We start from the raw sequence: 57,671 nt of genomic DNA on the forward strand, positions 1-57,671 counted from the left end.
GTTCACCCGTCGCCGCTATCGGCTTATAAAGGCTTTCTGGGCAACGGACATTTCAGCCGCGCCAACAAGTATCTGGAGCAGAATGGCATGACGCCGATTGACTGGCACCTGCAGAATATCTGAGCGTAGCAACCACCTACTTGTTCCAGCGCCTGTACAACGGCTCGGCCAGAAACAGTACAAACAGCAGGCGCATGACCTGCATCGCGGTAACCAGCGGGACCGAGAGCTGTAACACTTCCGCGGTCAGGCTCATTTCGGCGATGCCGCCGGGCATCATGCCGAGGGTCAGCGAGCGCAGGTCCAGGTGTGTCAGGCTGCTCAAGCCCAGCGCGGCGAGGGCGGCGATCAGCATGGTCAGGGCGGTACCCACCAGCGTGCGCCCCAGAAAGGACGGGGCTCGCCGAAAGAATTCACGGTTGAAGTGACAGCCCAGGCCGCTGCCGATCAGCAACTGCCCGAGCTGGCTGGCGCCGTTGGGCAGGCCGATTTTCAAGTCCCAGGTCACGCTGACCACCGAGCTGAGCAGCAGTGGGCCGAATAACCAGGGATTGGGTTGTTTGAGACGCTGCCAGAGCAAAGCCAGGGCCGCGCCCATGGGAAACAGGAACAGCAGCCAGCGCCAGTCCACGGTTGTGGCATGCAGCGCTGGCGTGCCATCGCCCAGCAGATATTTGAAGATCGCCGGTACACACAGCACCACCGCCAGCACCCGCAGGCTTTGCGCCGCGGCAACACTGCTGAGGGTGGCGCCATTGCGTGCGCCGAGGTTGACCATTTCTCCCGAGCCACCGGGCATGCTGGAGAAAAACGCGGTAGGGCGATTCTCTCCGGTACGCAACATCAACCAGACACCGACTACGCTGGACAGACTCGTCACCAGCGCACCAGCGACAATCAGGCCGAAGTGTTCCAGCACCTGTTCGATGACCACCGGCGTGAAGTGCAGGCCGATTCCAATACCGATGATCAGTTGTCCGCATTTGCGGCCACCGGGGATTTGCGTCAGTTGCCAGGGCGTCAGGCAACGCACCAGGATGATCGCCAGCAACGAGCCGACCATCCATGGCAACGGCCAGCCGACCTGGCTGGCGAGGTATCCGCCAAGCAGGCCGACCAGCGGGGTGCCCCACCAGCTACGCAAACCGCGATCAGGCATTGGCCAGCGCACGGGACTTGGCGCGTTTGCGCCAGATGCGGAACAGCGGGAACAGCAGCATGAAAATCGTCACGATCCACACACCAATGCTGATCGGGCTGGACCAGAGAATCTCCAGTGCACCATTGGAGATCGACAGCGCACGACGCAGGTTCTGCTCCATCAGGCCGCCCAGAATGAAGCCGAGCAGGATCGGCGACAACGGGAAGTCCAGCTTGCGCAGGATGTAGCCGAAGATACCGATGCCGACCATCAGGAACAGGTCGAAGGTCGTGGCATGCACGGCGTACACGCCAATCCCGGTAATGATCGCGATCACCGGCACCAGCGCCCAGTTCGGCACGGCAAGGATGCGGGTGAAGATACGGATCATCGGGATGTTGAGGATCACCAGCATGATGTTGGCGATGAACAACGAGGCGATCAGGCCCCAGACGATATCCGGCTGTTGCTGGAACAGCATCGGGCCAGGGGTGATGTTGTACAGCGACAATGCGCCGATCATCACTGCCGTGGTGCCGGAACCTGGAACGCCCAGGGTCAGCATCGGCACCAGGGCTCCACAGGCGCTGGCGCCAATCGCGGTTTCCGGTGCTGCAAGGCCGCGCATGTCGCCCTGGCCGAACTTGCCGCTCTGGCCGGCAATGCGTTTTTCCGTCATGTACGCCACGGCACTGGCCAGGGTTGCGCCGGCACCCGGCAAGACGCCCAGGCCGAAGCCGAGCAGGCCGCAACGGACGTTTACCAGGAACACTGCCGAAGCTTCCTTGAAATTGAACAGCATGCGCCCGGTGGCCTTTACAGCTTCCTGGCCACGATGGGTTTTTTCCAGCAACAGCAGAATCTCGCTGATGGAAAACAGACCCAGTACCAGCACCACGAACTGAATGCCGTCAGTCAGGTGGATGTTGTCACCGGTAAAGCGGTAAACGCCGCTGTTGGCATCGATACCGACCGCCGACAGAAACAGCCCGATCAGTGCTGCGATAAAGGTCTTGAGCGGTCGATCACCGGCCATGCCGCCCAGGCAGACAATGGCGAAGACCATCAGCACGAAGTACTCCGCCGGTCCGAAGGCAATCGCCCACTTGGCCAGTAGCGGTGCAAACAGCACCATCCCGCAGGTGGCAATGAACGCGCCGATGAACGAACTCCAGGCCGACAACGACAAAGCGACTCCCGCCAGGCCTTTGCGAGCCATCGGATAACCGTCCAGGGTGGTCATGACCGTGGAAGCTTCGCCGGGAATGTTGAGCAGGATCGAGCTGATCCGGCCGCCGTATTCACAGCCCAGATACACCGCCGCCAGAAGGATCAGCGCCGACTCGGGCGGCAGCCCGAGGGCGAAGGCGATTGGAATCAGCAGTGCGACACCGTTGATGGGGCCAAGGCCCGGCAGCAGGCCGACAATGGTGCCGATCAGGGTGCCGGAAAGTGCCGTGACCAGATTGTAAGGCGTGAGGGCGACACCGAATCCCTGGCCCAGGTAGCTGAAAGTATCCATATCAATTCTCCAGAACGCTGAGCAGGCCCAAAGGCAAAGGTACATCCATGGCTCTATCGAACAGCAGATAAAGGCCGACACTCATCAGGATGACCACCACAATGCTTGGCACCCAGCGCCCGCCATACAGGCGTGCCATGGGAATGCCGATCAGGATGCTGCTGAGGATGAAACCCAGCGGCTCGAACAGGCCGGCGAAAATCAGCAGAAGCGCGATGCAGGCGCCGATCTTGATCAGGGTTTCGCGATCCAGAGGCGGTTCATCCTCGGAATGCACGATGGGCGTCGGACGGATCAGCAGGTACAGCAGAGCCAGCCCCATCAGGCCCAGCATCAACAGTGGAAAGGCCCGCGGGCCGACCGGTTCATAGGAAAAAGGTGCCTGGTAAGGCCAGGCCATCAGCGTCAGGCCTGCGCATACCAGTAACAGTACGGCAGCGAAAATGCGTTGCAAGACCATGGAAAACTCCTGTGTCGTGCCTGTCGGGCAGGCACGACGGATCGTCAGTCAATTGAGTTCAATCACTGAATCAGGCCGAATTCCTTGGCCAGCATCTTGTAGTCGCTTACTTGTTTTTTCACGTAGGTGTCCAGCTCTGCACCGGTCATGGCGAAGGGGAACAGTTCGCGCTGGTCACGCAGTTTGGCGAAGTCTTCCGAGGCCAGTATTTTATCGAACGAAGCTTTCCACCACTCGTAGGCTTCATCGCTGACCTTGGGCCCGACATAGAAGCCGCGAACCACCGGCCAGACAATGTCGTAACCCTGTTCCTTGGCGGTCGGAATGTCTTTCATTTCCGGCTCGTCGAGGCGCTTGTCGGCGAACACCGCCAGCAGGCGCATGTCACCGCTCAGGATGTGTGGCATGGAGTCGGAAATGTCGGTACTGCCGACCTGAATGTGGCCGCCGAGCAGGGCGGTGGCGATTTCACCGCCGCCTTCGAGGGCGACATAGCGCAGTTCGCGCGGATTGATGCCAGCGGCCTTGGCGATCAGCGCGGTCTGCATCCAGTCCTGGCTGCCGACGGTGCCGCCTGAGCCGATCACGACCTTGCTCGGATCGGTCTTGAGGGCCTGGACCAGATCGTTGAGGTTCTTGTAAGGCGAATCGCTCTTGACCGCGATGGCGCCATAACTGGTGCCGACTGCGGCAAGCCAGCGCACGGCGTTCTCATCGAAACGACCGAACTTGCCTTGCGCCAGGTTGAGCAACGAGCCGCTGGACCACGCCACCAGAGTCCCGGCATCGGCGGGTCTTTGCGCGACCACTGCGTTGTAGGCTACGGCACCGACGCCGCCCGGCATGTAGGTCACGCGCATGGGGGTGGTCAGGATCTTTTCATTGATCAGTGCGCTCTGGACCAGCTTGCAGGTCAGGTCGAAGCCGCCACCGGGCGAGGCCGGTGCGATGCACTCCGGACGTTTGGGTTCTGCGGCGAACAATTGCGTTGCAACCAGCATGCAACCTGCAGCCATGCTCAAATGACGCAAGGATAAAGTCATGGTCAGTCTCCTGTGACGTTTCTTGTTTTTGGATAGGGAAGCTGTTTGGTACGATTTTCTGTCGGCGCAAAGGCGCTGGACAGACACGGTTTATCGTCGACGCAGGTGAGGGCATCGCAAGCGGGGAGTGGATTCGCAGGGCAATAGAGAAGCTGTCGAGGATTCGCCGCAATGGACGAGTTGCGAAGCCGGGGATGGCTTGAGCATGGTTGACTCCATTTATTGTTTTTATTTTACAGACGCATCCAGGCGCCTTTATTTACGTACCCGTTCTTGCGGGCCGTAGCGCGATGCTAAATGGCGAACCTTTCATAAACCTTTCAACTATCGTTGAGATCTGTAATCAATAGCATCGAGTTGTTTCAATGCTTCACAGGTTGTGGCACGCCTGTACACTCCGCCCTCGTGCCCTCATTACAACACTCGGAATCAGGAGACGGCGATGCGTGTTCTTCTCGTCGAAGACCATCTGCAATTGGCTGAAAGTATCGCTCAGGCGCTCAAGAACGCGGGTTTGAACGTTGATGTGTTGCACGATGGCGTAGCGGCCGACCTGGCCTTGAACAGTGAACAGTATGCGGTTGCGATCCTCGATGTCGGGTTGCCGCGCATGGATGGTTTTGAAGTGCTGGGACGTTTGCGGGCGCGCAGCAAGAATCTGCCGGTGCTGATGTTGACTGCCCGCAGCGATGTCAAGGATCGGGTGCTCGGGCTCAATCTGGGGGCCGACGATTACCTGGCCAAACCGTTCGAGCTTTCCGAGCTGGAAGCGCGGGTCAAGGCGTTGCTGCGGCGCAGCGTGCTGGGCGGTGAACGGCAGCAGCGCTGCGGGGTGCTGGCCTATGACCTGGATACCAGACGCTTCACTCTGGGCAGCGACTTGCTGACCTTGACCTCCCGCGAGCAGGCCGTGCTTGAAGCGCTGATTGCCCGACCGGGACGGGTGATGAGCAAGGAGCAACTGGCTGCCCAGGTTTTCGGGCTGGACGAAGAGGCCAGCCCGGATGCCATCGAAATCTATGTGCACCGCTTGCGCAAGAAGCTCGACGGTCACCCGGTGGCGATCGTGACTTTCCGTGGCCTGGGGTATCTGCTGGAAAATCGCGATGCGTAACGACAGTCTGCGCTGGAGGCTGTTGTGGAATCTGGCGTTGTTGCTGGTCATGCTGATGCTGGCCAGCGGCATGAGCGCTTACTGGAATGGGCGTGAGGTGGCGGACACGGCTTATGACCGCACGCTGCTGGCGTCGGCGCGGACTATCGCTGCCGGGCTCACCCAGCGTGACGGCACGCTGAGCGCCGATGTGCCTTATGTGGCTCTGGATACCTTCGTCTACGACAGCGAAGGACGGATTTACTACCAGGTCAACGACATCAACAAGACGCTGATTTCCGGCTATGAGAATCTGCCTTCGCCGCCGCCTGGAACCTTGCGTACCGACGATTACCCGGCCCTCGCCAAGTTCTACAACGGGGTTTATCTGGGCCAGGATGTGCGGGTGGTCAGCCTGCTCAAGCCGGTCAGCGAGCCCGGCATGAACGGGATTGCGGAAATTCGTGTGGCAGAAACCCAGGAAGCCAGGGTGCGCATGGCCCGTAGCCTGATGGCCGACACTCTGTTGCGGCTCGGCATGCTGGGTGGCGGTGCCTTGCTGCTGGTGTGGATCACGGTCAGTTCTGCATTGCGCCCGCTGGAGCGACTGCGCACGGCTGTGGAGGAGCGGCAAACCGATGACTTGCGGGCGCTGCCGATGGTCGAGGTGCAACATGAATTGCGCCCGCTGGTAAATGCGCTCAACCATTTCACCGAGCGTTTACGGGTGCAGTTCGAGCGTCAGGCGCAGTTTATCGCCGATGCGGCCCATGAGTTGCGTACGCCATTGGCGGCGCTCAAGGCTCGGGTCGAGCTTGGCTTGCGCGATACCGATCCAGCCCAGTGGCGTGCCACTCTTGAAGCTTCTGCCCAGGGCACCGATCGACTGACATCCCTGGCCAACCAGCTGTTATCACTGGCACGCATCGAGAACGGTGCCCGTGCGATTGCCGAAGGCGGTGTACAGAAGCTGGATCTGAGCCAGTTGGCTCGTGAGTTGGGGATGGCGATGGCGCCTCTGGCCCATTCACGTGGCGTGGCGCTGGCGCTTGAGGCCAATGAACCGGTCTGGCTGCGTGGCGAGCCGACGCTGCTCAATGAGTTGCTGAGCAATCTGGTCGACAACGCGCTGGCGCACACCCCGGCAGGCGGCAACGTGATATTGCGGGTTTATGCGCCGTGTATTCTTGAAGTCGAGGATGACGGCTCAGGGATTCCTGAAGAAGACCGTGAACGGGTGTTCGAGCGTTTCTACCGTCGCAATCAACAAGGCACCGGTTCCGGGCTGGGCCTGGCAATCGTCGGCGAAATCTGCCGCGCCCATCTGGCGCAAATCACTCTGCATGATGGTGCGCAGCGAGGTCTCAAGGTCCGGGTCAGTTTTGCTGACTTTCAGTAAAGCATGCCCATCGCTTCGTCCATTTCCGCACTCAGCAGCCCGCCCGCCACATTCAGCCCCAATTGATGAAAGGCGGGCACGTCGACAATATCGATCTGGCTGAAAGGATGCCCGGTGTTCCTGTGGATATGCAGCGTGGCGACTTGTACCAGATCGATGTAATCGGCGCTTTTGGAGACGCGGGTGAAATCCTGGAACTGCGCCGGCACTGCTGCCAGCGGCGCGGGGAAGTCCCAGGAGCGCAACAGCCGTTCACCGATGATCGGATGGATGTTGTCGATCACATGATTGAGGCTGACCGGATCGGATAGCAGGTCGAAATGGTCTTCGGCGTACGTCAGGATCGGCAGGATGCCGATCAGGTGAATCAACCCGGCGAGTGTTGCCTGATCCGGTTTCAGATTGGTGTGGCGGTGACAAAGGGTGTAGCTGATTCCGGCCACCTGCAGGCTCTGCTTCCAGATTTCCCGCATCTTGTGTTCGATGACTTCCGACTTGGCATGAAACATCTGCTCGACCACCAGGCCGATTGCCAGGTTGCAGGTGTAATTGACCCCAAGGCGACGGATGGCGGTGTTCACGTCGCTGACTTCAAAGTTGGCACGCAGCAGCGGGCTGTTGGCAACCTTGATCAGCCGTGCGGACAGCGCGGTATCGCTGCCGATGACTTTACTCAGGTCGGCAATGCTTATTTCGGTGTTTTCGGCAGCCACGCGAATTTTCAGGGCTACCTCTGGCAGGGTAGGCAGAAACAAGGCATCTCTATCGATTGCCTTGATCAAGTTTCTCTGCACCTCGTCAGCCATCTTGCTCATGTTGCATCTCGCAGCCGTTAGGGGTGTTCAGGCCGCCTGTGCGCCGGTCAGGCGCCAGGAGGCCGGATAACTTTTGTGACAGTTGTAGCGCGTGGGTGTTCGCTGTGAGGCTTAACGCTGGGTTTCGAGCTTGCTGTCCAGGATGTAAGGCAGTTCGCTCAATTGCAGGGTCGGACCGTCGGGCGCGCCAAGGTGAAGGTTGCCGCTTTCGGCCGCATCGGCCTGCAGTACGGCCAGCAACTCGATGCCTTGTTCGGCACTGGCGGCGATAACGACATTGCCCACGGCGCTATTGTGCACAGGCGAAAACAGCGCTGTACCGGGTTCGGGAAGCTCGACTGACTCAAGTGACAGGCGATAAAGCCTGCGTTTGAGTTTGCCCAGATACTGCATGCGGGCGACGATTTCCTGGCCGGTGTAGCAGCCCTTCTTGAAGCTGACGCCGCCGACGGCCTGCAGGTTGATCATCTGCGGAATGAATTCTTCGCGCGTGCTGCCCACGACCTGGCCGATACCGGCGCGGATCTGGCCTAGCAGCCAGTCATTGAGCGGAGCTTCGGCCAATTGTGCAGCCAGCCGCGATTTCACGCTTTCGGCCTGATCGGCATGAGCCCAGAGTTCGGCGCGTCCAGGCGATACGCGGATGGCCAGCAGGTCGTTGGCGCGTACCAGCGCATCGGTGTCCTGAGGCAGGTCCAGGCCAAGGCTGACCAGCGCACCATCACCATCCTGCAGGCCGAAACGCACCCAGGCGGCGCTTTCGTCAGTCAGTTTGGACTTGGAGAACACTGCATATTTCTTCAGGTCCAGCAATTGCGGCTCGATCAGCTCGCTGGCCATGGCCAGCAGGCAGGCATCGGTTTCGAGCACGATGCGAAAGCTCGATTGCATGCGGCCTTTTTGCGTGCAGCGGGCACCGAGGCTGGACCTGGTGTCGCTCAGGTAGTTGAGGTTGCAGGTCAACTGACCCTGCAGGAATTTGCTGGCATCCACGCCGCGAACGGCAAGAATGCCCTCATGGGATAGCGTGCTGAAGAAAGCTGAGTGGGCCATGGTCATCGCAAGAGAAAAAGTCTGGGGCACATCATAGTGCCGAGTCGTGAATATGGGTATATGAAAACTGCTGCGACCATTGTGCAATTCGCTCAAGCGGCTCGCGCCTGTATACTCGCGGCCTACTTTGAGGAGCGCTCCATGGTCGAAGACGTCGAACTCAACCGCCTTTATTGGCACAGCCGCCGCGGCATGCTTGAACTGGACGTGCTGCTGGTGCCGTTCGTCCGGGAAGTCTACCCGCATTTGAATGAAGAGGATCGTGACCTTTATCGTCGCCTGCTCAGTTGCGAGGATCAGGACATGTTCGGCTGGTTCATGCAGCGTGCCGAATCCGAAGATCCCGAGCTGCAGCGTATGGTCCGCATGATTCTGGACCGTGTCCAGCCCAAGTGATCGTTTCGAGTGCCATTGGCAGGCTTCGCGTCTGCTGCTGGCGGGTTATCTGAGCGCCCAGCTATTGGCGCTCGTTGCCCTGTACTGGCTCGATATCCCCGGCTGGGCCGCTGTGTCCGGCGTCGTGCTGTGTCTGGCGCACGGTTTGTGGGTCGTGCCCCGATCGATTCTGCTCAGCAGTCGCTCGTCCTTTACTGCCTTGCGGCGTGATCGCCGGGGCTGGCAGTTATGGAGCGAGCAGGGTGGTTGGCAGCCCGTACAACTTTGCCGTGACAGCCTGGCCTTGCCATGGATCGTCATTTTGCGCTTTCGTCTGGTAAAGGACGGGCGAGCCGGGCGCTACCTGCAAAGCCTCTGTATCCCGCGCGATGCGCTGACGCCGGATAGCCACCGACGTCTGCGCGTACGCTTGAAGTTCAGCCCGCGTAGGTGGGCGGTACCAGAATAGTGTCCAGCGCTTCTGGCAGCATTTGCGGGTAATCCAGCGTGTAATGCAGTCCTCGGGATTCCTTGCGTTCCATGGCCGAGCGGATCATCAGTTCGGCAACCTGTGCCAGATTGCGCAACTCGATCAGGTCGCGACTGACTTTATAGTTGCTGTAGAACTCATCAATCTCGTCGAGCAGCAGACGAACCCGGTGCTGGGCGCGCTGCAAGCGCTTGTTGGTGCGCACTATACCCACGTAGTCCCACATGAAACGCCGCAACTCATCCCAGTTGTGGGCGATGATCACATCTTCGTCCGAGTCGGTTACCTGGCTGGCATCCCAGGCCGGCAGATTGTCCGGCATCTGAATGTCGGCCAGTTGCGCCTCGATGTCCGCCGCCGCAGAGCGCGCATAGACAAAACATTCGAGCAGCGAGTTGCTGGCCATGCGATTGGCGCCGTGCAGGCCGGTAAAGCTGGTTTCGCCGATGGCATAGAGGCCGGGTACGTCGGTGCGGCCCTGGTTATCGACCATCACGCCGCCGCAGGTGTAATGCGCCGCCGGCACCACCGGGATAGGTTGTCTGGTGATGTCGATGGAGAATTCGAGGCAGCGCTCGTAGACGGTCGGGAAGTGAGACTTGATGAAGGCTTCAGGCTTGTGACTGATGTCCAGGTAGACGCAGTCGATGCCCAGGCGCTTCATTTCGTGGTCGATGGCGCGGGCGACGATGTCCCGCGGAGCCAGTTCGGCCCGCTCATCGAAGCGCGGCATGAAGCGTTCGCCATTGGGCAGCTTGAGATAGGCGCCTTCGCCACGTAATGCTTCCGTGATCAGAAAGCTCTTGGCCTGCGGGTGATAGAGGCAGGTCGGGTGGAATTGGTTGAACTCCAGGTTGGCGACCCGACAACCGGAACGCCAGGCCATGGCGATACCGTCGCCACAGGCGCCGTCCGGGTTGCTGGTATAAAGGTAGACCTTTGCCGCACCGCCCGAAGCCAGAATGGTGAAGCGTGCGCCATAAGTATCGACTTCGCCGGTCTTGCGGTTGAGCACATAGGCGCCCAGGCAGCGCTGGCCGCTCAGGCCCAGGCGCCGCTCGGTGATCAGGTCGATGGCGGCGCGCTGATCCAGCAGTTCGATGTTCGGACGTTTGCTGGCCTGTTCGAACAGCGTCTTGAAAATGGCTGCCCCGGTTGCGTCGGCAGCATGGATGATCCGCCGATGGCTATGGCCGCCTTCGCGGGTCAGGTGGAATTCAAAGCTGCTTTCTTCGCTGCCCGAGTGTTCGCCGCGGGTGAACGGAACGCCTTGGTCTATCAGCCACTGGATCGATTCGCGGCTATGCTCGACCGTAAAGCGCACCGCATCTTCATTACACAGACCACCACCGGCATTGAGGGTGTCCTCGACATGAGACTGTACGGTGTCGGTGTCGTCGAGCACGGCAGCCACGCCACCCTGAGCCCAGAATGTCGAGCCGTTGGACAGGTCGCCTTTGCTCAGGACGGCGATGCGTAGATGGTCGGGAAGGGTCAGCGCCAGACTCAGGCCCGCCGCACCGCTGCCAATCACCAGTACATCGTGCTGAAAATGTTGACTCATGTAGGAATTCTGCCTTTGGCGGCCATCAGGGAGATGCAGTTTCAAAACGCCCGTTCATGGTGCATGGCAGGCTGGATTCTGCACAGCAACGCAGTTCGTGCTGAAACGGCAACAGGCCCTAGTATAAGTAAGGGGGTAACGGCACAATAGCCTCGCTTTCATGGCATTGTGAGACCATCGCGGGGCTGAATTGTGCGCCAGTCCCTGACGCCATGCATACCGTTTTCCGTTGCACCGTCTGGTGGACGTCAATCACCGGGCTGGTCTGGCCGAAAACGCTGCAGGATGTGTCTTTCACCAGTGTTCGGATCCTGGGAACTTTTAATGAGGCCCAAGTTCAATAGCTGGTTGCCTGTAAAGGACAGCGGCGGCTTGCGTGAAGTCGATCAATCATCGACAGCGGAGCCGGCGAAAAGACTATTACGCAGCCGACTGGTTCGAGCTGCGTTTTTCGTGCAGGCCAAATGAGTGTCTGCAGGAAACTTGCCTGGAAGGGGAGAACTTTTGCGAAAAGCCCGAGTCTATGTTTGCAAGCCTGAACAATGGCTGTTGCAACACCCCTCCAAGCTTAACGAGGAGTGTTCATGCTAACCCAGGAAGAGGATCAGCAGCTTGTCGAGCGCGTTCAGCGCGGTGACACGCGAGCATTTGATCTGTTGGTGCTGAAGTATCAGCACAAGATTCTAGGGTTGATCGTGCGTTTCGTGCACGACACCCATGAGGCTCAGGATGTTGCACAGGAAGCCTTTATCAAGGCCTACCGTGCGCTTGGAAACTTTCGCGGTGACAGCGCTTTCTATACATGGCTGTACCGCATCGCCATTAACACGGCGAAAAACTATTTGGTGTCGCGCGGTCGGCGGCCACCAGATAGCGATGTAAGGTCTGAAGATGCGGAGTTCTACGACGGCGATCATGGCCTCAAGGACATCGAATCGCCGGAGCGTGCATTGTTGAGGGATGAGATCGAGGGCACAGTCCATCGGACCATCCAGCTTCTCCCGGAAGATTTGCGTACGGCTCTAACTTTGCGTGAATTTGATGGTCTGAGTTATGAAGACATTGCGAGCGTCATGCAGTGTCCCGTTGGTACCGTGCGCTCCCGGATCTTCCGCGCTCGGGAAGCCATCGATAAAGCCCTGCAGCCGTTGTTGCAGGAATCCTGAGACAGCGGCGATAGCCAAGAGAGGAAACCGCCATGAGTCGTGAAGCCCTGCAGGAATCGCTGTCCGCAGTGATGGATAACGAAGCGGATGAGTTGGAGTTACGTCGGGTACTGAATGCCATCGACGACGCCGATACACGTGCCACGTGGTCGCGTTATCAGGTTGCCCGTGCTGCCATGCACAAAGAGTTGCTGATGCCTCACCTGGATATTTCGGCTGCTGTATCTGCCGCAATCGCCGATGAAGTCAGCCCGCTCAAGGTCGCTCGCGGCCCGTGGCGTACTCTGGGCCGTCTGGCCGTTGCCGCTTCGGTAACTGTCGCCGTCCTGGCTGGTGTTCGTCTCTATAACCAGGACGAAATCGCAGGTGCACAGTTGGCACAGCAGGTTCAACAGCCAGCCAATCTGTCCGTACCGCAAGTGAAAGGTCCGGCAGTACTGGCTGGTTACACCGAGACCGAGCAAGCTCCAGGCCCGATGGCCAATGGTGTATTGCAGGGTCAGGCCGGTGAAGGCGATCAGCGTCTGCCAGGCTATCTGCGCCAGCACGCTCAGGAAGCTGCGTTGAAGGGTACTGAAAGCGCGCTGCCATACGCACGTGCCGCCAGCCTGGAAAACCGTTAAGGAGGAACATGCGAGCCGTCCCGCTATTGCCGCTTTTGCTCGGTGGATGGCTTGCCCTTCCCGCGCATGCTGATGATGCGCAAGACATGTTCAAGCGTCTTGCGCAGGCCAATCAACAACAGAGCTATCAGGGTACCTTCGTCTACGAGCGTAACGGCAGTTTTTCGACTCACCGTATCTGGCACAGCGTTGCCGACGGCAAAGTCAGAGAAAGACTGCTGCAGCTCGATGGTTCGGCCCAGGAAGTCTCGCGTGTTGATGGTCTGACCCAATGCGTAAGTGGCACGCTCGTTTCGGGCGTGGCCAATCCTTCCGATTCGACTGCTCGCGTATTCGATACCAAGAAGCTCTCGGCCTGGTACGACATGACCGTTATTGGCAAGTCCAGGGTCGCGGGTCGTGCTGCGACCATTGTGGCAATGACGCCCAAGGACCAGCACCGATACGGTATCGAACTGCATGTGGACAATGAAACCGGTCTGCCTCTGAAGTCTCTCCTCCTGAGTGAGAAGGGCCAGTTGCTGGAGCGCTTCCAGTTCACCGAGTTTGATACGACGGTTCCTTCCGATGCGTCTCTGCAACCCAGTTCGGACTGCAAGTCGGTCAGTGCCGTCAAGGCAAAGACCGAGTCTGCCAGTGCTCCTGTAGCGTGGCGCTCCGAGTGGGTGCCGCCTGGTTTCGAGCTCAGCAGCAGTGCTGTTCGCAAGGATCCTGCATCCAAGGCGCTGGTCACCAGTCTGATGTATGGCGATGGCCTGGCACGTTTTTCAGTGTTTATCGAGTCGGTGAGCGATGGTGCCACCACTGATATCCGTACCCAGTTGGGGCCTACCGTTGCCGTGTCGCGCAGGCTCACCACTTCTCGTGGTGTGGTGATGGTGACGGTGGTTGGCGAGATCCCGTTGGGGACCGCCGAGCATGTGGCGCTGTCCATGCGCAGCACAGAAGTGCAGGCCAGCAAGTAGCAGTCGACCAATCAGCAGTGGAAATGATCTCAGTGCCCGGGATGTAAAAGGTTTCATCTTGGGCCCTATAAACCGCCAGACCGCAGTTCAACTGGCCTTGGGCAGAGACACTGAAATGTTTGGTGAGGTTTGCAAGTTGCAAAAACTCTCGTTTTTTTCTATAGGTCACAGCCTCGCAGCTCTGGCCTTTGTCGTTTGTAGGGCTTGAAAGCTGATCCAGGGATGGTGCCGTGCTTGCCTGCGGTACATGAGTCTTTGAGTCAGCCGCTCTGTACTGCTTAACTTTGCTCGTTGTTAACGGGAGCCGTATGTCGATACCACGTTTGAAATCTTACTTTTCACTGATTGCTGCCGTGATGATGCTCGGACAGGTCGCTGTGGCTCAGGCCGAAGACTTGCCGGATTTCACCGGGCTGGTTGAACAGGCCTCCCCGGCGGTAGTGAATATCAGTACCCGCCAGAAAATGCCGGATCGCGCAGCAATAGCCGGTCAGGTTCCTGATCTGGAAGGTCTGCCGCCCATGCTTCGCGAGTTCCTTGAACGCAGCATGCCGCCAGGGTCCCGTGCTCCAGGAAAGGGTGATCGTCAGCGCGAAGCCCAATCATTGGGTTCGGGTTTCATCATTTCTGCCGACGGTTACGTTCTGACCAACAATCACGTAATCGATGGTGCCGACGAAATCATCGTGCGCCTTTCCGACCGCAGTGAATTGAAGGCCAAGTTGGTCGGTACTGATCCGCGTACCGATGTTGCCGTACTGAAAATCGATGGCAAGAACCTGCCGATTGCCAAGCTGGGCAACTCCAACAAACTCAAGGTCGGTGAGTGGGTGCTGGCCATCGGTTCGCCGTTCGGTTTCGATCATTCGGTGACCAAGGGGATCGTCAGCGCCAAGGGCCGCAGCCTGCCGAACGATACCTATGTGCCGTTCATCCAGACCGACGTAGCGATCAACCCGGGTAACTCCGGTGGTCCGCTGTTCAACATGGCCGGTGAAGTGGTGGGCATCAACTCGCAGATTTTCACCCGCTCGGGCGGTTTCATGGGGCTGTCGTTCGCAATTCCGATCGATGTGGCCATGGATGTCGCCAATCAGCTCAAGGCAACTGGCAAGGTCAACCGTGGCTGGCTGGGTGTCGTGATCCAGGAGGTCAACAAGGATCTGGCCGAGTCGTTCGGTCTGGACAAGCCTGCTGGTGCGCTGGTTGCCCAGGTGCTTGAAGATGGTCCGGCTGCCAAGGGTGGCCTGCAGGTTGGTGATGTGATCCTCAGTGCGAATGGCCAGCCAATTGTCATGTCGGCCGACCTTCCACATCTGATCGGCAATCTCAAGGACGGCAGCAAGGCCGAGCTTGAAGTGATCCGTGATGGCAAGCGCCAGAACCTGACGGTCACCGTCGGTGCGCTGCCGGACGAAGGCCAGGAAATGGGCAGTTCGGGTCCGGGAGCAGAGCGCAGCAGTAACCGCCTGGGCGTTTCGGTCATCGAGTTGACCGCCGAGCAGAAGAAAAGCTTCGACCTCAAGGGCGGAGTCGTGATCAAGGAAGTGCAGGGTGGTCCGGCAGCCTTGATCGGTCTGCAGGCGGGTGATGTGATCACTCACCTGAACAATCAGGCGATCACGTCGGCCAAGCAATTTACCGAAGTGGCCAAAAGCCTTCCCAAGGATCGCTCCGTCTCCATGCGCGTTCTGCGTCAGGGCCGGGCAAGTTTCATTACCTTCAAACTGGCTGAGTAACCAGCAGGTTTGACGAAAAAGGGCGGTAAACACCGCCCTTTTTTGTGCTTGCCTGCCGGGTGGCGTCGATCCACATGCCTACGGGCGTGACGCCTCTTGTTTCCTTCAGGTACAATTCCCGGCTATTTTTCGGCGGGCAATCTGCCTGCAACCTTTTTGAGTGTTGATCCGTGAGTGATTTGAGTCATATCCGCAATTTCTCCATCATCGCCCACATTGACCATGGCAAGTCGACGCTGGCCGACCGCTTCATTCAAATGTGCGGTGGCCTGTCCGAGCGCGAAATGGAAGCGCAGGTTCTCGACTCCATGGATCTTGAGCGCGAACGCGGCATCACCATCAAGGCCCACAGCGTTACCCTGTACTACAAGGCCAAAGACGGTAAGACCTACCAGCTGAACTTCATTGACACCCCGGGTCACGTGGACTTCACCTATGAAGTCAGCCGTTCCCTGGCGGCCTGCGAAGGTGCGTTGCTGGTGGTCGATGCCGGTCAGGGCGTCGAGGCGCAGTCGGTTGCCAACTGCTACACCGCTATCGAGCAGGGCCTTGAGGTCATGCCGGTACTGAACAAGATGGACTTGCCGCAGGCCGATCCGGACCGCGTCAAGGAAGAGATCGAGAAGATCATCGGCATCGATGCCACCGATGCCGTGGCCTGCAGTGCCAAGAGCGGCATGGGTGTCGACGAGGTGCTGGAGCGTCTGGTTACCACGATTCCTGCGCCTGAGGGCAATATCGAAGATCCGCTACAGGCGTTGATCATCGATTCCTGGTTCGACAACTACCTGGGCGTTGTCTCTCTGGTACGTGTGCGTCATGGTCGCGTCAAGAAAGGCGACAAGATCCTCGTCAAGTCCACCGGCAAGATGCACCTGGTCGACAGCGTCGGTGTGTTCAACCCCAAGCACACCGCAACCGTTGATCTCAAGGCGGGCGAAGTAGGCTTCATTATCGCTGGCATCAAGGACATTCATGGTGCACCGGTCGGTGACACCCTGACCCTCAGCTCGACTCCCGATGTCGATGTGCTGCCAGGCTTCAAGCGCATTCAGCCGCAGGTCTATGCCGGTCTGTTCCCGGTCAGCTCGGACGATTTCGAGGACTTCCGCGAAGCGCTGCAAAAGCTGACGCTCAACGACTCTTCGCTGCAGTACCTGCCGGAAAGCTCCGATGCACTGGGCTTCGGCTTCCGTTGCGGCTTCCTGGGCATGCTCCACATGGAGATCATCCAGGAGCGCCTGGAGCGCGAGTACGATCTGGACCTGATCACCACTGCGCCAACGGTAATTTTCGAGCTGTTGCTCAAGAGCGGTGAAACGATTTACGTCGACAACCCGTCCAAGCTTCCTGACCTGTCTGCTATCGAAGACATGCGCGAGCCGATCGTGCGGGCCAATATTCTTGTGCCTCAGGAGCACCTGGGCAACGTCATTACGCTGTGCATCGAGAAACGTGGTGTTCAGCATGACATGCTGTTCCTCGGAACCCAGGTACAGGTGAGCTATGACCTGCCGATGAACGAAGTGGTCCTGGACTTCTTTGATCGTCTCAAGTCGGTCAGCCGTGGTTATGCCTCGCTGGACTACCATTTCGATCGTTATCAGTCGGCCAATCTGGTCAAGCTCGATGTACTGATCAACGGCGAGAAGGTCGATGCCCTGGCGTTGATCGTGCACCGTGACAACGCGCATTACAAAGGTCGTGCGTTGACCGAGAAAATGAAAGAGCTGATTCCGCGGCAGATGTTCGATGTGGCAATCCAGGCCGCCATTGGCGGGCAGATTGTGGCGCGTACAACCGTCAAGGCACTTAGAAAGAACGTACTGGCCAAATGTTATGGCGGCGACGTGAGTCGTAAGCGCAAGTTGCTGGAGAAGCAAAAGGCCGGTAAGAAACGCATGAAGCAGGTGGGCAACGTGGAAATTCCACAGGAAGCTTTCCTTGCAGTGCTCAGGTTGGAATAGTCAGGTCCTATGTCACTAAATTTCCCGCTGTTGTTGGTCATCGCAGTCTTTGTCTGTGGCTTGCTCGCACTGATTGATCTGGTTCTCCTGGCGCCTCGTCGCCGGGCGGCCATTTCGACCTATCAGGGCAGCGTCAATCAGCCGGACATTGCGGTTGTTGAGCAATTGAACAAAGAGCCTTTGCTGGTCGAATACGGCAAGTCGTTCTTTCCGGTGCTGTTTCTGGTGCTGGTGCTCCGTTCCTTTCTGGTCGAACCTTTCCAGATTCCTTCGGGCTCCATGAAACCGACACTGGAGGTGGGAGATTTCATCCTGGTCAACAAGTTCTCCTACGGCATCCGTCTGCCGGTGCTGGACCAGAAAGTGATCCAGATCGGTGACCCGCAGCGTGGTGACGTCATGGTGTTTCGCTACCCAAGCGATCCCAGCGTCAACTACATCAAGCGTGTAGTCGGTTTGCCGGGTGACCATATTCGCTATACCAGTGACAAGCGTCTGTTCGTCAACGGCGAACTGGTTGCGAAAAAGCTGATCGGCAGCGAGCCGGGCACGCTGGGCAGTGCCGAGCTGTATGAAGAGAAGCTGGGCGAAGTCGAGCACCAGATTCGCCAGGAAATGAGCCGCTACCGTGCGCCGCCTGACAGCGAGTGGACCGTGCCGGCCGAGCATTACTTCATGATGGGCGACAACCGCGACAACTCCAATGACAGCCGTTACTGGGATGATCCGAACATTCCCAAGAACGAGCTGGGCATGGTCCCGGACAAGAACATCGTAGGCAAGGCGTTCGCGGTCTGGATGAGCTGGCCGGAGCCTAAACTCAGTCACTTCCCTAACTTTTCACGGGTAGGGTTGATCAAGTAATCAATGCGGCGCTGCTAGAACAGCGCCGTATCTCATTTGGGTTGGCCCAAACGTTTATGACCGATAAATCATGTCGGCGGCGTGAGCGGGCTATCCTTGAGTTCGAGGTCGAAGTATGACGTTTTCCACGTCTCAGAAAGGTTTGTCGTTCGTCGGGTGGATGATAGCGCTGGCGCTGATCGCTTTTGTGATGAGCACTGCCTTCAAGCTGGTCCCGCACTACCTCGACTATATGTCGATGAAGAAAATCATCGAGTCGGTCGAGAGCAATCAGGCCCTGGATATCACCACGGTCGACGATTTTTACAGTTATGTCGGTAAAAACATGCAGGTCAACAATATTCAGGATGTGGATTTGAACAAGGCTTTAAAGGTGACGGTGCAGAACAACAAGTTCAGCGCCCATTTGAAATATGAACAGCGTGAGCCATTGATCCAGAATATCGATCTGGTGATGAAGTTCGATCAGCAATTCAGCGTGGGTAAACCGTGAGCGTATCCTTGAGCCGCCTGGAGCGTCAGCTCGGCTATACCTTCAAGGATCAGGAACTGATGATCCTGGCCCTGACCCACCGCAGTTTTGCTGGCCGCAACAATGAGCGTCTGGAGTTTCTCGGTGATGCGATCCTCAACTTCGTGGCCGGTGAAGCGCTGTTCGAGCGTTTCCCCCAGGCTCGCGAAGGCCAGTTGTCGCGTTTGCGCGCACGTCTGGTGAAGGGCGAAACCCTTGCTCTGCTGGCCCGTGGTTTCGATCTGGGCGAGTACCTGCGCCTGGGTTCCGGCGAGTTGAAGAGCGGTGGTTTCCGCCGTGAATCGATTCTTGCCGATGCCCTCGAAGCCCTGATCGGTGCGATCTATCTCGATTCAGGCATGGAGGCTGCGCGCGAGCGTGTGCTGGCATGGCTGACCAACGAGTTCGACAGCCTGACCCTGGTCGATACCAACAAGGACCCGAAAACCCGATTGCAGGAGTTCCTCCAGTCGCGTGCCTGTGAGTTGCCGCGTTACGAAGTGGTGGATATCCAGGGCGAACCGCATTGCCGGACGTTTTTCGTCGAATGCGAGATCACCTTATTGAATGAAAAGAGTCGAGGTCAGGGTGTCAGTCGTCGCATTGCCGAACAGGTAGCAGCGGCCGCAGCACTGATTGCTCTGGGCGTGGAGAACGGTAATGACTGATACAACTGCAACTCGCTGTGGCTATGTTGCCATCGTCGGCCGGCCCAACGTAGGCAAGTCCACGCTGCTCAACCACATTCTGGGCCAGAAGCTGGCGATCACCTCGCGCAAGCCGCAGACGACTCGCCACAACATGCTGGGTATCAAGACCGAGGGCGCCGTACAGGCGATCTATGTCGATACTCCCGGCATGCACAAGAACAGCGAGAAAGCCCTCAATCGCTACATGAACAAGACTGCCTCGGCTGCGTTGAAAGACGTCGATGTGGTGATCTTCGTGGTAGACCGCACCCGCTGGACCGACGAGGACCAGATGGTTCTGGAGCGCGTCCAGTACGTACAGGGCCCGGTCATCCTGGCGATCAACAAGACTGATCGCATCGAAGACAAAGGCGATCTGATGCCGCATCTGGAATGGCTGCAGGGCCAGTTGCCGAATGCGTCCATCGTGCCGATTTCCGCCCAGCACGGACACAACCTCGAAGCCCTGGAAGGCCTGATCGCCTCGCATCTGCCGGAAAACGATCATTTCTTCCCGGAAGACCAGATTACCGACCGTAGCAGCCGCTTCCTGGCTGCCGAGCTGGTGCGCGAGAAAATCATGCGCCAACTGGGTGCCGAGCTTCCGTACCAGATCACCGTCGAGATCGAAGAGTTCAAGCAGCAGGGGCGCACCTTGCACATCCATGCCTTGATTCTGGTCGAGCGTGACGGGCAGAAGAAAATCATCATTGGCGACAAGGGTGAGCGGATCAAGCGTATCGGCAGCGATGCACGCCGCGACATGGAGCTGCTGTTCGACTCCAAGGTCATGCTCAACCTGTGGGTCAAGGTCAAGGGCGGCTGGTCCGACGATGAGCGTGCCTTGCGTTCGCTGGGCTACGGCGACCTCTAAGCCGTTCTGCCACCCGACCATGATTCGTTTCGTGGTCGGGTGAGTTTCCTTTCTTTCGAGCCAGCCCGATGAGCACGCCAACCGGCCAACCTGCTTATGTGCTCCACAGTCGGGCATATCGCGAAAACAGCGCTCTGGTCGATTTCCTCACGCCGCAAGGTCGCTTGCGCGCCGTGCTGCGTAATGCTCGTGGCAAGGCCGGTACTCTGGCGCGTCCCTTCGTGCCTCTGGAGGCCGAGTTTCGCGGGCGTGGCGAGCTCAAGAATGTCGGTCGCATGGAAGGTGCCGGGGTTGCCATCTGGCTGGTCGGCGAAGCCTTGTTCAGCGGCATGTACCTCAATGAACTGCTGATTCGCCTGCTGCCTTCGGAAGATCCGCACCCGGCGGTTTTCGATCACTATGCCGCGACCTTGACGGCGTTGGCGCAAGGCCGTCCGCTGGAACCGCTGTTGCGTTCGTTCGAGTGGCGTCTGCTGGACGATCTGGGCTACGGCTTTGCGCTGGACGTCGATATCAACGGCGAGCCGCTTGTTGCCGACGGTCTGTATCGTCTGCAAGTGGATGCCGGTCTCGAGCGGGTTTATCTGCTGCAGCCCGGGTTGTTTCAGGGCGTGGAGCTGCTGGCTATGGCCGAAGCGGACTGGAGCGCCCCGGGAGCCTTGTCCGCCGCCAAGCGTTTGATGCGTCAGGCATTGGCCGTGCATCTGGGCGGTCGCCCATTAGTGAGCCGCGAACTGTTTCGCAAGCCGTGAGCAGGCTTTATGCTCTGCGGTCTGCTTCGATCAAACTTCAGGAGACACCCGTGACCCAAAGCACTCGCATCCTTCTTGGCGTGAATATCGATCACGTTGCCACGTTGCGTCAGGCCCGTGGTACACGCTACCCGGACCCGGTGAAGGCCGCGCTGGATGCCGAAGAGGCGGGCGCTGATGGTATTACCGTGCATTTGCGTGAGGACCGTCGTCATATTCAGGAGCGCGATGTGTTGCTGCTCAAGGACGTGTTGCAGACGCGCATGAACTTCGAGATGGGCGTGACCGAGGAAATGCTGGCGTTCGCCGAGCGCATTCGTCCGGCCCATGTCTGTCTGGTTCCGGAAACCCGTCAGGAACTGACCACCGAAGGTGGCCTGGATGTTGCCGGACAGGAAGCGCGCATCAAGGCTGCGGTCGAGCGACTGGCGAAGATCGGCTGCGAGGTGTCACTGTTCATCGATGCGGATAAGCAACAGATCGCTGCTTCAAAGCGCGTAGGTGCTCCGGCTATTGAGTTGCATACCGGTCGTTACGCCGATGCCCAGACACCAGAGGAAGTTGCCCAAGAGCTGCAGCGGATTGCCGACGGTGTAGCGTTTGGTGTGGCTGAGGGCCTGATCGTCAATGCCGGCCATGGCCTGCATTATCACAACGTCGAAGCGGTGGCTGCGATCAAGGGCATCAACGAACTGAATATCGGCCATGCGCTGGTTGCACATGCCCTGTTCGTGGGGTTCAAGTCGGCAGTGGCCGAGATGAAGGCCTTGATTGTGGCTGCGGCCAGATAAGCTTTTTCGCGGATGAGTCCACTCCCGCACGGACTGTGCAGGAGTGGACTCATCCGCGAAGACTCACGGCTTGCGCCCAACGATGACTGCCCGCATCGGCGCTGGCAAACCTTCCACGGTGCGGCTGTGGTCTGCCGGATCGAGGAAGTCGCCCAGCGACTGGTAGCGCATCCACTCGGTACTGCGCTGTTCCTGCACGGTGGTGGTGCTGACATCGACGCAGCGCACATCGGTAAATCCGGCGCGCCGCAGCCATAGTTCCAGTGCCGGGACCGAGGGCAGGAACCATACGTTACGCATTTGCGCATAGCGATCTTCCGGGACCAGCACCTGCTGGACATCGCCCGGCACTACCAGGGTTTCCATGACCAGTTCGCCGCCTTTGACCAGGCAGTCTTTCAAGGCCAGTAAATGGTCGATGGGCGATTTGCGGTGATACAGCACGCCCATGGAAAACACCGTGTCGAAGCCTTCAAGGCTGGCCGGCAGATCTTCCAGGGCGAAGGGCAGGTGCCAGGCTGGAAGGTCCGGAAGGTAGCGTTGCATGGCCTGGAACTGGCAGAAGAACAGCCAGTTGGGGTCGACACCAATCACGCTGTCGGCACCGGCACCCAGCATGCGCCACTGGTAATAACCATTGCCGCAGCCGACATCCAGTATGCGTTTGCCCGTGAGGTCCAGGTGTGGCGAGACTCGCGACCATTTCCAGTCCGAGCGCCATTCGGTATCGATATGCACCCCGAATACGTCGAACGGCCCCTTGCGCCATGGTGAAAGGCCCATTAGCGCCTGGCGCAGTCGAGTGCGGGTTTCGCCGTCACACTCGACTTCCAGGGTAAAACTGTCAGTCAGTTCGACACGGCTGGCGGCAAGTGCGGGCAGGGCATCCAGCGCGCTTTGCCAGCGTTGCAGGTCGCCGTGTCCCTTTGCCATCTTGGCATCGAGTTGTGCTTGCAGGCCATTGGCCCAGTCAGCCAGTGGCGTACCCGCAAGACGGCGGGCAAGTGGAGCGAGATCAATCATGGCAGGGCAATCAACGAGGCAAAGTTAAGGCATTGGAACCAGGGAACGACCTTGGAAAAACCGGCAGCCAGCAGGCGTTCACGGTGTTCTTCGAGGCTGTCGGGTTTCATGACGTTTTCGATGGCGCTGCGTTTCTGGGCTATTTCCAGATCGCTGTAGCCGTTGGCGCGCTTGAAGGCGATGTGCAGATCGGTCAGCAGCGCATGTTCCTGCTCGTCGCCAAAGCGCAGTTTTTCCGAGAGGATCAAGGCTCCGCCAGGCACCAGTGCCTGACGAATGCTGCTCAGCAGCGTCAGGCGCTGTTCCGGGGCGATGAATTGCAGGGTGAAGTTCAGCGCCACCACCGAGGCTGGCTGGAAGCGCAAGGCCAGAATATCGCCCTCGATGACCTCGACAGGCAGCAACTCCTGAAACATCGAATCCTGGGCATTGAGGTATTCCCGGCAGCGCTCGACCATCGCCGTCGAGTTGTCCACGGCAATCACCTTGCAGCCTTCGCTGCGCACATGGCGACGCAAGGCCTGAGTCACGGCCCCCAGTGAGCTGCCCAGGTCATACAGAACGGTATCGGGCCTGGCGAACTGGGCTGCGAGCACGCCCAGATTTTCGACAATCGTCGGGTAGCCGGGCACCGAGCGCTTGATCATGTCGGGAAACACCCGCACCACGTCTTCGTTGAAGGCGAAGTCAGGCACCTGAGCCAGTGGCTGGGCGAAAATGCGATCGGGTTCTTTGCTCACGGCGGTTCCGGCGAAGGCTTTGAAAGGCGGGCATTCTAGGCAAGTTGTCGCCGTGATGCATCAGGCACGGCAGGTTGTCTGACAGAGCGCGTCCAACCTTCAGTTCACTGTGATCGCACACTCGAATGTCTGCTCGGGAGCCGCTTCCGGGGTCCAGGGTTGCTGGTAGATCATCAACAGTTGTCCAGCGCCTGCATCAGTCGCCTTGTAGCGCCACACCGATTGTCCGCCGCTGCCGACCATTTCAGTGCTTTGCGAGTTGTTGTATACCTCAGGGCCCAGGCTGCGCAGGACGTTCTGCGCCGGGTTCTGGATCTGCCAGCGAAAGCCGGTGGTAGGGTTACTGGGCAGGGTGAGGATCAGGGTCTGGCCGCTCTTGAGAGTCAGCGGGCAATCGCTCTGGGCATCCACCGATACAATGTTTTTCGGCGTTTGCGCGCAGGCAGTCAGAAGGGCGAGGCTCAAGGGCGCGAGGATTCGGGCTGAGGTCATGGCAAGGTCCGGGTTTGCGTGACGATGCTGAAGGATAACGCATTGCGGGTGGGGCACGATCAACAACCTTGTATGTCCATCACCAGGCGGCTGCTTGGTAGCCTTTATGAATGCCTTGAAGCGCTCCTTACATTCGGCCAAGTGACAAATTGGATCGAATCAGGAAGCTTCCTACATGGCTATTGGGCGAACTCTGAGTTCTATTTATGCTTCTTTATGAAGTAATCGGCTTGCTCAAAAAAAGCCCCTCAGGCAGTGGATACAGGTTTCCTGTTCATTGAAGATGCTGCTGATAGGGTGAATAGAACTATCGTTTTATTTCTCAAAACTGTTTTTGGAGTTTGGGTTGTCTTCAGCTTCCTGGAAGTTACTTATAAAGACCGAGTAAAAGATTAAGGATATCGTCGAGTCGCCAATGCTTTGTCGCACCAATGATGTCATTTTGCCTTGCCTTGTTTGCTGGTGAATGGCCTTGTGTGGTGCGCTGCGTCCAGAATGAGGTGGCATTTCGATAAGGAAGTGGCACAATTGCGCAGGTTTTCATATGGCACACCGTTCACGATTCTCGGCGACGACAGGCACAAGGTGATCGTCGCGCATGGCGTATCAAGCGTTGCTGCGAGCTGTATTGATCATTGATCCCTGCGCTCAGCAGAAAGAAAAATTGGTTTTTTCGGTCTTGAAGGCTTGTTGATCCAGGACTGCCTGCCTCATTTTCAGGAATTATTATGTTCAGCGGAAAAAAACTTCTCATTTCAGGCGGTACCGGTTCTTTCGGCAACGCGGTCCTCAAGCGCTTCCTTGACACTGATATTGCGGAAATCCGTATCTTCAGTCGCGACGAGAAGAAACAGGACGACATGCGCAAGCGCTATGCCAATAGCAAGCTGAAGTTCTACATTGGCGATGTGCGCGATTACCAAAGCGTGCTCAATGCCACGCGCGGAGTCGATTACATTTTCCATGCGGCCGCTCTGAAACAGGTTCCGTCCTGCGAATTCCATCCGATGGAAGCGGTCAAGACCAATGTCATCGGTACCGAGAACCTGCTTGAGGCAGCGATCCAGAACGAAGTTCGTCGCGTGGTCTGCCTCAGCACCGACAAGGCTGTCTATCCAATCAACGCCATGGGTATTTCCAAGGCGATGATGGAAAAGGTCATGGTTGCCAAGTCGCGTAACCTGGACGAGAACAAGACCGTTATCTGCGGTACCCGCTATGGCAACGTAATGGCTTCGCGCGGATCGGTGATTCCGCTGTTCATCGAGCAGATCCGTGCTGGCAAGGAACTGACCCTTACCGATCCCAACATGACCCGTTTCATGATGACCCTGGGCGATGCGGTCGATCTGGTCCTGTATGCCTTCGAGCATGGCAACAATGGCGATCTGTTCGTACAGAAGGCACCGGCGGCTACCGTAGAAGTGCTGGCCAAGGCGCTGACTGCGCTGGTAGGCAAGCCTGAGCATCCGATTCAGGTCATCGGCACACGCCATGGCGAGAAACTGTATGAAGCGCTGCTGAGCCGTGAAGAAATGGCCTGCGCCGAAGACAAGGGCCAGTATTTCCGTATTCCGCCAGACCTGCGCGACCTGAACTACGCCAAGTTCGTCGAACAGGGCGAAACCAAGATTTCGCGCACTGAAGATTACAACTCGCACAATACCGAGCGTCTGGATGTCGAAGGCATGCAGCAACTGTTGCTCAAGCTGGACTTCATGCGGGCAATCCAGCGTGGCGAGCATGCTACGCCGGAGGAGTAAGGCATGAAGGTTCTGATTACGGGCGCCAATGGTTTTGTTGGCCAGAATCTGGTTTCCCATCTGGGTGAGCGGGCTGACGTGCAGGTGCTGCGCTTCACCCGTGACGATTCTCTGGACAGTCTGCCTGGGCTGGTTGCCGAGGCGGACTTCATTTTTCACCTGGCGGGCGTCAATCGTCCCCAGGATCCGCAAGAGTTCCAGACGGGCAATACCGACCTGACGCGGGCCTTGTGCGACGCCATTGTTGCCAGTGGGCGTCAGGTGCCGATTCTGTACACCTCGTCCAGCCAGGCCGAACTGGAAAACCCGTATGGCAGCAGCAAACGCGGTGCCGAAGAGGCACTCCTTGCACTGAATGCCAGTCACGGTGTGCCGGTTCACCTGTTTCGGCTTCCAAACGTTTTCGGCAAATGGGCACGTCCGAACTACAACTCGGCTGTTGCCACGTTCTGCCATAACGTCGCCCGTGATCTGCCGATCAGCATCAATGATCCGCAGGCACGCATCACCCTGGTGTACATCGATGATGTGATCAGCCACTTCGTGGCTGTCATGGACGGTAAACAGGCCGGTACGCCATTCGTCAGTGTCGAGCCGCAGTATTCGATTACTGTGGGTGAGCTGGCCGAGCAGCTGAATGTCTTTCGCGACAGTCGCCAATCGATGGTCACCGAGCGGGTCGGCACCGGTCTGGTGCGAGCCTTGTACTCGACCTACCTGAGCTACCTGCCGCCTGAGCGCTTCACCTATGAAGTGCCCAAGCATGGTGATCCGCGTGGTGTGTTCGTGGAAATGCTCAAGACGCCGGACTCGGGTCAGTTTTCCTACTTCACGGCGCATCCGGGCATTACCCGTGGCGGTCATTACCACCATTCCAAGACGGAAAAATTCCTGGTCATCAAGGGCGAGGCCTGTTTCCGTTTCCGCCATATCGTTTCCGGCGAGTTCCATGAGTTGTTCACCAGCGGTGAACAGCCCCGGATCGTTGAAACCGTGCCGGGCTGGACCCACGACATCACCAACGTTGGTGAAGACGAGATGATCGTGATGCTCTGGGCCAATGAAATCTTTGACCGCGAGCACCCGGACACCTACTACCGCCCAGTCGGTACCGAAGCCTGAGCTGCTGTTGACAGGATATTGAAATGAAAAAGCTGAAAATTGTAACTGTCGTGGGTACGCGGCCTGAAATCATTCGTCTGTCGCGGGTCATGGCGGCCCTGGACGAGCATTGCGAGCATATCCTGGTCCACACTGGCCAGAACTATGACTACGAGTTGAACGAGATCTTCTTTCAGGATCTGGGTATCCGCAAGCCGGACCACTTCCTGAATGCGGCGGGTGCCAGCGGTGCCGAAACCATCGGCAACGTGATCATTTCCGTTGACCGTGTACTGGCTGAAATCCAGCCTGAAGCACTGCTGGTACTGGGCGATACCAATAGCTGCATGGCGGTGTTGCCAGCCAAGCGTCGCAAGATTCCGACCTTCCATATGGAAGCTGGCAATCGTTGCTTCGACATGCGCGTTCCGGAAGAAATCAACCGGCGCATCGTCGACCACACGGCCGACATCAACCTCACCTACAGCACCATTGCCCGTGACTATCTGTTGCGTGAAGGCCTGCCTGCGGATCGCGTGATCAAGACCGGCAGCCCGATGTTTGAAGTGCTGGGATACTACCGTGAAGGCATCGACAACTCCGATGTCCTGACTCGCCTGGGTCTTGAGCCTGGCAAGTTCTTCGTGGTCAGCGCACACCGCGAAGAAAATATCGACTCGGACAAGAACTTCCTCAAACTGGTGGACGTACTCAACACCGTGGCAGAGCAGTTCGACCTGCCGGTAATTGTCTCCACCCATCCGCGCACCCAGAAGCGTGTCGACGCGATGGGCGTGACCTTCCATGCCAATGTGCGGTTGCTCAAGCCTCTGGGCTTCAAGGACTACAACAAGCTTCAACTCGAATCCAAGGCCGTACTGTCCGACAGCGGCACGATCAACGAGGAAGCTTCTATCCTGAATTTCCCGGCCCTGAACATCCGTGAAGCTCACGAGCGTCCTGAAGGCATGGAAGAGGCTGCGGCCATGATGGTCGGGCTGGAAACCGTGCGCGTACTGCAAGGCCTGAATATTCTCGAAAGCCAGTCGCGTGGCGATGTGCGTTCCTTGCGTCTCGTGGAGGATTACAGCATGCCCAACGTTTCCGACAAGGTCGTGCGTATCCTGCACAGCTACACCGACTACGTGAATCGCGTTGTCTGGAAGCGGTACTGATCCGAGTGGTAGAAATGGCTGAAAAAACGTTAAAGATTCTGGTAGTGACGCAGTATTTTTGGCCGGAGAATATGCGGATCAATGATCTGGTCCGCGATCTTTCTGAGAAAGGGCATGAGGTGACCGTCCTGACGGGCTTGCCTAATTATCCTGAAGGGAAAGTATTTGAAAGTTACCGCCAGAAGCCTGAAGAATTCAGTCCCTATTGCGGTGCCGAAGTGGTGCGGGTACCGCTTGTCCCTCGTGGCAAGCGCAGCCTGAGCCTGGTGCTCAACTACCTGTCGTTCTTCATCAGCGCCTCGACGCTGGGTGTTTTCAAGCTGCGCAAGCGCAAGTTCGATACGATCTTCGTGTACGCCGTTTCACCAATCATGGCTGCCATTCCGGCGCTGGTGATTGGCTGGTTGAAGCGTGCGCCAGTGTTTGTATGGGTGCTTGACCTGTGGCCTGAAACCCTGCGTGCCGTTGGCGTGGTGAAGCAGCCATGGCTGCTGGCTCTGGTCGGCAAGCTCGTTTCCTGGATCTATAACCGGACGGACTATCTGCTGTTGCAATCCCATGGCTTTCTGGACAACGTCCGGCGCTATTGCACCCGACCGATTACCGATGAGCGACTGGTCTACTTCCCGAGTTGGGCCGAGGACGATTTTTCATCGTCCTCACCGCCATTGTGTGATTTGATCAAGCAGGACCCGAACGTGTTTACGGTCGTGTTTGCCGGCAATCTTGGTGATGCTCAGGATTTCCCTGCCATACTGGAGGCAGCCGAATCGCTGCGTGCCAGCCATGCCGTGCGCTGGGTCATTGTTGGCGATGGTCGCATGAGTGAGTGGCTTGCCGAGCAGATATCGGTCAGGCAACTGGATAACGTGCATCTTCTCGGGCGACATCCGCTGGAGGCCATGCCTGGGCTGTTTGCCCAGGCGGATGCCTTGCTGGTATCGCTGAAAACCAATGATGTGTTTGAAAAGACCATTCCCGGAAAGGTCCAGGCATACCTGGCTTCGGGCCGCCCCGTATTGGGAATGATCAATGGTGAAGCAGCGCGGGTAATCAATGAGTCCGGTGCCGGTTTTGCCTGTGAGTCCGGCGATGCCCAGGGGCTGGCGACGATTACCCGTCAACTGGCTGAAACTACCCAGGCCGAACGCGACAGCATGGGTCGGGCAGGGCGCCACTATTATGAGCAGCACTATGGCAAGGGCAATCTACTGATGCGTCTGGAAACCCTCTTTCATCAAGCTACCCTTCGCAAAGCGAGCCAGTCATGATTCCCTCGTCTGTTTTACTGACTGGTGCAACCGGTTTTGTCGGTAAAGCACTACTCACCAGTCTCATCAAGCGCGGTGATCACGTGACTGCTGCAGTGCGCAGTGCTTCGGCGCAAGTCGATCCACAGGCCACGATCAGCACTGTCACGAGCCTGGACGGGCAGACGGACTGGCAAGACAGTCTCGCGGGTGTACAAGTGGTGATCCATTCGGCTGCCCGTGTACATGTCATGAACGACACTGAGGCCGATCCGCTGGCTGCGTTTCGTAAAGTCAACGTCGAAGGGACTCTGAACCTGGCACGCCAGGCTGCAGCGGCGGGAGCCAGACGCTTTATCTTCATCAGTTCCATCAAGGTCAATGGTGAAGGTACTCAGCCGGGCCAGCCTTATCGTGCTGACGATACGCCTGCCCCCATGGACCCGTACGGGGTTTCCAAGATGGAAGCCGAGCAGGGCTTGCGCGCCCTTGCCGAGCAGACCGGGCTGGAAGTCGTGATTATTCGTCCTGTACTGGTCTATGGGCCGGGAGTGAAAGCCAACTTCCTGTCGATGATGCGCTGGCTGGACAAAGGTGTTCCGCTGCCTTTTGGTGCGATCGATAACCGGCGCAGCCTGGTTGCCCTGGATAATCTGGTCGACCTGATTGTGACCTGCATGACCCATCCCGCGGCTGCCAACCAGACTTTTCTGGTCAGCGATGGCGAAGATCTGTCGACGACCCAATTGCTCAAACGCATGGCAAGTGCGCTGGGCAAGTCGGCGCGGCTGTTGCCGATCCCGTCTGCCCTGCTGGAGCTGGGGGCGAAGATGCTGGGCAAGCGTTCGCTGTCACAGCGTTTGTGTGGATCCTTGCAGGTGGATATCGATAAAAATCGTTCATTGTTGGGCTGGACTCCTCCAGTGAGCGTTGACAAGGCCTTGTCGATGGCCGCTCGTCACTATCAGGAAAACCAGAGCAGGTGATTCAAGGTTCCTGATATGGGTAGCGGCACTCAGGTTCAAGGTGCAAGTCGGCAAATGCCTTGTGACCGGGTTGCAACATGAATTGTTTTCAACGGCGTCATACGCCATGAAGTCCGAACAGACGACATGGAGTCAGGTGGAGATAGAGGGATGATGATGAAGTTACGCTCGCGAATGCTTGGCCTTTCGCGCAAGAACAAGCGAATAGTGCAGGTCGGCGCCGATATCCTGTTGGTGTGGGTTGCCTTACTGCTCGCGTTTGTCGTGCGGCTGGGCGTTGACGCGGCCTATACGTCCATCTTCGATCACTTCTGGTTGTTCGCCGCGGCACCAGTCCTGACGATTCCTATCTTTATCCGCTTCGGTATGTACCGTGCGGTCATGCGCTTTTTTGGCAATGATGCGCTGATCACCATTATCAAGGCCGTCAGTCTGTCTGCCTTGCTGGTTTCACTGGTCGTGTACTGGTATGGCGACCATGAAGTGGTTGTCCCTCGCTCGGTCATTTTCAATTACTGGTGGCTGAGCCTGGTGATGATCGGTGGCTTGCGCCTGATCATGCGCCAGTACTTTCTGGGCGACTGGTTCATGGCTTCCCAGCATGTTCCTTTCACCTCACGTGACAATGGCTTGCCCAAGGTTGCAATCTATGGCGCCGGCGCGGCAGGCAATCAACTGGTCGCCGCCTTGCGTCTCGGGCGCTTGATGCGGCCGGTGGCGTTCATTGACGACAACAGTTCGATTACCAAGCGTACTGTCGGCGGGCTGTTGGTCTACAAGCCCAGGCATATCCAGCAAATGATCGATGCCACCGGTGCGCAGGAAATTCTCCTGGCCATTCCATCGGCGACCCGTACCCGTCGACGCGAGATTCTTGAGTATCTGGAAGGCTATCCGCTGCATGTGCGCAGCGTGCCTGGCTTCATGGATCTGGCCAGTGGCCGGGTCAAGGTCGATGACATTCAGGAAGTGGGCATCGCTGACCTGCTGGGTCGCGACTCGGTGTCGGCACAGGACGATCTGCTGGAGCACTGTATTACTGGCAAGGTCGTGATGGTTACCGGCGCGGGTGGTTCGATCGGCTCTGAGTTATGCCGTCAGATCCTCATGCTGAAGCCTGCCCGGCTGCTGCTGTTCGAGCACAGCGAATTCAACCTCTACAGTATTTTCGGTGAACTGGAGAAGCAGGTTCAGCAGAACGCGCTCAATGTCGAAGTGCTGCCAATCCTGGGTTCGGTACGCTACTTCGATAAAATGGTCGATGTGATGCGGACCTGGAACGTCGAGACGGTCTATCACGCTGCCGCCTACAAGCATGTGCCGATCGTCGAGCACAACAGCGCTGAAGGCGTGCTGAACAATGTCATGGGTACGTTGCACACGGCACAGGCGGCCTTGCAGGTCGGTGTTGCCAACTTTGTACTGATCTCCACTGACAAGGCGGTTCGTCCGACGAATGTCATGGGCAGCACCAAAAGGCTCGCCGAAATGATCTTGCAGGCGCTCAGCCGCGAGGTTGCGCCGATACTGTTCAGTGGCAGCAGCAAGGTTTCCCACGTCAACAAGACCCGTTTCACCATGGTGCGCTTCGGCAATGTGCTGGGCTCTTCCGGCTCGGTGATCCCGCTGTTTCACAAGCAGATCAAGAGCGGTGGTCCGTTGACGGTGACCCATCCGAATATCACCCGCTACTTCATGACCATACCCGAAGCGGCGCAACTGGTGATTCAGGCAGGTTCCATGGGGCAGGGCGGGGACGTTTTCGTGCTGGATATGGGCGCGCCGGTGAAAATCATCGAGCTGGCCGAGCGGATGATCAACCTGTCAGGCCTGAGCATGCGTTCCGAGCGCAATCCACATGGTGATATCGCCATCGAATTCACCGGTTTGCGTCCAGGGGAAAAACTCTACGAAGAACTGTTGATCGGCGATAACGTGGTGCCGACCCGTCACCCGATGATCATGAGCGCCAATGAAGACTTCCTGCCGTGGGACACCCTGAAGGACAAGCTGGAGTCGCTGTTGAATGCCGTCGCCAACGATGACTATCCACGTGTGCGGCAGATGCTGAGCGAGCTGGTGGCCGGTTACACGCCTGAAGGCGAGATCGTCGACTGGATGCACCTGGAAAAACGCATCAACAATCAGTAACTCTCTTCTCATCCGGCAGCGCGGTGTAGTACACACCGCGCTGTCCGTCGATCAGAACAACACTTTCGCCACATCCGCAAAGCGTTTGGCGAAGTGCACGGTCAGTCCTTCCTTCAAGTAGTCCGGAAGTTCCTCGAAGTTGCCACGGTTGGGCTCCGGAAGGATCAGTTCGTTGATCTTCTGGCGGCGTGCCGCGATGACCTTTTCACGCACCCCGCCAATCGGTAGCACATGCCCGGTCAGGGTCAGCTCGCCGGTCATGGCCACGCCTTTTTTCGGCGGCTGGTTGCGCGCCAGTGACAGCAACGCGCTGGCCATGGTCACGCCGGCACTCGGGCCGTCCTTGGGCGTTGCGCCTTCCGGTACGTGCAGATGCACGAAGGCTTCGTCGAAGAACTGCGCATCACCGCCAAAGGCTTTCAGGTTGGAGCTGACGTAGCTGTAGGCTATTTCGGCAGACTCTTTCATCACATCGCCCAGTTGTCCGGTCAGCTTGAAGCCACGGTTCAGGGTGTGAATGCGTGTGGCTTCGATCGGCAAGGTGGCGCCGCCCATGCTGGTCCAGGCCAGGCCGGTGATGACCCCGGTGCCGGACAGAACCTGTTCGCTGCGGAACACTGGCATGCCCAGCGAGGCTTCCAGGTCCTTGTTGCCGATCTTGATCACCGAGTCTGGCTCATCCAGCAGTTTGACCACTGCCTTGCGCACCAGCTTGCCCAGTTGCTTTTCCAGTTGCCGGACTCCGGCTTCGCGGGCGTAGCCTTCGATCACGGCACGCAGGGCGCTGTCGCTGATCGACAGCTTGTTTTTGGCTACACCGGCCTTGTCCAGTTGCTTGGGCCACAGGTGGCGCTTGGCGATGGCGAGTTTTTCTTCGGTGATATAGCCGGACAGGCGAATTACTTCCATGCGGTCCAGCAGCGGACCGGGAATCGAATCCAGGGTGTTGGCGGTGCAGACGAACAGGACCTTGGACAGGTCCAGGCGCAGGTCCAGATAGTGATCGAGGAATTCGACGTTCTGTTCCGGATCCAGGGTTTCCAGCAGCGCGGAAGCCGGATCGCCTTGATAGCTTTGGCCCATCTTGTCGATTTCATCGAGCATGATGACCGGGTTCATCACTTCCACATCCTTGAGCGCCTGCACCAGCTTGCCTGGCTGGGCACCGATGTAGGTGCGACGGTGGCCCTTGATTTCCGCTTCGTCGCGCATGCCGCCCACGCTCAGGCGATAGAACGGACGCCCCAGGGATTCGGCAATCGAACGGCCGACGCTGGTCTTGCCTACGCCGGGCGGACCGACCAGTAAGACGATCGAGCCGCTGATTTCGCCTTTATAGGCACCCACGGCAAGGAATTCGAGAATCCGCGCCTTGATATCGTCGAGCCCGGCATGGTGCTGATCAAGTACCTTGCGCGCATGCTTGAGGTCCAGCTTGTCCTTGCCGTAGACACCCCACGGCAAGGAACTGGCCCAGTCCAGATAGTTGCGGGTCACGGCGTATTCGGGCGAGCCGGTTTCCAGCACCTTGAGCTTGGCTATTTCTTCGTCGATTTTCTTGCGCGCCTGGGCGGGCAGGGTCTTGCCTTCCAGGCGCTGCTCGAACTGTTCGATATCGGCACTGCGGTCGTCCTTGCTCAAGCCCAGTTCCTGCTGGATGACCTTGAGTTGTTCCTTGAGGAAGAACTGGCGCTGGTGTTCTCCAATCTTGCGATTGACCTCGGCGGATATCTCTTTTTGCAGGCGTGCGACTTCGACTTCCTTGCGCAACATCGGCAGGACTTTTTCCATCCGCTTGAGCATCGGCACGCAATCGAGCACTTCCTGCAGTTCGACGCCGGTTGCCGAGGTCAGCGCTGCGGCAAAGTCGGTGAGGGGCGAGGGATCGTTCGGGCTGAAGCGGTTGAGATAGTTCTTCAGCTCTTCGCTGTACAGCGGGTTGAGCGGCAACAGTTCCTTGATCGCGTTGATCAGGGCCATGCCGTAGGCCTTGACCTCGTCGGTCGGCTCCTTGGGTTGCTGCGGGTATTCGACTTCCACCAGATAAGGCGGGCGATGGTGCTTGAGCCAGGTGCGGATGCGGACCCGGCTCAAACCCTGGGCTACAAACTGTAAGCGACCATTTTCGCGACTGGCATGGTGAACCTTGACCAAAGTGCCATACTCGGGAAGTGCCTTGGTATCGAAGTGACGCGGATCCTCCTGAGGGGTATCCATGAAAAACAGCGCCAGCGAGTGATGCTCGGACTTGCTGACCAGCTCGAGAGTTTCGGCCCACGGCTCTTCGTTGACGATCACAGGCAGTACCTGTGCCGGAAAGAAAGGGCGGTTGTGGATCGGAATGATATAGACCTTGTCCGGCAGCGTCTGGCCGGGGAGGGCAAGGGAGGTGCTGTTGGAATTCAGGTGGATCGTGTGTTCGGCTGCGTCATCAGGCAAATCTTGCGAGTCTTTCTGCTGGTCGCTCATGGTGCACCTGCGAAATTGAACATGATGCTTAGATGGGGCAAGTGGCCTCAGGTTTCAATGGGGATGGTCGATAGCGTAGGTAGGAGGCAATCAACCCATGAAATGTAAGGCCGTGCCTTGCTTTCACAGGGCTTGATTGCGCATTGGCACAATGCCTGATGTTGCGTGCTCTCAATGGGTTCGACAGTTCATCTGCATGCGAAACCATGCCAAGGCTGGCGTTCCTGTTAGCAGTACTGCCGTTTTGGATTGAATCGAGTATGACCAGAGTATTTTCCCCTGTTGTTCTGGCTGGATTATTGATGTGGTCCGCTGCACATGCATCGGCTGCAGCCTTGACGGCCCAGGTCTTCGACAAGCAAGGCAAGCCGCTTGCCGATGCCGTGTTGACGCTCAAAGGGCCGGCCGGGCCGGCTACCAGCGCTGGCAAGGCCGATATGGACCAGCGCGACCAGGAGTTTTCGCCGCGGGTGCTGGCTGTGCATACCGGAGCGCAAGTCAAATTCCCCAACAGTGACAACATTCGTCACCAGGTCTATTCCTTTTCTCCGGCAAAGCGTTTCGAGCTGCGTCTCTATGAAGGCACGCCTTCTGAGCCGCTGCTGTTCGACAAGGCGGGTGTCGTGGTGCTGGGCTGCAACATCCATGACTGGATGGTCGGCTACATCTATGTCACCGATGAGCCATGGTTCGGGGTGACCGACAGCAATGGCACGCTCAAGCTTGATCAGTTGCCTGTCGGCCATTACACGGCAACGCTCTGGCACCCGCAGGCCGAAGACATGCAGCCGGTTTCGGGCGGCGAGTTCGATGTTCCGGCGTCGGGCCTTGCCCAGCGTTTCAACCTTGATGTCGAGGTCACGCCTGAAGATAAACCTGCCAGGCCCGCTCCGGGAGCGTTTGGCGATGCTTTCCACAAGGCTGCTCATTGATGAATCTTCGTAACAGCTTCCAGGCGCGCATTGCCTGTGTATTGATCGCTTTGCTGCTGATCGTGGTCGGTGCGGTGTTCTTTGCCGTCAAGATCGCGACCGGCGATGCGGTCCGTACTCAGGCTCAGGCACAACTGGAAGTAGGTAGCCGGGTTTTTGAGCGTCTGATCGAGCTGCGCGGCAGGCGCCTGCGCGATACGGTGCAATTACTGTCTGCCGATTTTGGTTTTCGCGATGCAGTTGCCAGCGAAGACTCATCCACCATCCGCTCGGTGCTGTTGAACCACGGTGGGCGGATCAATGCCAGTGACATGTTTCTGCTGGGCATGGACGGCACGGTGGTCGCCAGTACCGAGGCCGAAGTGCCGGAAGGTTCCAAGTTCGTTTACGACCAGGCCTTGCGCAATGCCAAACGCAACAAGCAATCGGTACTGATCGTTCCCGGTGGTGGCATACCGCATCTGCTGGTCGAAAGTACCGTGCTGGCGCCTCTGCCACTTGGGCGGGTGGTGATGGGGTTTGCCATCGACAGCGATATTGCCCAGGAACTGCGCTCGCTCAGTGGTCTGGAAGTGTCGTTCCTGACCGTGGAAAACGGTCAGCCGGGCAAATTGATCAGCACTCAGCCCGAAACTTCGCATGCTGACCTTGTCGAGTTGATGATGAGCTCTTCCGAAGGACAGATGCGGGTAACCGAGCAGTCGAACCTGAACTTTCTCAGCCAGTCACTGATGCTTGCCAATACCGGCCAGGCCAGCGACGGACAAGTGATTGCCTTGCTGCAAAGCCCGCTGGACAAGGCCTTGCAAGCCTTTGCGCCGCTGGACGAAAAAATCTTCTGGATCTCACTGGCGGCGCTGTTTGCCTCTTTGCTGGGAACACTGGCACTGGCTCGCAGTGTGTCCACTCCGGTTCGTGAGCTGGCTCTGGCGGCCAAGCGTATCGAAGACGGCGATTATGAAACTCCGGTAGTCATGAAGCGCAGCGACGAACTGGGCATGCTCGCCGGCGCCATCAATGCCATGCAGGAGGGTATCGCGCTACGTGAAGGGCAACTGGCACACAACGCTTTGCACGATGCGGTAACCGGGTTACCGAACCGTGCGCTGGTCATCGAGCGGCTGGGTAGCGCGATTGCTGCGGAACGGCCGGTGGCGTTGATGTATCTCGGCATCGAGAACATGGCCTCGATCAACGAAAGCTGTGGTGCCGATGGGGTTGACCAGTTGCTGCGTCAGGTAGGGCAGCAATTGCAGGACGCCTTGCACTCTGGCGATACCGTTGCCCGGGTGACGCCCAATGAATTCCTGTTGTTGCTGGACAACACCAGCAGCGATGGCGCGGTGGCCATGGGCGATACCCTGCAACGTATCCTCAGCGAACCGCATCGTGTCGATAACCATGACATCTCGCTTGAGTGCTGCATCGGTATCACGACTTACCCGGAAAACGGCGGTGCTCCCCAGGAACTGCTTAGCCGTGCGGCGATTGCCCGCAAGGACGCCATCAACCTGCCGGGCCGGATGCAGATCTACCAGGATGGCCGCGACCTGGCCCACCAGCGCCAGATCAGCCTGATTCGCGACTTGCGCAAGGCGGCGCAGAATGGCGAACTGATGCTGCATTACCAGCCCAAGCTGGATATCCGCAAAGGACATGTGTCTCAGGCCGAAGCCTTGTTGCGCTGGAGTCATCCGCAGTTCGGCAATGTTTCGCCTGCCGAATTCATCGTGCTGGCCGAACGTACCGGCAGTATCCAGTTGCTGACCAACTGGGTGATCGAAGAAGCCATGCGCCAGTTGGCCGAATGGAATACGCGCGGCCTGTTCATCCAGTTGTCGGTGAATATTTCAGCCGACGATCTGCTCGGTGGCGATCTGGTCGGGCACGTTACCACCTTGCTGGAACACTATGGCGTGCCTGCCGAACAACTGATTTTCGAGATCACTGAAAGCGCGGTGATGAGCGAACCGGAAAAAGCCCTGGTGGTGCTCCATCGCTTGCGCGATTGCGGCATCAGTCTTTCGGTGGATGACTTCGGCACCGGCTATTCTTCGTTGGCACACCTCAAACGGCTGCCGGTACAGGAGTTGAAGATCGACCAGTCCTTCGTTCGCAATCTGGATGAAACCAGTGAGGACGCAGTGATCGTGCGCTCCACCATCGAGATGAGCCACAACCTCGGGCTCAAGGTGGTCGCTGAAGGCGTCGAATATCAGCACAGCCTGCAATTGCTTGAGCGGTGGCATTGCGACACGGCTCAGGGCTACCTCATCAGTCGCCCCTTGACCGCCACAGCGTTCGAGGCATGGATCGCCGCGTCTCTGACTCCCCCCAGCCTGATGGTTAATTGAGCTATGACCTACAGAATTTCGTTGTTGTTGGGTTGTTTTCTGGAGGCTTTCACGTCCCTTGCCATGGCCGATAACGGTCGTCTGATCGCCACGGGCGGAGCCAGCAGCATAGAAGGCGCTGCGGGCGGCGGGATCACGCCATGGGCGGTGATTACCGGTTATGGCGAGCAGGGCGAGTGGGGCGCCAGCGCCTTTGCCACTCACGTCGATTTACCTGACTACACGCTGGATGTGGCCGGCATGGCCGTTGCTTACGGTAATCGTGTCGAGCTGTCCTATGCCCATCAGCGTTTCGATCTGGGCACCCTGCAGCACAAGCTGAGCCTGCCTGAAGATAACCTGACCCAGGATGTTTTCGGGGTCAAGGTGCGGCTGTTCGGCGATCTGATCTACGATTCCTTGCCGCAAGTGTCACTGGGCGTGCAGTACAAGCACCAGAACGATTTCCTGATTCCGAGCCTGATCGGTTCAAAGCGTGATTCGGACGTCGAGGGCTACCTGACTGCCAGCCGTCTGTTCATGGGTGCGGCCTTTGGTTACAACGTATTGGTCAACGGCGGTGTGCGTTACAGCCGCGCCAACGAAACCGGTTTGCTGGGCTTTGGTGGCGACCGCCGCGACAGCCGCAGCGTGCTCAAGGAAGGTTCGGTAGCGGTGTTGTTCAACCCGCGCTGGGCCATGGGCGTCGAGTATCGCGAGAAGCCGGACAACCTGTCGTTTGCCGGCGAGAGCGATTGGGCGGACGTGTTTGTCGGCTACTTCCCCAACAAGCATCTGTCGATTGTTCTGGCCTATGCCCGTCTGGGCGAAATCGCCACGCTGGATAACCAGAATGGTACTTATCTGTCCGTGCAGGGGAGCTTCTGATGAGCCGTCTATTGATGTGCCTGATGATCGCCTTGCTGGTGGGGTGCGCCCAGCAGCCGCCCAGGGATGACAGCCTCTATCAGGACCTGGGACAACGCGCCGGTATCCAGCGGATTGTCGAAGGCATGCTGATGAACATTGCCAGGGATGACCGCATCGTCGAGCGTTTCCGGAAAATCGACATCGTGCGTCTGCGCGACAAGCTGGTGGAGCAGTTTTGTGTTGAAGCGGGCGGCCCTTGCCAGTACACCGGTTCCAGCATGGCTGAATCGCACAAGGGCCAGAACCTGACCCGTAGTGATTTCAACGCTCTGGTGGAAAACCTGATCGATGCCATGGATGCCGAGAAAATTCCGGTGCCGGTGCAAAACCGCCTGATCGCCCGCTTGGCGCCAATGCGTGGCGAGGTCATTGAGAAGTAAGCGCCGGACATGACAGCCAGATCGTTTCTGCAATGATCTGGTTGCAGGTTTGTTTTGTAATGTTTCCTCTTTGTATTCATGAAGAAATATTAATTTGCAGTTCGCTGTCGAGGAATGCAAGTTTCCTTTCTGGCGCATATAACTGATGCATCAAAAACGCATGCAAAAGAAATAAGCGGCTCTGTTTTAGAAAGTATTTCTAAATCTTTCCGGGATATGGTATTTCGTTGCGGTGCCTCAGGACTGCCTTGCGCATCGGCTCTGTCAGCGTTGCACAGGCGTGTGCACGACACTTTGTGTGTTGGCTTTGATACAACTCCGTACAGAAATGAGCACTGTATCAAGCCGTAGTCTTTCAGTTAAAACGCGGCATTACTCGTTCAGGTCTTTTTGCCTTGGTCATCCGTTTGGATAACCAGGACAGTTTTCAGTGTGCGTCACATTTCTCAGGGAAGTTATATGTTGCAGAAACAAAGTCTGTTGTTGAGTGCCGTCGCTCTGGCGGCTGTGGTGATGTTGCCGCTGGCCAGCGCGCAAGCGGCTGCACCGGTCAAGGAGCCCGTGCAGCAAGGGATAAGAGCCTTCAAGTTGTGCACCGGTGCCGACAACCTGTCGCACATTCAGGAAGGGACGCTCGATCCGAAGTTTCGTACCGATGTCGATGTCATCCATTTCAAGGAAACTCCGGCCCATTCCTCCTACGACTGGCACCCGGCCCCTGAAGAGCAATACGTGATCAGCCTTGCGGGCACGCTTGAGTTCTTCACCACCGGTGGCGAAACCTTCGTGCTGCGCCCTGGCGATGTACTGGTTGCACAAGACACCACTGGCCCTGGCCATCGCTGGGAAATGATCGGTGACCAGCCATGGCGTCGCGCCTATATCACCCTGAAACCCGGCGTGAAGACGGCGTTCGTACCCAAGGCCGGCTCCAAAGGCTGCTGACCGGACGCAGTGCCCGGTGTCAAAAAAGGCGGCTACCCTGTTGGGGTAGCCGCCTTTTTCATTGCTTCAGCGCCTCATCATTTCGGCAGTTTGAATGCCATGACGTAGTCACCCTGTCTGGTGCCCAGTGAGCCGTGACCACCGGCTACCACCAGCACATATTGCTGGCCGTCCTTGCCGGTGTAAGTCATCGGTGTGGTCTGTGCGCCTGCTGGCAGACGGGCTTCCCACAACTGTTTGCCGTTACGAACATCGTAGGCGCGCAGGTACTGGTCCAGCGTTCCGCTCAGGAAAGCCAGGCCACTGGCCGTGGTGAAGGTCCCTCCGAGGCTTGGAACGCCCATGGTCAGCGGGATCGGCACCGGCGAACTGTCACGTACAGTACCGTTCTTGTGCATCCAGATGGTCTTGTGGTTGGTCAGGTCGACAGCCGCCACGTAACCCCATGCTGGCGCCTGGCAAGGCAGGCCCATCGGCGAGAGCAAGGCTTCGAGAATCACGCCATAAGGTGCGCCTTTATTGGGTTGCACACCTTCGGTTTCGCTCTTGCGACCCGGACCTGCCTCAACCTCGGCCGCAGGCACCAGTTTCGAGCGGAAGGCCATGTAGCTCGGGTTGACGAAGGCGATCTGACGAACCGGGTCAATCGAGATACCGCCCCAGTCGAACACGCCGAAGTTGCCGGGATAAACAATCGTGCCTTGCAGCGATGGCGGAGTGAACGGGCCTTCGTAGCGCAAGGACTTGAAGTCGATCCGGCACAGCATCTGATCGAATGGCGTGACGCCCCACATGTCACGCTCCTTGAGTGGCGGCGGCATGAAGTTCAGATCGGATTTGGGCTGGGTCGGCGAAGTGCGATCCCCTTCGACCGCACCTTGCGGCACTGGCACTTCATTGATCGGCACTATGGGTTGGCCGTTGCTGCGGTCCAGTACATAGATGCTGCCTTGCTTGGTCGAAGCCAGTACCGCCGGTTTGACGCCATCGGCGGTCTTCATGTCCATGAGCGTCGGTTGACCGCCCACGTCCATGTCCCACAGATCGTGATGGGTGAACTGGTAATGCCAGCGCACATGACCGGTTGCGATATCCAGTGCTACCAGACCGGCGCTGTATTTCTCCGAGGCCGGGGTGCGATTGCCGCCCCACTGATCAGGCATCTGGTTGCCCATCGGCAGGTAGAGCATGCCCAGTTTTTCATCGACGCTGAACATGGACCACATATTCGGCGAGTTGCGTGTGTAGGTCTGGCCTTCGGCGATAGGCGTGGTGTCGTCCGGGTTGCCGCTGTCCCAGTTCCATACCAGGCGGCCGCTGTGTACGTCGTAGGCACGAATCACACCCGAAGGTTCGTCGGTTGAGACGTTATCGGTGACATGGCCGCCGATCACCACCAGGTCTTTGGTCACTGCCGGTGGCGAAGTGGAGTAGTAGCCGCCCGGAGCAAAGGTGCCGATGTTGGCGCTGAGGTCGATTGAGCCCTTGTTGCCGAAGTCTTCGCACATCTTGCCGGTGTCGGCATTGAGCGCGATCAGGCGGGTGTCAGCGGTGGGCAGGAAGATCCGGCGCGGACAGACGTTGCCTGCTGCGCCTTCGGCTGCCGGTGCTGCCGGGCTTTGCGCTGGTGCGCTTGCCGCGTAGGCCGCGTCATCGTGATACGAGACGCCACGGCAGGTCATGTGGGCCCAGCCTTTGAAGTTTTCCGCATTCTGGGTGCTGATTTTCGGGTCGAAGCGCCAGATCTCCTTGCCGCTGTCCGGATCCAGGGCAATCACCTGGCTGTGCGGCGTGCACACATACAGCATGCCGTTGACCTTGAGCGGGGTGTTCTCGGCAGTGGTTTCTCCCGGATCGCCCGGGCCCGGAATATCGCCTGTGCGGTAAGTCCAGGCTGGCACCAGCGTGTTGACGTTGTCCGGCGTGATCTGCGCCAGCGGTGAGTAACGATCGCCAAAGGCAGTGCGGCCATAAGACTGCCAGTCGCCATCGGGCATGGCGGGCGCGGTGTTGCTGGTGCCAGCTGTCTCGCGGTCCAGTTGTCCTTCGATACGACCGGGATGGGTGAACTGGCTGGCCAGTGCGGCAAGCCCGGCCAGCACCACAGCGCCAGTCAGCGCGCCGGTTCCCAGCCGCGCAGGCTCGCCCCGCAGCAAGGGCCGACGAAACCATGGCAGCAACAGGACAATGCCGAGTGCAAACCAGAGTGCCAGGCGTGGTACCAGTTGCCACCAATCCAGGCCGACTTCCCACAATGCCCAGACCGTGCTCGCAAACAGCAGGAGCGCATACAGGCCAATTGCGGAGCGACGTCCGAGGATGAGCAAGATGCCCGTGACTGCAAAGCCGATCCCTGCCAGCAGGTAATAGAGTGAGCCGTCCAGCTGCATCAATCTGAGGCCGCCGACCAACAGGACCAGACCCATCAGTGCGATCAGCAGACCGAGCAAAGTGGGTAACAGGCGATTTCTACTCAAAGCACCTTCAGTGCTCATAATGCGAATCTCCGTGACGATTGAATGTGTTATTGACGCTCTGCTGCGTCTTGCGCAGTGGCGTCATGTTTTTGAACGCTAGTTCTTGAAACGAATTTCTGACAGCCGATATCAACCATTGGTCAGAAGATCCTGCTCAGGCCCGAAAGGCGGGCGTTGAGGCGTAGACCATCAATGTTCGGGTTCGTGCATCGAAATAGGTGTGACAGGCGTGATGGAATGCGGCCCAGAGTCAGGCCATCATCGATAATGATAGGGAGCTAATGAATTTCTAAACAGACTCAACTCTGACATGGAGCATTGTGGATTCTGTAACAGTGTGCAGGTCGCCCGCGCATTGCACGCAGGCGACCTGTCTGGCCTGGGTCAGAACGTGGTGCGCAAACCTACTTGCACGCTACGGCCCTGGGCCGGTGCGATATCGCGCAGGATCGAGCTGGCGTAGCGCACCGTCTGGTTGGTCAGGTTCTCGCCATTGACGAAGGCCAGCCATTGGCTGCCACCGAGGTTGAAGCGATAACCGGCACTGGCGCCCAGTGTGGTGTAGCCATCGGTGCTGGATTCATTATCCGGGACCCGATGCTGAGCACTGGCATGTTCGATATCGATGCGCGCCTGCCACTTGTCCAGCTCCCACAACAGGCCGCTGTTCAGGCGCAGAGGCGCGATACGGGGCAGGGCTTCGCCGGTGTCCAGGTTGGTGGCACGGGTGTAGTCGCCAGACAGCTCCAGCGCCAGGCTACCGTACTGGTTTTCGCCCAGCTTCCAGTGATCCTGCGCCTCGATACCGCTGAAGCGGGCCCGGACGCCTGCATAGTTGAATTCCGGAATCCCGCTGGCATCGTCATTACCGTCCTCGTCGACGCTGCGACCGCTGCCCAGCAGGCCGATGTAGTTGGAGAAGTGGCTGTAGAACACGCCTGCACTGCCTTTGTGGGTGCCGTTGTCAAAGCGCAGCGCCAGGTCGCTGGAAACCGCTTTTTCTTTCGACAGGTCGGCATTGCCGCGCTCATAAGTACCGGTGGCGACGTGAGCACCATTGGCATACAGCTCGTAGAAAGTCGGGGCCCGTTCGGTATAGCCCAGCGTCGCGGCCAGCGACCAGACTGGCGTCAGGGTGTAGACCGCGCCCGACGACAGGCTGCCCGCAGTGAATTTGCTCGAGTTGTCGGCGGCAGCGAAACGCTCCTTGCCCTGGGCATCCGGATCGACTGTGGTGTGCTCGATACGTCCACCCAGGCTCAGCTTCAGGCGCTCGGTGGCTTGCAGTTCTTCAAGAATGAACAACGCCCCGGCATCGGTATCGGTCTGTGGTACGAACGCTTCCTCGCCCAGAGCCGAAAACTCACTGCGGGTCACTTGTGCGCCGACGACGCCGTTGAGTGGGCCGATCGGTTGATGACGGGCTTCGATGCGGGCTTCGTAGCCCTTGTTCTTGAAGGTGGTGCCGACTTCACCGCCTTCGATTTCGCGGTGTTCGTAGTCGGTGTAGCCCGCATCGAGCTTGACCGAGGTGAAAGGGCCGGACAGGTTGCGGATCTCCGACGCGAAGGCGTAATGCTCCTGCTGCATGCGGATACGCACGTCCTGCTCGGCAGGCGATCCGTAGTTGGAATCGTAGTTGCTGTACGACACACCGGCGTAGCCGTCATCCCAGGTGTAGGAACCGCCGACCGCACCGCCGTCCTGGCGTCCGTCGCTGTTGCTCAGGCGTTTTTTCCTGTCGCCGTCTTCGCTGCCTTGCGCGCGCAGCTCGCTGGTGCGGGCATAGCCGGGGATACGCAGGTCATTGAACTCGCGAGCGTTGGCGTCGATGTGCAGGGCGAACTGGCCGTTGCCGGCTTCCAGCTTGCCCGCGCTGCTGCGGGTCGTATCGGCACCGCCGTAGCGAAGTTCGCCAGCGCCGTGGATGCCTTCGATGGCTTCGGTGGGAATGCGGTTATCGAAAGTATTGACCACGCCACCGATAGCGCTGCCGCCATACAGCAAGGCGGCCGGGCCACGTACGACTTCGATGCGCTCGACATTCACCGGGTCCAGCGGTACGGCGTGATCATAGGACAGCGACGAAGCATCCAGGGCACCTACGCCGTTACGCAGGATACGAATCCGGTCACCGTCCATGCCGCGGATGATCGGGCGGCTGGCTCCCGGACCGAAGTAGGACGAAGAAACTCCCGGCTGCCTGTTCAGGGTTTCACCCAGGCTGCCTTTCTGCTCAAAGGTCAAGGCATCGCCTTCCAGAACCGTGCTCGGGGTTGCCAGTTGATCGCTGCCCAGCGGGTTGGCAGTGATGACCTGAGGTTGCAGCTCAAGGCTTTCGGCGGCATATACGGGAGCGGCAAGCAGCAGGGCGGTTGCCAGTGGCGTCAGACGCCAGAGCAGGTTGTGGTGTATCGGTGACATAGGGGTTTCCTTGGCGGGGCATGCGGGAATGCCCCAGGTCGAGAGCTGCGTGGAGGTGTGTAATTTGTAGTTACAATATAACATCTCTTTTTGGCTGAAAAGCGGAACTTTCGACGTTGCGTGCAGGAGTATTCCCGGAATCGGCTCGACGAAACTTATCCCATCTCACGCTAAGCTCTTCCTACCTTCTGATGGCTCGGCTAATGTGCGCACCTTTCGCATTCATCACGCTTGAAGGTCAGTCATGACAACCACCACCAACGACCCCCTGCACGGCGTTACGCTTGAACAGATCCTCAAGGCTCTGGTCGAGCACTACCAATGGTCCGGCCTGGCCGAGCGCATCGACATTCGCTGTTTCAAGAGCGATCCGAGCATCAAGTCCAGCCTGACCTTCCTGCGCAAGACGCCCTGGGCTCGCGAGAAAGTGGAAGCGCTGTACGTGAAGCTGCATCGCAGCAAAGGCTGGTAAATACGCACGGCATGGACGCTGGCCTGCAAGGAACCAACGATGCACAGCGAACATCCGCAACTGGCGCAGGGACAGCGTCGCTACGCGCTTATTGCCGCCTGCCTGGGCTGGTCCGGACTGGCGATCCAGATGTATCTGATTTTCTGGGCACGCTGGGCCGATCAGGCCAGCCTGCTGGGCGGACTGGTCCGGTTTTTCAGCTTCTTTACCGTCTTGAGCAACACGCTTGTGGCTGTAGCACTGACCTGTGCATGGAGTCAGCGACAGTCGCGGGGTCATGGCTTTTTTCGCAATCCGGTGGTGTGCGGCGGCATTACCGTCAGCATTGTACTGGTGGCCATCGCCTATAACCTGCTGCTGCGCCATTTGTGGCAGCCACAGGGCTGGCAGTGGATCGCGGACGAACTGCTGCACGACGTCATGCCGCTGCTCTTTGTGCTGTATTGGTGGCTGTATGTGCCCAAAGGCAGACTGCGCCTGACTCATGTTGCGCTGTGGACGCTGTACCCGATATTCTATTTCGGTTACGTCCTGCTGCGCGGCGATGCGATAGGGGATTACCTGTATCCCTTTATCGATGTCGGCACTCTTGGTTACAGCCAGGCTTTTCTCAATGCCCTGGGGGTGTTGACGGGATTTATTGCGATTGCCCTGGTATTGCTGGGAGTGGACAGGCTGTACAAGCCTCGCGAATGAATTGGCTCCCGCACGTGCAGGAGCCAATCACTGGCGAACGGGCGCTCAATCAGCTCTCGTCGTGCTCATCCAGCCGCCAGTAACCCGCTGCCTTGACGAACCCGTCATCAAGCTTGAACTCGTCTAGCAGCACACGGCGTATCTTGCGTGACAAGGCTGCTTCGGTAGCGACCCAAGCGTAAAGCTTGCCTTCAGGCAGTGTCAGACCGCGGGTGACGTCCAGCAGATGCTGTTCACCGCGAACCACCCAACTGACATCGACCTGTGCCTGGCTCTGCAAGACCTGTTGCTCATCCGGACTCGCGATCTCGATCACCACCCGTGCCACGCGATTGGCCGGCAGTGATTCCAGGCGCCGGGCAATGGCCGGAATGGCGGTTTCGTCGCCGATCAGCAGATAGCTGTCGAACATGTCCGGCACCACCATCGAACCACGTGGCCCGGCGATATGCAGGAACTGCCCCGGCTCGACCTGAGCGGCCCAGGACGCGGCAGGTCCTTCGCCATGCAGGACAAAATCGATATCCAGCTCGCCTGTCGTTTCGTCATAGCGACGCGGTGTGTAGTCACGCATGGCCGGGCGCGGGCCGTCGCTGTTGCCGCCAGGCGTGAAGTTTTCCAGTGCCGCCTGTTCTTCGGGCGTCTGGGCGAACAGGAGCTTCACGTGGTCATCGGTGCCCAGGCTGATAAAGCCTGCCAGTTGCGGCCCGTGCAGGGTAACGCGCCGCATCAGCGGCGTCAGGTCGGTCACGCGCAGCACTTCAAGCTTGCGTACCTTGATTTCATGATTGACGCGATGGATCGACTGCTGCGAATTCATACGGACTTCTCCGACACGGATTGGGGACCATCGACGATGGATTTAGCGGTTTCATTGAGCAGGTCGCGAACCCGAAGAATCTCTTCCGGGCTCCAGCGGCCGTGGTGCATTTGCAAGGCATGACGCAGGTTATGCACCGCTTCATGGATTTCCGGCGGCCGGTCATGTCCGCGCAGCGAGCGCTTGCTGACTTCGATCCGCATGCGCACACCATCCAGTGCCACGGCCTGGTCGGCCAGCGATTGCAGGCCGCGATCAGTGATGGTGTAGAGCTTCTTGCCGGCCTGGGCATCCCCCAGGATCAGTTCGCTTTCTTCAAGAAAGGTCAGCGTGGGATAAATCACTCCGGGGCTTGGGCTATAGGCGCCATCGAACATGCTTTCGATCTGGCGGATCAGGTCATAGCCATGGCAGGGCTGCTCGGCAATCAAGGCCAGCAACAACAGCTTCAAGTCGCCCGGAGCGAATACCCGTGGGCCGCGTCCGCCGCGTTCACGGCCAGCGCGTTTTTCAAAACCGTCGCGGCTTTCGCCATATTCGCGAAGCGCAGGACGGTCGTGGGGGCGGTGAGGGTCATCACGCATTTTCTTCATCTCCCGTAACGATTTAGATATACCTTAAGATATATCTAGGCGTGTTCGCAAAGAGATAAAGACGAACGGTTCTTATTTGTGAAGCGGGGGCGAATCGTTTTGCGCCGTCATGGGCGCTGAAGGCGTGCCGCACATGGCATGTCCGCCATTTTCCAGATAGGGCATCAGAATTGGCGCCATGCCTTTGAGAACCTGCACCGGCAAGGCCGAGGTAAAGCGGAAGCCTTCGGCGGCGCGTCCGGGAACAAAGGCCGTCAGCGTGCCGAAGTGATTTTCCCCAAGGTAGAACACAAAGGTGGCCGTACGGTTAATGGCTCTTGAGCTGATAATCCGGCCTCCCGCACCTATGCTCTCGATCCGGTTGTCGCCGGTGCCGGTCTTGCCGCCCATGGCCAGGATGCTGCCATCCTGCAGTTTAAAGGTTCCCTGTACGCGCTTGGCCGTTCCGCCATCGACCACCTGCGACAGCGCTTCGCGCATGGCCGCAGCGACTTCTGAAGGCAGCACGCGCTTGCCCAGTTCCGGATTGCTGGTCAGCACGGTTTCATAAGGTGTGTCGGCCGCAAAGTGCAGGCTGTCGATACGCAGTGCAGGCAGGCGAATGCCGTCGTTCTGGATGATGCCGATCAACTCGGCCAGCGCTGCCGGGCGGTCGCCCGAGCTGCCGATGGCGGTTGCCAGTGACGGCACCAGATGATCGAACGGATAACCCACCCGCTGCCAGCGTTGCTCGATGTCGAGAAATGCCTCGACTTCCATCATCGTGCGGATCCGGCTGTCACGGGCGCTCTTGTGCCGACTCTTGAACAGCCAGCCATAGACCTCCTGACGCTCGTGGCGACTGGCAGCGACGGCATCCTTGAACTGCGCTTCAGGGTATTTCAACAGATAGCCGAGCAGCCACAGATCCAGGGGATGGACGCGGGCGATGTAACCCTGATCCGGCAAATCGTAAGCTCCCGGCCCATAGTTCCTGTACAGCTCGGTCAGGCGTTTTTCGCTGAGTTTCTGGTTGCTTCCTGTTTCGGGCAGGTGGGCACGAACGAAGGCGTTGAACGTACCCTGATCGGCGCCTGGCAACAGATAGCGATGCACTGCCGCCAGACGGATCGCGGTGGGATGAATGCCATCGAGAAAGGTGTCCAGCCGTTCCTGAATGGTCTTGTCCTTGTAGCGTTTCCAGAAGCGCAGCAGAAAAACCGTGCCTTCGCGGTCGGCAAACTGGCTCAGGTATTCCTGGCGACGCGGGTTGTCATCATCCTTGAGCAAGGCGGCGCTGTTGTTCGGCGCCTGATAGGTGCTGTAGCGCACCAGGTCACGCATCAGACGAATGAAAGGCAGGTTGATCGACTCGCGCAAGGACTCGCGCAGGGTGGGAATCCGCTCATTGTCTTCGCGGCGGAAGTTGTTGAAACGATGCAGGCCGCCACCGGTAAAAAAGCTTTCGCCAGGGCTGGCCGAATATTGTCGATCCAGGGCTGCGGAGAGCATTTTCGACAGGTCCCGATCCTTGCTCTGGATCAGATAATCCACGGCCCAGCGGGTCAGTCGGTCAGGTTCTTCGACCGGGCTCTTGCGCAGTTCCGTAACGCTCATTGCCGCGTAGCGCGCATGCAATTCGGCAATGATCTCCAGATAAGTGGTAAGCACCCGCATCTTGGCGGTGGAACCCAGCTCCAGCTTGCTGCCTTCGTTGATGTCGAACGGCTGGTCGGTACTGTCGGTCTGCACCCGCACACGCGAACCGTCCGGACCACGCTCGAACAGGGTAAAGCTGTAACGCACCTGAGCGGTACTGGCCGGACTCAGTAGCCGTTCGCCGAACAGACCGATCTTTTCCGCGAAGGCCGGGTTCGCCAGATCGCGCAGATACTGGCTGACGCTGGTTTGCAGTTCGCCCTGCAATGTACTGGTAGCCGACAGGTCGAGCCGGTCCAGATCGTAGAGCGAGCGGTTGAGCAGGTTGGACAGCCGAGTGCGTGCAACGCTGATGCCCTTGTTGCTCTCAATGGGCTGCATTGTCGGTTGCTGGACCCAGTCACGGTAGGTGATCGTGCTGGCCAGTGCTGCATCGGCCAGCGGTTGCTCGATGACCCTGGCCTGGGCAAGCAGGCGCAGATGACTGTCAGTGAGATCTGCGAGCTCCAGTCGGCCTTTGGTCAGGTAGTAGGACGGACGCCGCTGGGCAATCACCAGCGCTAACACCTCGCGCAAGGCCAGGCCTTTTTCTGCCAGCCCCCGGGCGTCGTTTGGTTCGGAAGCGAGTACCTGATTGCTCCTGGCAAAGTCGGCTCCGAACCAGACTCGCAAACCTTCGGCCATGCCATGCACTTCGCCATGGCCGGGTACGGCTGACAACGGCACGCTGTTCAGGTAGTCGCGCACCACATGTTGCCGAGCCTGCAAGGTCTGCTCGCCAGGCAGGTAAGCCCGTACACTGGCCGAAATCATCTGCCGCAGCTTTTCCGAACCCGATTGCGTCAAGCCGTCAGGTGAGTGGCGATACTTCTCCAATTGAGTCGCCAGGGTACTGCCGCCTGCCGACTGACCGGGAATCGCAACGATTTTGGCCAGTTGCGACAGTGCCGCCTTGGCGAAGCGCGGCCAATCCACCGCCGGGTTGGCCTGCGGTTGCTGCTCATCGAGCAGGTCGCGGTTCTCAATGAACAAAAGGCTGTCCACCACCAGTGGCGGGATGGACGCAAAGTCGGGATAGAGTTGTTGCGGATAGCGAAACTCATAAAGTGGTGAGCTGCGGCAGTCGGTAATCGACAGGCCTGCCTGGATCTTCTCCTCATAAGGGACGAAAAAACCGTGCTGGGTGTAGCGCAACAACTCGGGAGAAAAGCGTGTCTGCCGGGTAATCAGGTAATCCCGTTTGAGCAGGCGCGACAGGAACTCATCCAGTGATGAATAGCCCAGGCGCTTGTCAAAAGGCCCATCGCCGGGATAGATCACTGCATCGCTTGGGCCGGGTTGTACTGTGTAGCTCAAGCTGGCGGCAAAACGGCTGAACTCCCTGGCCTGAAGCCTGGAGCTGCGGCTTTCGACGGCAATGGCAGCACCCAGAGCAACGCCCCCCATGACCAACACGACCCAGAACACCCTCCATCCGTAACGCTTTCGGCGTTTGGGGCTGGGCATGGGGGAGTCATCCTGACGATCAGCAGAAATCACGTCTTGCCTGGTATCGGAATGCCGTAATACGCCCATGATCGATTGGCCCGGTCACCCTGTTAGTCGCACTTGTCTCAAGCTTAGACGGTGGTCAGGGTTGCGGGAAAAATTGTATGAGCGCGTGGGAAAAATCAGTCGCAGAGGCCTGAGTGAGGGACCGCCCGCCACAAAGCGCCTGGCAGGCATCGCATAGGGGAAATATGTGGCAAGAAAAGTTGCTGATTAGAGTAAGGATATTCTGAGTGCTGCAAATGTTTATATTGTGTAGGACTTTTCTTTTAATGTTATTCGGTATTGATCTTCATGGAGGCTGTTGATTATGTCCGGTTTGTCTGTGGCAAAAGCCACACCTACCTGATTGAATATTGAGAGAACTATCATGAACAAAAACAACAAGCAGCTGGGCCATGCCTGGATGGCAGGCGTGTTATTGACCATTGCGAGCCAGACTTTTGCACAAGTCGAAAGTATCGTCGAGTCTTCAACGACCTCCGTCAGGCACAAGGGGGAAACCCAGGAGGTCCTGATGACGGGCTCCACTTTTCTGGATGATCGTATTCATCAACTCGGCCACACATTACAGAGTGATACATCGGAACATCGCTATCACTTCATCGCACGCCGTGGTCAGGATGTATTGCTGTCGATACCGCAACAGGCTGGATCAAGCCCGCTATGGAAAGTTGAATATCAACTCGAAGGTGGTGAATGGAAAATCAAGAGTGACCAGACAGCTGAAGTCATTCGGGATCTGAAACCGGGGACGCGGGTAAATATCCGGGTAAGGGCTAATGACAATGCCCGATTTGACAAGGCGGATTACCAACTGGTTTTTGGCTCTTACCCCTATATGCGCTATGAGCTGCGCAGTGAGGAAGGTTTTCTGAAAATCCCCCAAGGGTTGACCCAACCTCCCTTTCTGGCCACTCAGGCTTATCGAAGGGTATTGCTGAATGCCACGTTTACCGATAGCAAGGATCATCCATTGGCAGGTGGTGTCATGGATTTCAGGCTGGAACCTCATGCAGGTTATAAAGAGATTCATGAGGTTTTCACCTCTGACAGCCGTGGACGAATTTCACGCTTTATCGAATTTGAACGTTGTGAAGGCGGTGAACTGGCGGGTAACTTCGTGCACAAGAGTGTCAGCCGCAACATCTGGAGCACCCGTTATAAAGTCGGGAAGTACAGCGCAAGCAATGTGCTTGCTGGCAGCCTGGAAGATAAGCCCCATGAGTATGCTTTCGGGCATATCTGCCAGCGCACTTTAGTCAGTGGAGCGAATTAAAATGGAACGGTTCATTCGTATGCTGGTTTCCGGGCTTCTGCTGATCATGGCCTGTCACTCCTTTGCACAGGTTGCGGAGAACGCGGAGGCTTCTGCTGGAAGTGTCACCCAATTGAGTGATCGACTTCATCAAATCGATCAAACATTACAGAGTGTCACAACCATCCATGACTACAGCTTTATATCGGTACGCGGCCAGGATGTATTGCTGGCCACTCCAGGCGCTGACATGAGCAAAAGCCTGTGGAGACTCGAATATCAGGTGGACGGTGGCAAATGGGAACCCAAGACATCCAGCAGCCCTGTGCCGATCAGAAACCTGAAGCCCGGTTCCGAGGTCAAGGTCCGCGTGCTTGCCGCGGCAGGAGCACAGTTCCAGCAGGCCGCTTATCGCGTGGTTTTCGGTTCCTATCCTCACATGCGGTACGACCTTCATCACGAAGAAGGTTTACTGAAAATACCCCATGGTTTGACCGAGCCTCCGTTCCTGGCTACTCAGGCTTATACGAAGGCATTGCTTGAAGCCTGGTTTACCGATAGCAAGGCGTTTCCATTGGAGGGAGGGGTAATAGAGTTTGAGCTGGATTTTAAAAATGGGAAAAAAAAGCTTAGCAAGAGCTATATTTCTGATATCGCTGGGAAGGTTTCAGAGCTTGTCGAATTTAATCGTTGCGAAGGCGGAAAATATGCGGGTAATTTTGTCCATAAAAATGATGTAAAGGGGCGGAATACATGGGGCACCCTATACAGGGTTGGGCAGTATAGTGCGCTTAATGTGCTTCTAGAAAATATGGCAGATAAACCGCATGAATATGATTTCGGTCATATATGCAAGCGAACACTGGTTAACTGGTCAAGAAATTAAAGTATTTATGGCTGGAAAGTGCTCAGCCCGATTCGTTCAGGCTGAGTACTTTTTCACCACTTAGGCTTTGATATCAATTATATGCGTTTCGCGTTTTTCTGCATTTTGATGAATCTGCTTTATCCACTCTTCATTTAAATTGTTTTTTCTGATTGCCACGATTTTTCCGTAATCGATGGTGTCCTGAAAATTCAGAAGGTTCAGGTTGTATTTTCCGCCAAATGTCTCGGTGTCATGATCGACCAAGGTCATCATGGTTCTTGCATGAGACTGAACACTTTCCTTGAATGAATCCATGTCGTTAAGGGCTTTTGTGAGCCATTTTATTTCATCCTCGCTCAGGCTGTTGTCATAGGAAATGACCTTGATCTCTGCATCATCGCCAAGCGTATAACTGAAGCCTTTACTGGCCAGATCTGGTTTGAGTTCGATGAGTTCCTTTCTGAACCTGTCGTATATGGACTGTTGAATTCTAAGTTGTGAGGCAGATTTCATTTCCTCAAACCTAAGAAATTTTTCTTTGGTCATCGGCGTCTTGGTCTCTTCAGCACCGATCTTGCCGTTGTAATAAAATTCTCCCTTCCATGGCTCCTCCTCTCGCGTATAGAACGCTTTCGCCCGTGCTTCCTTGCTCATGGCTTGCTCAGCCTTGGGGGGTGTTATTTTTTCGGCGACTGTTGCCTTGGCCTGAGTGGGTAATTGGAGGTTTGGCGTAAGTGATATGACGTTACTTATTTGCATTTTTCTGTTCCTCGCGGAATGATTGACTCTTCCTGGATAACGGCTTTTTCAAGTAAAACTTTGCCTGGTAATCCTGTGGGAAAGTTCCGAGTAATTGCCTCGGTGAGACGCAGTTAGCAAATGGCAGGCTGTAAGCAAGAGGGCGAGCCGGTATTTGTTTGGGCTTATGGGTCAAGCCTTGATATCAATCATATGTGTTTCGCGTTTTTCTGCATTCTGATGAATCTGCTTTATCCACTCGTCACTCAAATCATTTTTTCTGATTGCCACGATTTTTCCGTAATCGATGGTGTCCTGAAAATTCAGAAGGTTCAGGTTGTATTTTCCGCCAAATGTCTCGGTGTCATGATCGACCAGAGTCATCATAATTCTTGCATGAGACTGAACACTTTCCTTGAATGAATCCATACCGTTGAGGGCTTTCGTAAGCCATTTTATGTCGTCCTCGCTCAGGCTGTTTTCATAAGCGATGACTTTTACTTGTGCGTCATCGCCCAGCGTATAACTGAAGCCTTTGTTGGCCAGATCTGGCCGCAGCTCGACAAGCTCTTTTCTGAAGGTGTCGTAGTAGCATTGTTGTTGGGTTAGATGTATGTAGGCGGATGAGTCTAAGTCTCGCAGATAGATATCCTTGGTCATTGGGCGCAGTTCAGACTTTATAAAGTCATCCCCGTATATATAAAATTTCCCCACCCAAGGCTCTTCCTCGCGAGTGTAGAAGGCTTTTGCCAGTGCCTCCTTGGCACTCATGGCCGGTTCTGTTTTGGGCGGCACTGTTTTTTCAACACCTGCACCATTGGGTCGGCTGACTGTTTGAGGTTTGACAGTGCTTGATGTAACGCTATTTATATTCATCGCTTGTGCCTTCTCGGATAATTGACTCCCTTTTAGTAACGGCCGCTGAGCGTAAAACTTGTCCTGATAAAGTTGTAGGAATAATCCCAAGAGAAAGAGTTGGGTTGAATTTGTGGGATGTTTCTCTATTTTATGTAGGGTTGTTGACAAGTTTTTTATAGTTGGATTATGTCCACTGTTAACGAGGATGTATTTCAAGCGAATAATAAAAAGCGGGGTTGGTATGCTGGGTTTAAAGGGATTTGATTTGTTGATGTCTTTGGTTCTGATAACAGGCTTTTGTCAGAGCGTATCCGCAGACTTGCAGGTGCCTGTGGAGCAAAAGATGTTGGAGCCCAAATTGACCGTGCTTACCGACAAGTTGCATGCATTGAAAGATAGCCTGGCTCATGCAGAGGACACGCACATCTACAGTTTTACTGCCGTGAGAGGGCAAGGTGTCATTGCCAGATGGTCTCTTGCGCCTTCGGTCAAACTGGAAATCAATGATGGCGCTGCCTGGCGTTCGCCTGAGAACGCTCAGGAAGAGGTGCTCTTTTCGTTGAAACCGGGGCAGGAGGTCAGGGTCAGGCTTTCCCAGCGCAGAGATTTTCCTTATGTGGCGAATGAAAGTTACCGTTTGATCTTCGGCTCTTTCCCCAGGCTCGCCAGGGTTCGGTTAAAAGACCAGCCTTATGGCATGGCCAGAATCCCTGCCGGTGTTTCCTCGTTAGGGCAGTTTTCCTCTCAGGGAATCAGCAGTCTGGTATTGGAAGTCGATATGACCGATTCGACCGGAAAACCTCTGGAGGGTGCGGCGGCCTCGCTCGGTATTGATTTGCCGCAATCCACTCTTCCCGAGATCGATGATTGGGTTGTCAGCGATGCTTCCGGCAAGGCAACGAAAACCATCGATATCGGACGTTGTGTTGGCGGTAGAGATGCCGGGAATTTCATTGATAAGCATCAAGCGCAGAGCGCATGGCGTAGCCAGTACCATGAAGGGAGCTGGATTGTTATCAACAGTTTTGCACCCTTTGATGGTCCGCACGCACCCGTTCCCGACAGAGGTCAGATCGGCCACATTTGTCATCAGCATTTGATCAGGCAAACCCCCTGAACAGGGCGGTCATCGGCCCGACTGGCACATCCTGACTGGCCAGTCGGTTGCAGCGACTTTGCTCAGGCCGCCACCGCCCTCGGCGATTTCCCCAGACGCTTGTTCAGCTCCAGCCCATTTGCCATCAATACCATCAGGCCCAGGCCGACAACCGCGGTAGTGACCTGCATCGGCCAGGTATCACCCGCCAGGGCGTTGGCCATGTCGGCCAGTGGCGCGAGCAAAACACCGAGGCAGAAGATTTCCAGCGAGTAGCGCCCCATGCGACAGGTTTGCTGCGCTGGCCAGTTGTCGAGCCAGGTGTGACGGGTTGGCAGCAGTTTGGCGACCACGTAGACCAGTGCCAGAAAATGCACGAGACGGGCGGGTGCCAGATCGGTCTTGCTGATGGGGTAGAGGCTTTCCAGGCCGATGGCCGAGGCCAGCATGCCATGCAGTTCAGGCCATTTCTCGCTGAAGGTCAGCACGCCGGCGATCAATACATACACGGCCGCCACCAGAAACAGCGGTTGCTGGCGCAATGCACGATGTTCGCTGATGACCGGCTTGTCACGGGTTCGCAACGCACAGGCCCCGCCCAGCACGAACAATAGCTGCCAGGCAACGGGATTGAAGTACCAGACCCCGCCACCTTCGTAGGCGCGCAGGTTCCAGCCAAACAGCGGCACCATCAGGTACAGCACAATCGACAGGCCGACCGCCACTTCCAGCTTGCGCAGCATCAACGGCAGGATCAGCGGCAGTGCCAGCAACAACAGGATGTACAGCGGCAACGGGTCGGTCAGGTTGGGTTTGAAGCGCAGCAGCAATTCGTCGGCCAGGGCCTGTTGCGGATTGCCGACAAAATATTCGAGGCCCATCTGCTGGACCATATCGCGGGTATCAACATGGTTGTTGGCCACAAATACAATGCCCATCAACAGCGTGAGCAGGAAGATATGCACCACGTACAAGACCCAGGTACGGCGCAGGATACGCACGCAGGCCACCAGCATGCCGTCGCGCTGTGCAATACGCCCGTAGGCCAGGATCGCAGCGTAGCCGGCCAGAAAGACAAAAATCTCCGCTGCATCGCTGAAGCCGAAATTGCGCACGGTCAGTTGTGCCAATGGGTTGTCGGGCACGTGATCCCAGAAAATGAAGATCAGCGCCAAACCTCGAAAGAAGTCGATTCGATAATCGCGTCCGTCAGGCATAACGGTTGGCTCTTGAAAGTTTGTCGATTAGGTAAGGATCAACCCCGTTGGGCTGAGGTTCCGCACCGCCAGTCAGTGTCGTTCGGCGGCGCGGCAGGGTGGCGTTAATCAACAGGAAATGCAAAAGCCGGGCTATTACAGAATGTCTCCGTAGTGTTTCAGGCTATTCGATCTCGGCAGGCTCGAAGCTGTCCGAGCGCGCCATTTGCCACATCCGTGAATAGAAACTGTCGTCCTGCACGCCATTGAGCAACTGGCCCGGTTGCAGGAACACATGGGTCTGCGAGAACAGTTTGATTTCCGTCGCCGATACGCGCCGCACCAGATGCCGGGCTTCCAGTTGTGAAGGCTGGTCAAGCCCGGCAGCAGCGAGCATTTCGGCCAGCCCCTTGAGGGTGTTGC

At 57.5% G+C, this 57,671-nt stretch carries 52 protein-coding genes (2 of these 52 cut by a window edge); 32 read left to right on the forward strand and 20 right to left on the reverse strand.

The window, feature by feature from the left end; genetic code table 11:
* Positions 1–123: the end of a uracil-DNA glycosylase gene (ung, locus tag ALQ04_RS03595; RefSeq protein ID WP_122314486.1), read on the forward strand. 570 nt of this gene lie to the left of the window's left edge; the window shows 123 of its 693 coding nt (coding positions 571–693); its start codon lies beyond the left edge, outside the window; its stop codon occupies positions 121–123.
* A gap of 13 nt (positions 124–136) precedes the next feature.
* On the opposite strand, the gene ALQ04_RS03600 is transcribed toward ung, so the two are convergent.
* From ALQ04_RS03600 to ALQ04_RS03615, 4 genes are all read right to left on the reverse strand, one after another.
* The gene (locus ALQ04_RS03600; protein WP_122314487.1) at positions 137–1,159 is read right to left on the reverse strand and encodes an AbrB family transcriptional regulator; all 1,023 of its coding nucleotides are present in this window, start codon (positions 1,157–1,159) and stop codon (positions 137–139) included.
* On the reverse strand, positions 1,152–2,663 hold the full coding sequence (locus ALQ04_RS03605) for a tripartite tricarboxylate transporter permease (protein WP_122314488.1): 1,512 nt from the start codon (positions 2,661–2,663) through the stop codon (positions 1,152–1,154). Before ALQ04_RS03605 ends, ALQ04_RS03600 begins: the two co-directional genes overlap by 8 nt.
* 1 nt (position 2,664) lies before the next feature.
* Positions 2,665–3,123, reverse strand: a complete 459-nt coding sequence (locus tag ALQ04_RS03610) for a tripartite tricarboxylate transporter TctB family protein (RefSeq protein ID WP_122314489.1) — start codon at positions 3,121–3,123, stop codon at positions 2,665–2,667.
* A 62-nt stretch (positions 3,124–3,185) separates the two neighbouring features.
* Complete coding sequence (locus tag ALQ04_RS03615) at positions 3,186–4,172, reverse strand: tripartite tricarboxylate transporter substrate binding protein (protein ID WP_183142106.1); 987 nt, start codon at positions 4,170–4,172, stop codon at positions 3,186–3,188.
* A 436-nt stretch (positions 4,173–4,608) separates the two neighbouring features.
* Between ALQ04_RS03615 and ALQ04_RS03620 the strand changes: the two genes are divergently transcribed.
* Both ALQ04_RS03620 and ALQ04_RS03625 read left to right on the forward strand, forming a co-directional pair.
* Complete coding sequence (locus tag ALQ04_RS03620; RefSeq protein WP_122314491.1) at positions 4,609–5,280, forward strand: response regulator; 672 nt, start codon at positions 4,609–4,611, stop codon at positions 5,278–5,280.
* Entirely contained in the window at positions 5,273–6,658 is a 1,386-nt protein-coding gene (locus tag ALQ04_RS03625) for a sensor histidine kinase (RefSeq protein WP_122314492.1), read from the forward strand. Before ALQ04_RS03620 ends, ALQ04_RS03625 begins: the two co-directional genes overlap by 8 nt.
* On the opposite strand, the gene ALQ04_RS03630 is transcribed toward ALQ04_RS03625, so the two are convergent.
* Positions 6,652–7,473, reverse strand: coding sequence for an HDOD domain-containing protein (locus tag ALQ04_RS03630; RefSeq protein ID WP_122314493.1), 822 nt, complete (start codon positions 7,471–7,473; stop codon positions 6,652–6,654). The genes ALQ04_RS03625 and ALQ04_RS03630 overlap by 7 nt on opposite strands.
* 111 nt (positions 7,474–7,584) lie before the next feature.
* Positions 7,585–8,526, reverse strand: coding sequence for a folate-binding protein YgfZ (locus tag ALQ04_RS03635; protein WP_183142101.1), 942 nt, complete (start codon positions 8,524–8,526; stop codon positions 7,585–7,587).
* Positions 8,527–8,667: 141 nt separating this feature from the next.
* On the opposite strand from ALQ04_RS03635, the gene ALQ04_RS03640 reads away from it, so the two are divergent.
* Both ALQ04_RS03640 and ALQ04_RS03645 read left to right on the forward strand, forming a co-directional pair.
* The gene (locus ALQ04_RS03640; RefSeq protein ID WP_122314570.1) at positions 8,668–8,922 is read left to right on the forward strand and encodes a succinate dehydrogenase assembly factor 2; all 255 of its coding nucleotides are present in this window, start codon (positions 8,668–8,670) and stop codon (positions 8,920–8,922) included.
* A complete protein-coding gene (locus tag ALQ04_RS03645) occupies positions 8,906–9,370 on the forward strand; it encodes a protein YgfX (RefSeq protein ID WP_122314495.1) in 465 nt (154 codons plus the stop codon). Before ALQ04_RS03640 ends, ALQ04_RS03645 begins: the two co-directional genes overlap by 17 nt.
* Here ALQ04_RS03645 and nadB read toward each other — a convergent pair.
* A complete protein-coding gene (gene nadB, locus ALQ04_RS03650; RefSeq protein ID WP_122314496.1) occupies positions 9,339–10,955 on the reverse strand; it encodes an L-aspartate oxidase in 1,617 nt (538 codons plus the stop codon). The two genes, ALQ04_RS03645 and nadB, sit on opposite strands and share 32 nt — an antisense overlap.
* 584 nt (positions 10,956–11,539) lie before the next feature.
* Between nadB and rpoE the strand changes: the two genes are divergently transcribed.
* The 11 genes from rpoE (at position 11,540) to pdxJ (ending at position 21,896) form a co-directional block, all read left to right on the forward strand.
* The gene (rpoE, locus tag ALQ04_RS03655) at positions 11,540–12,121 is read left to right on the forward strand and encodes an RNA polymerase sigma factor RpoE (RefSeq protein WP_002554912.1); all 582 of its coding nucleotides are present in this window, start codon (positions 11,540–11,542) and stop codon (positions 12,119–12,121) included.
* Positions 12,122–12,153: 32 nt separating this feature from the next.
* Complete coding sequence (locus ALQ04_RS03660; protein ID WP_122314497.1) at positions 12,154–12,744, forward strand: RseA family anti-sigma factor; 591 nt, start codon at positions 12,154–12,156, stop codon at positions 12,742–12,744.
* 8 nt (positions 12,745–12,752) lie between these two features.
* Positions 12,753–13,709, forward strand: a complete 957-nt coding sequence (locus tag ALQ04_RS03665; RefSeq protein WP_122314498.1) for a MucB/RseB C-terminal domain-containing protein — start codon at positions 12,753–12,755, stop codon at positions 13,707–13,709.
* Between the two features lie 356 nt (positions 13,710–14,065).
* Positions 14,066–15,448: a DegQ family serine endoprotease gene (locus tag ALQ04_RS03670; RefSeq protein WP_259644893.1), complete on the forward strand. Its 1,383-nt coding sequence runs from the start codon at positions 14,066–14,068 to the stop codon at positions 15,446–15,448.
* A gap of 170 nt (positions 15,449–15,618) precedes the next feature.
* On the forward strand, positions 15,619–17,415 hold the full coding sequence (lepA, locus tag ALQ04_RS03675; protein ID WP_122314500.1) for a translation elongation factor 4: 1,797 nt from the start codon (positions 15,619–15,621) through the stop codon (positions 17,413–17,415).
* 9 nt (positions 17,416–17,424) lie between these two features.
* Positions 17,425–18,279 carry a signal peptidase I gene (gene lepB, locus ALQ04_RS03680; protein ID WP_122314501.1) on the forward strand — a complete coding sequence of 285 codons (855 nt, stop codon included), beginning with the start codon at positions 17,425–17,427 and terminating at the stop codon, positions 18,277–18,279.
* A 115-nt stretch (positions 18,280–18,394) separates the two neighbouring features.
* Positions 18,395–18,772 (forward strand): DUF4845 domain-containing protein, encoded by a 378-nt coding sequence (locus tag ALQ04_RS03685; RefSeq protein ID WP_122314502.1) that lies wholly within the window; start codon positions 18,395–18,397, stop codon positions 18,770–18,772.
* Positions 18,769–19,458, forward strand: coding sequence for a ribonuclease III (gene rnc / locus ALQ04_RS03690; protein ID WP_122314503.1), 690 nt, complete (start codon positions 18,769–18,771; stop codon positions 19,456–19,458). The genes ALQ04_RS03685 and rnc overlap by 4 nt, the downstream gene beginning before the upstream one ends.
* Positions 19,451–20,353, forward strand: a complete 903-nt coding sequence (era, locus tag ALQ04_RS03695) for a GTPase Era (RefSeq protein WP_122314504.1) — start codon at positions 19,451–19,453, stop codon at positions 20,351–20,353. Before rnc ends, era begins: the two co-directional genes overlap by 8 nt.
* Before the next feature lie 68 nt (positions 20,354–20,421).
* On the forward strand, positions 20,422–21,105 hold the full coding sequence (gene recO / locus ALQ04_RS03700; protein WP_122314505.1) for a DNA repair protein RecO: 684 nt from the start codon (positions 20,422–20,424) through the stop codon (positions 21,103–21,105).
* A gap of 50 nt (positions 21,106–21,155) precedes the next feature.
* A complete protein-coding gene (gene pdxJ / locus ALQ04_RS03705) occupies positions 21,156–21,896 on the forward strand; it encodes a pyridoxine 5'-phosphate synthase (protein ID WP_122314506.1) in 741 nt (246 codons plus the stop codon).
* Between the two features lie 63 nt (positions 21,897–21,959).
* Here pdxJ and cmoB read toward each other — a convergent pair whose 3' ends face one another.
* From cmoB to ALQ04_RS03720, 3 genes are all read right to left on the reverse strand, one after another.
* A complete protein-coding gene (gene cmoB, locus ALQ04_RS03710; RefSeq protein WP_122314507.1) occupies positions 21,960–22,919 on the reverse strand; it encodes a tRNA 5-methoxyuridine(34)/uridine 5-oxyacetic acid(34) synthase CmoB in 960 nt (319 codons plus the stop codon).
* Positions 22,916–23,659: a carboxy-S-adenosyl-L-methionine synthase CmoA gene (cmoA, locus tag ALQ04_RS03715; protein WP_122314508.1), complete on the reverse strand. Its 744-nt coding sequence runs from the start codon at positions 23,657–23,659 to the stop codon at positions 22,916–22,918. The genes cmoB and cmoA overlap by 4 nt, the downstream gene beginning before the upstream one ends.
* A gap of 99 nt (positions 23,660–23,758) precedes the next feature.
* Positions 23,759–24,151 carry a protease inhibitor I42 family protein gene (locus ALQ04_RS03720; protein WP_122314509.1) on the reverse strand — a complete coding sequence of 131 codons (393 nt, stop codon included), beginning with the start codon at positions 24,149–24,151 and terminating at the stop codon, positions 23,759–23,761.
* Between the two features lie 728 nt (positions 24,152–24,879).
* On the opposite strand from ALQ04_RS03720, the gene ALQ04_RS03725 reads away from it, so the two are divergent.
* The 6 genes from ALQ04_RS03725 (at position 24,880) to ALQ04_RS03750 (ending at position 32,577) form a co-directional block, all read left to right on the forward strand.
* Positions 24,880–25,914, forward strand: a complete 1,035-nt coding sequence (locus ALQ04_RS03725) for a polysaccharide biosynthesis protein (RefSeq protein ID WP_122314510.1) — start codon at positions 24,880–24,882, stop codon at positions 25,912–25,914.
* A gap of 3 nt (positions 25,915–25,917) precedes the next feature.
* Positions 25,918–27,036, forward strand: coding sequence for a UDP-2-acetamido-2,6-beta-L-arabino-hexul-4-ose reductase (gene wbjC, locus ALQ04_RS03730; RefSeq protein WP_122314511.1), 1,119 nt, complete (start codon positions 25,918–25,920; stop codon positions 27,034–27,036).
* A gap of 23 nt (positions 27,037–27,059) precedes the next feature.
* Positions 27,060–28,190, forward strand: coding sequence for a non-hydrolyzing UDP-N-acetylglucosamine 2-epimerase (gene wecB, locus ALQ04_RS03735; protein WP_122314512.1), 1,131 nt, complete (start codon positions 27,060–27,062; stop codon positions 28,188–28,190).
* Between the two features lie 14 nt (positions 28,191–28,204).
* Positions 28,205–29,461: a glycosyltransferase family 4 protein gene (locus ALQ04_RS03740; protein ID WP_122314513.1), complete on the forward strand. Its 1,257-nt coding sequence runs from the start codon at positions 28,205–28,207 to the stop codon at positions 29,459–29,461.
* Positions 29,461–30,426 (forward strand): SDR family oxidoreductase, encoded by a 966-nt coding sequence (locus tag ALQ04_RS03745; protein WP_122314571.1) that lies wholly within the window; start codon positions 29,461–29,463, stop codon positions 30,424–30,426. The genes ALQ04_RS03740 and ALQ04_RS03745 overlap by 1 nt, the downstream gene beginning before the upstream one ends.
* A gap of 153 nt (positions 30,427–30,579) precedes the next feature.
* Positions 30,580–32,577: a nucleoside-diphosphate sugar epimerase/dehydratase gene (locus ALQ04_RS03750; RefSeq protein WP_122314572.1), complete on the forward strand. Its 1,998-nt coding sequence runs from the start codon at positions 30,580–30,582 to the stop codon at positions 32,575–32,577.
* Positions 32,578–32,628: 51 nt separating this feature from the next.
* On the opposite strand, the gene lon is transcribed toward ALQ04_RS03750, so the two are convergent.
* Positions 32,629–35,046, reverse strand: a complete 2,418-nt coding sequence (lon, locus tag ALQ04_RS03755) for an endopeptidase La (RefSeq protein ID WP_122314514.1) — start codon at positions 35,044–35,046, stop codon at positions 32,629–32,631.
* A 260-nt stretch (positions 35,047–35,306) separates the two neighbouring features.
* Between lon and ALQ04_RS03760 the strand changes: the two genes are divergently transcribed.
* The 5 genes from ALQ04_RS03760 (at position 35,307) to ALQ04_RS03780 (ending at position 40,566) form a co-directional block, all read left to right on the forward strand.
* Positions 35,307–35,978: a methylamine utilization protein gene (locus ALQ04_RS03760; RefSeq protein WP_122314515.1), complete on the forward strand. Its 672-nt coding sequence runs from the start codon at positions 35,307–35,309 to the stop codon at positions 35,976–35,978.
* Positions 35,978–38,332, forward strand: coding sequence for a bifunctional diguanylate cyclase/phosphodiesterase (locus ALQ04_RS03765; RefSeq protein ID WP_122314516.1), 2,355 nt, complete (start codon positions 35,978–35,980; stop codon positions 38,330–38,332). Before ALQ04_RS03760 ends, ALQ04_RS03765 begins: the two co-directional genes overlap by 1 nt.
* 3 nt (positions 38,333–38,335) lie before the next feature.
* Positions 38,336–39,199: a DUF3034 family protein gene (locus ALQ04_RS03770; RefSeq protein ID WP_122314517.1), complete on the forward strand. Its 864-nt coding sequence runs from the start codon at positions 38,336–38,338 to the stop codon at positions 39,197–39,199.
* On the forward strand, positions 39,199–39,621 hold the full coding sequence (locus tag ALQ04_RS03775; protein ID WP_122314518.1) for a group 1 truncated hemoglobin: 423 nt from the start codon (positions 39,199–39,201) through the stop codon (positions 39,619–39,621). The genes ALQ04_RS03770 and ALQ04_RS03775 overlap by 1 nt, the downstream gene beginning before the upstream one ends.
* 459 nt (positions 39,622–40,080) lie before the next feature.
* Positions 40,081–40,566: a hypothetical protein gene (locus ALQ04_RS03780; RefSeq protein WP_183142102.1), complete on the forward strand. Its 486-nt coding sequence runs from the start codon at positions 40,081–40,083 to the stop codon at positions 40,564–40,566.
* A 77-nt stretch (positions 40,567–40,643) separates the two neighbouring features.
* On the opposite strand, the gene ALQ04_RS03785 is transcribed toward ALQ04_RS03780, so the two are convergent.
* Together ALQ04_RS03785 and ALQ04_RS03790 are read right to left on the reverse strand one after the other, a co-directional pair.
* The gene (locus ALQ04_RS03785) at positions 40,644–43,061 is read right to left on the reverse strand and encodes a glucose/quinate/shikimate family membrane-bound PQQ-dependent dehydrogenase (RefSeq protein ID WP_122314519.1); all 2,418 of its coding nucleotides are present in this window, start codon (positions 43,059–43,061) and stop codon (positions 40,644–40,646) included.
* 366 nt (positions 43,062–43,427) lie between these two features.
* A complete protein-coding gene (locus ALQ04_RS03790; protein ID WP_122314520.1) occupies positions 43,428–45,467 on the reverse strand; it encodes a TonB-dependent receptor in 2,040 nt (679 codons plus the stop codon).
* A gap of 244 nt (positions 45,468–45,711) precedes the next feature.
* On the opposite strand from ALQ04_RS03790, the gene ALQ04_RS03795 reads away from it, so the two are divergent.
* A complete protein-coding gene (locus tag ALQ04_RS03795; protein WP_122314521.1) occupies positions 45,712–45,939 on the forward strand; it encodes a VF530 family DNA-binding protein in 228 nt (75 codons plus the stop codon).
* Positions 45,940–45,978: 39 nt separating this feature from the next.
* Positions 45,979–46,635, forward strand: a complete 657-nt coding sequence (locus ALQ04_RS03800; protein WP_122314522.1) for a Pr6Pr family membrane protein — start codon at positions 45,979–45,981, stop codon at positions 46,633–46,635.
* 49 nt (positions 46,636–46,684) lie between these two features.
* Here the strand turns inward: ALQ04_RS03800 and ALQ04_RS03805 are convergent, their stop codons facing one another.
* From ALQ04_RS03805 to ALQ04_RS03815, 3 genes are all read right to left on the reverse strand, one after another.
* Positions 46,685–47,455: a siderophore-interacting protein gene (locus ALQ04_RS03805; RefSeq protein ID WP_122314523.1), complete on the reverse strand. Its 771-nt coding sequence runs from the start codon at positions 47,453–47,455 to the stop codon at positions 46,685–46,687.
* Positions 47,452–48,048 (reverse strand): PadR family transcriptional regulator, encoded by a 597-nt coding sequence (locus ALQ04_RS03810; RefSeq protein WP_122314524.1) that lies wholly within the window; start codon positions 48,046–48,048, stop codon positions 47,452–47,454. Before ALQ04_RS03810 ends, ALQ04_RS03805 begins: the two co-directional genes overlap by 4 nt.
* A gap of 72 nt (positions 48,049–48,120) precedes the next feature.
* Positions 48,121–51,261, reverse strand: coding sequence for a transglycosylase domain-containing protein (locus ALQ04_RS03815; protein ID WP_122314525.1), 3,141 nt, complete (start codon positions 51,259–51,261; stop codon positions 48,121–48,123).
* A gap of 343 nt (positions 51,262–51,604) precedes the next feature.
* Here ALQ04_RS03815 and ALQ04_RS03820 point away from each other — a divergent pair, with 343 nt between their 5' ends.
* Entirely contained in the window at positions 51,605–52,513 is a 909-nt protein-coding gene (locus ALQ04_RS03820; protein ID WP_259644892.1) for a fibronectin type III domain-containing protein, read from the forward strand.
* Between the two features lies 1 nt (position 52,514).
* A complete protein-coding gene (locus ALQ04_RS03825) occupies positions 52,515–53,378 on the forward strand; it encodes a hypothetical protein (protein WP_122314526.1) in 864 nt (287 codons plus the stop codon).
* Positions 53,379–53,438: 60 nt separating this feature from the next.
* On the opposite strand, the gene ALQ04_RS03830 is transcribed toward ALQ04_RS03825, so the two are convergent.
* Entirely contained in the window at positions 53,439–54,119 is a 681-nt protein-coding gene (locus tag ALQ04_RS03830) for a hypothetical protein (RefSeq protein WP_122314527.1), read from the reverse strand.
* Between the two features lie 171 nt (positions 54,120–54,290).
* Positions 54,291–54,974 (reverse strand): hypothetical protein, encoded by a 684-nt coding sequence (locus ALQ04_RS03835; protein WP_122314528.1) that lies wholly within the window; start codon positions 54,972–54,974, stop codon positions 54,291–54,293.
* A gap of 223 nt (positions 54,975–55,197) precedes the next feature.
* Here ALQ04_RS03835 and ALQ04_RS03840 point away from each other — a divergent pair, with 223 nt between their 5' ends.
* On the forward strand, positions 55,198–56,073 hold the full coding sequence (locus ALQ04_RS03840; RefSeq protein WP_122314529.1) for a hypothetical protein: 876 nt from the start codon (positions 55,198–55,200) through the stop codon (positions 56,071–56,073).
* A 62-nt stretch (positions 56,074–56,135) separates the two neighbouring features.
* Here ALQ04_RS03840 and ALQ04_RS03845 read toward each other — a convergent pair whose 3' ends face one another.
* Positions 56,136–57,269, reverse strand: coding sequence for an OpgC domain-containing protein (locus ALQ04_RS03845; RefSeq protein WP_122314530.1), 1,134 nt, complete (start codon positions 57,267–57,269; stop codon positions 56,136–56,138).
* A 163-nt stretch (positions 57,270–57,432) separates the two neighbouring features.
* Positions 57,433–57,671: the end of an FMN-binding glutamate synthase family protein gene (locus ALQ04_RS03850; RefSeq protein WP_122314531.1), read on the reverse strand. It continues 1,375 nt past the right edge of the window; the window shows 239 of its 1,614 coding nt (coding positions 1,376–1,614); its start codon lies beyond the right edge, outside the window; the stop codon is at positions 57,433–57,435.

Source organism: Pseudomonas cichorii, assembly GCF_003700275.1.
GTDB lineage: Bacteria > Pseudomonadota > Gammaproteobacteria > Pseudomonadales > Pseudomonadaceae > Aquipseudomonas > Aquipseudomonas cichorii_B.

Coding starts and splice junctions, on each gene's coding strand:
- ALQ04_RS03600 (WP_122314487.1), bottom strand. CDS start 1,159: ATGCCTGATCGCGGTTTGCGTAGCTGGTGGGGCACCCCGCTGGTCGGC.
- ALQ04_RS03605 (WP_122314488.1), bottom strand. CDS start 2,663: ATGGATACTTTCAGCTACCTGGGCCAGGGATTCGGTGTCGCCCTCACG.
- ALQ04_RS03610 (WP_122314489.1), bottom strand. CDS start 3,123: ATGGTCTTGCAACGCATTTTCGCTGCCGTACTGTTACTGGTATGCGCA.
- ALQ04_RS03620 (WP_122314491.1), top strand. CDS start 4,609: ATGCGTGTTCTTCTCGTCGAAGACCATCTGCAATTGGCTGAAAGTATC.
- ALQ04_RS03625 (WP_122314492.1), top strand. CDS start 5,273: ATGCGTAACGACAGTCTGCGCTGGAGGCTGTTGTGGAATCTGGCGTTG.
- ALQ04_RS03630 (WP_122314493.1), bottom strand. CDS start 7,473: ATGAGCAAGATGGCTGACGAGGTGCAGAGAAACTTGATCAAGGCAATC.
- ALQ04_RS03635 (WP_183142101.1), bottom strand. CDS start 8,526: ATGGCCCACTCAGCTTTCTTCAGCACGCTATCCCATGAGGGCATTCTT.
- ALQ04_RS03640 (WP_122314570.1), top strand. CDS start 8,668: ATGGTCGAAGACGTCGAACTCAACCGCCTTTATTGGCACAGCCGCCGC.
- nadB (WP_122314496.1), bottom strand. CDS start 10,955: ATGAGTCAACATTTTCAGCACGATGTACTGGTGATTGGCAGCGGTGCG.
- rpoE (WP_002554912.1), top strand. CDS start 11,540: ATGCTAACCCAGGAAGAGGATCAGCAGCTTGTCGAGCGCGTTCAGCGC.
- ALQ04_RS03660 (WP_122314497.1), top strand. CDS start 12,154: ATGAGTCGTGAAGCCCTGCAGGAATCGCTGTCCGCAGTGATGGATAAC.
- ALQ04_RS03665 (WP_122314498.1), top strand. CDS start 12,753: ATGCGAGCCGTCCCGCTATTGCCGCTTTTGCTCGGTGGATGGCTTGCC.
- ALQ04_RS03670 (WP_259644893.1), top strand. CDS start 14,066: ATGATGCTCGGACAGGTCGCTGTGGCTCAGGCCGAAGACTTGCCGGAT.
- lepB (WP_122314501.1), top strand. CDS start 17,425: ATGTCACTAAATTTCCCGCTGTTGTTGGTCATCGCAGTCTTTGTCTGT.
- ALQ04_RS03685 (WP_122314502.1), top strand. CDS start 18,395: ATGACGTTTTCCACGTCTCAGAAAGGTTTGTCGTTCGTCGGGTGGATG.
- era (WP_122314504.1), top strand. CDS start 19,451: ATGACTGATACAACTGCAACTCGCTGTGGCTATGTTGCCATCGTCGGC.
- recO (WP_122314505.1), top strand. CDS start 20,422: ATGAGCACGCCAACCGGCCAACCTGCTTATGTGCTCCACAGTCGGGCA.
- cmoB (WP_122314507.1), bottom strand. CDS start 22,919: ATGATTGATCTCGCTCCACTTGCCCGCCGTCTTGCGGGTACGCCACTG.
- ALQ04_RS03720 (WP_122314509.1), bottom strand. CDS start 24,151: ATGACCTCAGCCCGAATCCTCGCGCCCTTGAGCCTCGCCCTTCTGACT.
- ALQ04_RS03725 (WP_122314510.1), top strand. CDS start 24,880: ATGTTCAGCGGAAAAAAACTTCTCATTTCAGGCGGTACCGGTTCTTTC.
- wbjC (WP_122314511.1), top strand. CDS start 25,918: ATGAAGGTTCTGATTACGGGCGCCAATGGTTTTGTTGGCCAGAATCTG.
- wecB (WP_122314512.1), top strand. CDS start 27,060: ATGAAAAAGCTGAAAATTGTAACTGTCGTGGGTACGCGGCCTGAAATC.
- ALQ04_RS03740 (WP_122314513.1), top strand. CDS start 28,205: ATGGCTGAAAAAACGTTAAAGATTCTGGTAGTGACGCAGTATTTTTGG.
- ALQ04_RS03750 (WP_122314572.1), top strand. CDS start 30,580: ATGATGAAGTTACGCTCGCGAATGCTTGGCCTTTCGCGCAAGAACAAG.
- lon (WP_122314514.1), bottom strand. CDS start 35,046: ATGAGCGACCAGCAGAAAGACTCGCAAGATTTGCCTGATGACGCAGCC.
- ALQ04_RS03760 (WP_122314515.1), top strand. CDS start 35,307: ATGACCAGAGTATTTTCCCCTGTTGTTCTGGCTGGATTATTGATGTGG.
- ALQ04_RS03765 (WP_122314516.1), top strand. CDS start 35,978: ATGAATCTTCGTAACAGCTTCCAGGCGCGCATTGCCTGTGTATTGATC.
- ALQ04_RS03770 (WP_122314517.1), top strand. CDS start 38,336: ATGACCTACAGAATTTCGTTGTTGTTGGGTTGTTTTCTGGAGGCTTTC.
- ALQ04_RS03775 (WP_122314518.1), top strand. CDS start 39,199: ATGAGCCGTCTATTGATGTGCCTGATGATCGCCTTGCTGGTGGGGTGC.
- ALQ04_RS03780 (WP_183142102.1), top strand. CDS start 40,081: ATGTTGCAGAAACAAAGTCTGTTGTTGAGTGCCGTCGCTCTGGCGGCT.
- ALQ04_RS03785 (WP_122314519.1), bottom strand. CDS start 43,061: ATGAGCACTGAAGGTGCTTTGAGTAGAAATCGCCTGTTACCCACTTTG.
- ALQ04_RS03790 (WP_122314520.1), bottom strand. CDS start 45,467: ATGTCACCGATACACCACAACCTGCTCTGGCGTCTGACGCCACTGGCA.
- ALQ04_RS03795 (WP_122314521.1), top strand. CDS start 45,712: ATGACAACCACCACCAACGACCCCCTGCACGGCGTTACGCTTGAACAG.
- ALQ04_RS03800 (WP_122314522.1), top strand. CDS start 45,979: ATGCACAGCGAACATCCGCAACTGGCGCAGGGACAGCGTCGCTACGCG.
- ALQ04_RS03805 (WP_122314523.1), bottom strand. CDS start 47,455: ATGAATTCGCAGCAGTCGATCCATCGCGTCAATCATGAAATCAAGGTA.
- ALQ04_RS03810 (WP_122314524.1), bottom strand. CDS start 48,048: ATGAAGAAAATGCGTGATGACCCTCACCGCCCCCACGACCGTCCTGCG.
- ALQ04_RS03815 (WP_122314525.1), bottom strand. CDS start 51,261: ATGGGCGTATTACGGCATTCCGATACCAGGCAAGACGTGATTTCTGCT.
- ALQ04_RS03820 (WP_259644892.1), top strand. CDS start 51,605: ATGAACAAAAACAACAAGCAGCTGGGCCATGCCTGGATGGCAGGCGTG.
- ALQ04_RS03825 (WP_122314526.1), top strand. CDS start 52,515: ATGGAACGGTTCATTCGTATGCTGGTTTCCGGGCTTCTGCTGATCATG.
- ALQ04_RS03830 (WP_122314527.1), bottom strand. CDS start 54,119: ATGCAAATAAGTAACGTCATATCACTTACGCCAAACCTCCAATTACCC.
- ALQ04_RS03835 (WP_122314528.1), bottom strand. CDS start 54,974: ATGAATATAAATAGCGTTACATCAAGCACTGTCAAACCTCAAACAGTC.
- ALQ04_RS03840 (WP_122314529.1), top strand. CDS start 55,198: ATGCTGGGTTTAAAGGGATTTGATTTGTTGATGTCTTTGGTTCTGATA.
- ALQ04_RS03845 (WP_122314530.1), bottom strand. CDS start 57,269: ATGCCTGACGGACGCGATTATCGAATCGACTTCTTTCGAGGTTTGGCG.